Origin of the sequence: Bacillus sp. FSL K6-0972, from assembly GCF_037976035.1 — a bacterium.
GTDB lineage: Bacteria > Bacillota > Bacilli > Bacillales > Bacillaceae > Bacillus > Bacillus haynesii.
Map to the genome: position 1 here is coordinate 1,452,145 of NZ_CP150260.1, position 55,587 is coordinate 1,507,731.

A 55,587-nucleotide genomic window follows, 5' to 3' on the forward strand; every position below is an offset into this window, starting at 1 on the left:
GCTGAAAAGTACGCTCGGCGTCGATGTGAAGCTCGCCAATATGGAATGGAACACGTTCCTTGAAGAACAGAAGGCGCTCAAATTCCAATTTTCCCAAAGCTCTTTTCTGGCTGACTATGCTGACCCGATCAACTTCCTGGAAAGCTTTCAAACGGGTAATGCAATGAACAGAACCGGCTGGAGCAATTCAGAGTATGACGAGCTGATCAAGGCGGCGAAAAATGAAGCTGACGAAGAAAAGCGGACTGAGCTGCTGCATCAGGCTGAAGAACTGCTGTTTGAAGGGATGCCGATCATACCGATCCACTTCTACAATCAAGTCCATTTGGAAAAGGAGAATGTGAAAGGCATCGTCCGTCATCCAGTCGGCTACATTGAACTGAAATGGGCCGAAAAAACGTCATGATCAAACTTGTCCGTCTGCCACTTTCTTTGTGCGTGCCACCGCACAGAGGCGGACGGACTTTTCATAAAGGGGGATGTCTCTGTTGAATATTGCACCTCAAAGGTTAATGAAGGGAGATACGGTTGGTGTGATTGCACCGGCCAGTCCGCCTGTCCCCGAAAAACTTGACCGCGCCGTCCGGTTTTTAAAAGATCTCGGGCTTGAAGTCAAAATGGGACGCTCAGCCTCCGAAAGACACGGCTATTTGGCAGGGAGCGATGAAGAGCGTCTGCTGGATCTGCACGACATGTTTGAAGACCGTTCGGTCAAGGCTGTTATCTGTGCCTGCGGAGGTTACGGCACGGCACGGATAGCCGAGAAAATTGACTACCGGCTCATCAAAAGCCGCCCGAAAATTTTTTGGGGCTATTCAGATATCACTTTTTTACATACAGCGATCAGGCAAAACACCGGACTTATTACATTTCACGGCCCGATGCTCAGTTCGGACATCGGCAAAGAAGACGTGCATCCGCTCACCCGGCACTCCTTTCAGCAGCTGTTTCAAAAAATGACGCTCACTTATACAGAGGAACTGTCGCCTTTGGAAACGCTCGTAAACGGTGCGGCGGAAGGGGAGCTCGTCGGCGGAAACCTCGCCCTTCTGGTGACGACGCTCGGTACGCCTTATGAAATCGATACGAAAGGAAAGCTTTTGTTTATCGAGGATGTCGATGAAGATCCTTACCGAATCGACCGGATGCTGAATCAATTGAAAATGGCCGGGAAATTATCGGACGCCGCCGGCATCCTGTTGTGCGATTTTCATAACTGCACCCCGAAAAAACGCGATGAGTCGCTCACATTAAAAGAGGTTTTCCAAGATTATATTGCCTCTGAAGGAAAACCGGCGCTGTCAGGCTTTAAAATCGGCCATTGTTCACCGAATATCGCCGTTCCGGTGGGGGTGAAAGCCGTCCTTGACGCCGGCAAAAAACGGCTCACCATCGACCCGGGAATTTCTTAATGGGAAAGGAGGCCGCCATGAAGATTGCCGAGATTACGACAAACCGCATCGCCGTTCCGCTGAAAAAGCCGTTTAAAACGGCGCTTCGAACCGTCCGCACCGCAGAAGCCGTCATTGTTAAACTAACGGCTGAAAACGGGATGACAGGCTGGGGAGAAGCGCCTCCGACTGCTGTTATTACCGGTGAGACGCTTGACAGTATTGAGGGGGCAGTCAACACGATATTCGCACCCGCCCTCACCGGGTGCAACTTGCGAATGGCTGAGGCGATATTTCATGACATCGACAAGCTGATTATCGGAAATACAAGCGCAAAGGCCGCTGTTGAAACAGCCGTCTACGATTGCTTGGCACAGCTTTGCGGTCTTCCCCTGTATCAATTGCTGGGCGGATATAGGCGGGAGATCGAGACGGATTTTACCGTCAGCGTCAATGGCCCGGAAGAAATGGGGAAAGACGCGGTCCGTTATGTAAAAGAAGGGTTTCGTACGCTCAAAATTAAGGTTGGAAAAAACGACATCGCAACAGACCTCGAACGGATCAGGGAAATCCGCCAACAAGCGGGGCCCGCTGTCCGGATCCGCGTGGACGCCAATCAAGGCTGGACGGCGAAAGAGGCCGTCAAAGCCATTCGGAAAATGGAGGATGAGGGGCTTTCGATCGAGCTTGTCGAACAGCCGGTCCACCGGTACGATCTCGAAGGCTTGAAACAGGTGACAGATGCCGTCGATACGCCGATTATGGCGGACGAAAGCGTGTTTACCCCAAGGGATGCTTTTCACGTGCTGAAAACGAGAAGCGCCGATCTCATCAATATTAAACTGATGAAATCGGGCGGCATCCGCCAGGCGCTGCAAATCAACGCCATGGCAGAAGCGTGCGGAGTGGAATGCATGGCCGGGAGCATGATCGAGACAAGGCTCGGCATCACAGCAGCCGCCCATTTCGCAGCAAGCCAGAAAAATGTCACAAAATTTGATTTTGATGCGCCGCTCATGCTGAAGGAGGATATCGTTGAAGGCGGCATCCGCTATCATGCAGGAACGATCACGATACCGGATGCTCCCGGACTTGGAATCACGAAAGTCAATCATTGAGAGGGGAGAAGACGAATGAGCCTTTATACGACAGCCGTCTCAGTCGCCAATGTCTGGACCAGTCCGGAAGCACCGCGCCGCATTGATCGGATGATGCTGGAAAATCCCGTGCATGTGAGAAGCTGGCTTGACGCGTTGTCCTACGAGGAGCGTCTTGAGCTGTGTACGGCAAACCTTGTTCAAACACAAGTGCTTTTCGGAGAAGATGTGCAACTTCTACAAGAGCGGGGAGACTGGGCGTTCGTCATCATTCCAGGACAGCCGTCTGCAAAAGACGAACGCGGCTACCCGGGCTGGATTCCAAAAGACTGCCTGGTCGAAAAAAGCCCGGCGAAGTCTGAGGCAAGCGCCGTCATTCAAAAACCGACGGCTTTCTTATATGACGACAAGAAAACGAAAGTCCTTGAGCTGAGTTTTCTCACCAAACTGCCGGTCTTGTCTTCGGACGGCATCTGGTTTGAAGTTGACACACCGCTCGGCCGCAAATGGCTGAAAAAAGGAGATGCGGACCTCGAAACACCTGTAAAAGGCAGCGGAGACGACATCGTTCAAACCGGTCAGGCGTTTTTGAATCTGCCCTATCTTTGGGGAGGGATGAGCGGGTTTGGCTACGACTGCTCAGGCTTTGTCTTCAATATGCTAAAGGCGAACGGCCGCTCCGCTCCGCGCGATGCCGTCGATCAGGCGAAAGGCGGAAAAGAGGTGTCCTTCAGCAGCCCGAAGCGGGGCGATTTACTGTTTTTCGCATATGAAGAAGGTAGAGGGCGGGTTCATCATGTCGGCATTTACTGCGGGAACGGACAGATGCTTCACTCTCCAAAAACGGGCAAATCGATTGAGGTCATACCTCTTAAAGGCACAATTTATGAAAAAGAGCTGTGTGCCATCAGGCGCTATTTTTAAATAAAACGGGGGGATTGGCATGCAAATCGGCGCTTTATTGAAAGTCAGCCGTCTGAAAATGCACTTTGACGCCGGAAGGGGCAAAACGGTCAAAGCGGTCGACGGCATTTCATTTGATATTAAAGAAGGAGAGACGTTCGGACTCGTCGGAGAATCGGGCTGCGGCAAGTCGACATCCGGAAGGGTGCTGATGCGCCTTTATCAGCCGACAGAAGGCGAGATTACATATCGGGGGAAAAACATCCACAATCTGACCGATGATGAATCATTCCAGTACAACCGCAAAATTCAAATGATTTTTCAAGACCCGTATGCTTCATTAAATCCGAGGTTAACGGTCAGGGAGATTATGACAGAGCCCATGGAAATCCACGGCCTGTACGGTGGGAAAAAGGCGCGTCTTGAAAAGGCGGACGAGCTCCTGGAAGCAGTTGGTCTGCACAAAAGCTTTGCCAATCGCTATCCCCATGAGTTCAGCGGCGGGCAGAGGCAAAGAATCGGCATCGCCAGAGCGCTTGCGCTTGAACCTGAATTTATCGTCGCTGATGAGCCGATATCGGCACTTGACGTCTCTGTCCAGGCGCAGGTCGTCAACCTTTTGAAAAAGCTGCAAAAGGAAAAAGGGCTCACGTTTTTATTTATCGCTCACGATCTTTCCATGGTGAAACACATCAGTGACCGGATCGGCGTCATGTATCTCGGGCACATGGTCGAGATCACCGACAGCGTCCGGCTATATCAAGAACCGCTGCATCCTTACACCCAGGCGCTTTTATCGGCTATCCCGATTCCCGATCCGGATGTGGAGGATAAGCGGAAACGAATCATACTGAAAGGCGAGCTGCCAAGTCCGATCGATCCGCCGAGCGGCTGCGTTTTCAGAACGAGGTGTCCCGCCGCGATGGACATTTGCGCCGCCAAAAAACCGATGTTAAAAGAAGCCGCCGACGGTCATTTTGTCGCCTGCCATCTGTATGACGGAGACGTGAGAAAAGAGGAGGCCGGCATGAAGGTGACACTGCAGGCGAGGTGAATATAGAAAAAGGGAGCCCTGTAAAAAGGGCTCCTTAGCTTGCCGCCAACTTCCCATTTGCTAAGTCGCTGATGCCAAATGGAATAAGGGTCAGGCGCTGCCGTCGTGACATCCAGTAGAAGTACGTTCAATCGGCAATGTACAGCATCTGAAAGATCCGCCGGATTTTATGATCTCGGATAAGTCGATTTCGATGACCGTATAGCCCCTTTCTCTAAGCTCCTGATTCACGTGGCGGTTATCAGGCAGGCTGATCACGTTTTTATTGCCGATGGACAGGACGTTTGTGCCGAGTCGGAACTGTTCATCATCCGTAATTTCGATCATGTCATAGCGTTTTTTCAAGACATCGTATTCTCTTTCTCCTAAGGCTTTTGGATAGACGAGCGCTTCTGTCGGCGAAAGAATGTTGAAGACGCAGTCCAAATGAAGGAAAGTCTCTTCAAATGGAACCGGTACGACTTCATAAGAGGGAAGCCTGCGCTTCAGCTCTTGGACGGCCGAAAACGTCGTTCTGTGGCTGATGCCGGCATATATGGTATTTTGGTCGACGAGGATGTCGCCACCCTCGATTTGATATCCTTCATTAAATGTGGCAAAGGCGATCTGTTCTTTTGCCAGCCATTCCTGCAGGACGTTTTCTTCGCCCTGGCGGATGTCGGCTGAAAGCTGAGCGGAAAACACAGTATCTCCGATCGTAAACCCGATATCACGCGTGAAGACCTGTTCCGGAAATTGGCTTAAAGCAGGCAGAAGCTCGACTTCAATACCCCGGCTCTCCAATTCTTTTATCAATGTTTTATGCTGGCGGACGGCCAGCGTTTTATCAATATTATCCTTTTGGAAATACTTTTGTGTTTCATTGATCACTTCTGCGATCTCCATATACTCCGGTCTGCATAACACCACTTTTTTTAAGACATCGTATTCGCTTGTGCAGCCCGCCCCGCGATTTTTTTTCGAAATTGCTGAGTCCATTTTGATTCCCCCGTCCTCTCTTTAGTCATTTCATTATTCCCTTCCTGCATCGGGAAATAAACATTTTAGCCAGAAAATCTGACAAGTCAGCCGGATAAAAAAGTTTAGACAAATGAATTCTAATAGTGTTTAATAAAGAAAAAATCCACTTTACAAACGCATCTTAGTAGACATCAAAGGAGTAATGGATGATGAATGGACCTGAGAAAAGATACTGCAAAGAATCAAAAGTTGTCAAAACAAGCAGGGTGTTTCCGCTTGACACGAACAATCACAACACCTTGTTCGGCGGCAAGCTGATGAGCTATATCGACGATATCGCCTCAATTTCGGCAGCGAGACACTCGAGGTGTGAAACCGTGACGGCTTCCATGGATTCCGTCGATTTTCTCGAACCGATCCGCCAGGAGGATTCCGTCTGCCTTGAATCTTATGTGACATGGGTTGGCAGAACGTCCATGGAGGTATTCGTCAAAGTCATTAAAGAGCACTTGCTGACAGGTGAACGAAAGCTTGCGGCGACATCCTTTCTAACCTTCGTGGCGCTTGATCAAGACGGCAACCCTCAAGCCGTTCCTCAAGTTGTACCGCAGTCTGAAGAAGAAATGATGCTGCACCAGACCGCCCGTCAGCGTGCCGAAGAACGGAAAAACCATCGCAAACACAGCAAAGCGCTGGCTCAGGCGCTGGCTGTAGACAAACCTTGGTAAACATACGATCAAAACCCCGGCTCAAGCATCAGTTGCCGGGGTTTTGCTGTGTAATGAATACACAAACCAATATCTGTTCAAAATAAATGACAAAAAACGGAAAGAAGTTTTGAATGAGATGCTTGAATTTGTATGGACTTTTTTAGCCAAGCCTGCTTTAGTGTTTTCCATAGCTTATATTCTTTTTCGAATCGCAGGGAAGAAAGCCGTTTCGCAAATGACGAACTTCGACCTTTTGCTGACATTTGCGATCGGAACGATCATCAGCGAACCGATTCTTACTTCTAAAATTTCAATGTCCATTTATTATGCTCTTACCTTTCTGATCTTTTATTTGTTGATTGAAAAGCTCTCATTACACAATAAATGGCGATGGTTTCTTGTCGTCAGCCCGACCGTGCTGATTCGAAACGGCAATATTGATAAAGGGGGATTAAAAAGAGAGCGGCTGACTGTCAATGAACTGCTCGGCAAGTTGCGCGAAAAAGGCTATGCCGACCCGAAAGATATCGACATCGCTCTGATTGAAGAATCGGGTCAGATCAGCGTGATTCCAAAATCGGAAGCAAGGCCGGTACAGCCGCGGGACCTCAACTTGGAGACGAAGCGGAATTTCGTGCCGATTCCGCTCATTTTAGACGGCGAAATCATCGAACACAATTTAAAATACTTGAAAAAAACGAAAGAATGGTTGTTTCAAAAATTAGAGGATAAAGGGATTGAGCAAGCGATGCTGCCAACCATTACGCTCGGCACCCTGAACGAAAAAAATGAAATTATGATTGATGCGGAAGATCCCGGCAGCCCGTTAACCGATGATCCGTATCTTTATAAACCGGGGCAAGACCATTAATTTTCGCCGAATAGGCGATTTTTTTAATTCGTACTATTTCAGAAAAGTATCAAGATTCTGTTCTTTTCTTCGTACATAAAATGAAACAGGGCATTTGTCATAAAAGTTGAAAATGGTGTCACAAAAAACAGGAGGAAAATATGTTGTTTTCTGTATTTTTATAGCATATATTAGTTTTTGTGAAAAAATTTTGATGGTAGGTGCAATTGATGAAAAGGTTTTTTAGTGTAATGATTTTGGGTGCCCTGCTGCTGCTCGGCACTTCTGTGCCAATCGAAGCGGCAGACTACGGACGTGACGTTCTCGGATCAAAAGACGGCTGGGGCGCTTACGGAAAAGGAACGACCGGAGGCGCTGACGCTTCTTCTGATCAAGTATATACGGTCAAAAACCGCAAGCAGCTTGTTGAGGCATTAGGGGGAGACAACAAAAAGAACAGCGAAAATGATACGCCGAAGATCATCTATGTGAAGGGAACAATCAATCTTAGTGTTGATGATGAAAACAATCCTTTAGGCTATGATGATTATAAAGACCCTGAATACTCGATCGAAGCGTATCTCAAAGCTTATGATCCGAAGAAATGGGAAAAAAAGGAGCCGTCAGGAAAGCTTGAAGAGGCAAGGCTCCGCTCGAAAGACAATCAGAAGGAACGGGTCTTGATCAGAGTCGGTTCGAACACGACGATTATCGGGCTCGGAGATGATGCGAAAATCGTCGGCGGAGGCTTTTATGTCAAAAACGCAGAAAACGTCATCATCCGCAATATCGAGTTCGAAAACGCGTACGATTTCTTTCCTGGCTGGGATCCGACAGATGGAAGCAGCGGAAACTGGAATTCGGAATATGACAATCTGCTGATCGAAACGTCCAAATATATTTGGATCGACCACTGCTCATTCAATGACGGAGATCAGCCTGATGAACTGACTGAAACGTATTTCGGGCGCGAATTCCAGCATCACGACGGACTGCTGGATATCAAAAAGCAGTCGGATTTTATTACGGTATCCTACAGCATATTTTCAGGACACTCTAAAAACACGATTATCGGCTCAAGCGACAGCTATAAAGCAGACAACGGGCATTTAAGGGTGACATTCCACCACAATCTCTACGAAAATATTAAAGAGCGGGCTCCGCGCGTCCGCTACGGAAAAGTGCACATCTACAACAATTATTTTAAAAGCACGAAAGACAGCTACAATTACTCATGGGGTGTAGGCTATTCTTCAAAAATTTATGCGGAGGACAACTACTTCGACCTGCCGGAAGGAACGAAGCCTCAAAAACTGATGAAAGTCTTTAAAGGTGACGCTTTATATGAAAAAGATACGGTCGTAAACGACCAAAAAAGCGTCGCAAAAATCGATGTTGTCAGCACATACAACCAAGCAAACCATGCGTCTATTAAAAAAACGGCCGGCTGGAAGCCGACGCTGTTTGAAAAAATCGACGACGCAGAAGATGTGCCGGCAATCGTTGAAGCACAGGCAGGCGCAGGAAAACTGAAGTAACACACGCAAAGCGGACATGTGGATGTCCGCTTTTTTGTTCAGGTATCTTGCAATACAAAATAGCATATGTTATGATTCGTGTATCTTGTATTGCAAGATACATAAAAGAGGTGGCTTATGAGTTCAACGCAAATGCTGAAAGGGATTTTAGAAGGATGTCTGCTTGCCGTCATATCCGAGGGGGAGATTTACGGCTATGAAATGACAAAGGTGCTTGCGGGATACGGTTTTTCGGATATCAGCGAAGGAAGCATCTATCCGATTCTCCTCCGCATGCAAAAGGAAAAATGGGTGGAGACCGAACTAAAACGGTCGGCGAGCGGCCCGAAGAGAAAATATTACAGACTTACGCCCCTTGGCGAAGCGGAGCTTCAATCGTTCATCGGCCGTTGGAAAGCATTATCCGGGAACGTCAATGCGCTGCTCGAAAAAAAACTGAAGGAGAAGTGAAATCGTGCTATCAAAGGACATGCAAAACGTATTGGACGACATGAGAATGTACTTAATGTCTTTAGGAAAAAGCGACAAAGAAATCGAAGGAATCATGAATGAGCTGACCGTTCATGCCTTGGAAGGAGAAAAGGAGGGAAAAACCGTCCGGCAAATTTTTGGGGATTCTCCCAAGTCATATGTTCAAGCGCTGTCAAAAGAGCTTTCATCAAAGCCGGGGGAGATCGCCAAGTTGTTCTTTGCCATTTTAATCGGCGCGATATCCTATTTTATATTCAGTGATGCCGTGAACGACAGCCTCGATTATTCTGTCTATACGCTGGCAGGCTATCCGCTTTACATTTTGCTGGCAGCGGTTATGTTACCGCTTTTGGGCCGGATTTCGGCGTTTAAAGGGAAGAAAACGGCCTTCATGTATACGATGATGTACGCCGCTTTGACGTTTTTTCCGATTCTGGCCATTATTTTTATTGACCGGCAATTCGGGACACCGGTTTTTTCGTTTGAAGGGGGAAGCCGCTGGCTGATTATGGCTCTGTCGTTTCTTGTGATCGTATGTTTGTCTTTCAGGTTGAAAGCTGGAGCCTTGTCCATATTGCCGCTGCTTTTAGCTGGAACGCATTTTTTGTTTCAGTATATGAAGTGGGATTCAGCGGGAGCCATGATGGCAGAAACTTATATTCCCTATATCGGGCTGCTGCTCGTCATGTTCATTGAAACAAAGCGTGCCAAAAATACGGCTCAATATGAATGAAATACGAAAGAGCATTATATTTTTTAAGGTAAAGACTCTTGCCTTTTGGCGATCACAACGTTTATGATCAGAGCATGAAAGGTGGCCGATATATGAATATGATGTGGGGCTATGTACTCGTCTTTATTTTGGCTGCGATTCCGTGGTTTGAAGTGATCGGTGTCGTGCCGCTAGCGATCATTGCCGGTCTTAAACCCGTACCGTCTGCTATTATCGCACTATTCGGAAATCTATTAACCGTACTGCTGCTTATTTTTTTAATTGACAAAGTAAAGGCGTGGCTTGAAAGAAGGCGCGGGGAGCTGGGAACGGAGACTGGTAAGCTCTCAAAAAGGAAAAGCAGGGCGAAAAAAATATGGCTGACCTACGGCATCCCGGGCCTTTCTTTCGTCGGACCTTTCTTTATCGGCTCCCACTTAACCGCGTTTATGTGCATGGGCTTTGGGGCAAGGCGCCGGCAAACGGCGCTGTGGATGACGGGGAGTCTCGCAGTATGGACAACGGCATCGGCTGTCGCTGCCTACTATGGTTTCAGTTTCCTCGCTCCTGAAAATGAAGGGCTGCTGAAAAATATCTTTAAACAGGAGGAGTGAAGACATGCAGTTTTTGAAAGATTTATCTCCAGTTGAAGAGATGGAGCCGACAGTCGGAGTGCTTTTTTCAGCGGTCAATGAAAACATCGACCGGCTGAAATCAATCGTCTCCGGCATCAGTCAGGAGGAGCTGGAATATAAGGGTGAGCATGGCGACAAAAACAGCATCGCCCAGCTGATCTATCATTTAATCAATGTCGATATCCGCTGGGTTTACAGGCTGAAGGGAAGAGAATTTCCAAGAGAGCTGGAAGAGAAATACGGGCCGATGACGGATGAAAACGGACGATTGCCCGAGGTAAAAGGCGTACCCTTATCCGTGTTCATCGAGTGGTATGACGAGGTGTTGGAGATGTTGAAACACACCGCTAAAGGCTTTTCGGAAAAAGACTTGCTGAAGAAGGTTCCGTATGAGGGAGGGTTTGCGACGATCCGCTGGGGGATCTGGCACATGTCTGATCATAACCGCTATCACCAGGCGCATATCCAGGCCTGCTTAAGAGAGTTCCGCAGGCAAAACAGTTGATTTTTTCGTATGATTTGGTATGATGCTAATTAGCAAACTTCAAAGCGTTAAAGTTTTCTAGGGTTCCGCACATTCCGATGTGGCCTGGTCCGAGAGAAAACACATATGATTTGTTCATATGCACACGGAGGGATAAAAGCCCGGGAGTATCGTTTTCATCGATAGCCCGGGTTTTTTCTTTTGCTGAAAATGAATTGGAGGGATTTTGATGAGATGGGGCAGTGTCATACTTGCAGCCTTGTTTGAAATTGGCTGGGTCATGGGGCTGAAACACGCTGATTCGGCTCTTGAATGGATCGGCACGGCGGCTGCCGTCGCGATGAGCTTTTATATACTGGTGAAGGCGGGGGAGAAGCTGCCTGTCGGAACCGTGTATGCCGTATTTACCGGTCTCGGCACGGCGGGAACAGTCGTCTGTGAAATCGTCTTGTTTCATGAGCCGGCAAATATCGCCAAGCTTGCTCTGATCGGTGTTTTGCTTTGCGGCGTGATCGGCTTGAAGCTTGTAACAAATGAAGAGAAAGGGGAGGCGTCATAATGGAATGGATCTACCTAATCGCCGCCGGCCTGCTGGAAATGCTCGGCGTGACGATGATGAACCAGTTTCATAAAGACAAGCGGCTGAGATGGATCTTTTTGTTGATCATCGGTTTTGCCGCTTCGTTTTTCTTGCTTTCCCTTGCGATGGAGACGCTGCCGATGGGAACGGCGTATGCAGTTTGGACAGGGATCGGCACGGTTGGAGGTGCGCTTGTCGGGATCCTGTTTTACGGAGAGCCGAAAGACGGAAAACGCATTTTTTTCATCGCGCTCATTTTGGGATCTGCCGTCGGGCTGAAACTCATTAGCTAGAGTCTGGTTGATGCAAATGGGATTTCGTAAATTGATTTTTCAATAAACTCCAGTATAATGAAAAGATAGTTTACGAATTACAAGCAAAGAGGGTTTTTACGAAAATGAATGCATATATGAAACAGCAGTTATCGCAATATCAGGAAATCAATAACGATAAGGCCCGCCTTCTGGTCAGCTGTCCGGATCAGCCTGGAATCGTTGCCGCCGTATCTTCATTTTTATTTGAAAACGGTGCGAATATTATTGAATCGAGCCAGTATACGACAGACCCCGAAGGAGGCCGGTTCTTTCTGCGGATTGAGTTTGAAGCCGAAGGCATCCGCGAAAAGATCGAACAGATGAAAGCGACTTTCGCCGCTGTGGCGGAGTCTTTCCGAATGACGTGGAGCATGAATTTGGCGAGCGAGCTGAAACGCGTCGCTATCTTCGTTTCAAAAGAGCTTCACTGCCTGAATGAACTTCTATGGGAATGGCAGAGCGGCAATTTGATGGCGGAAATTGCAGCGGTTATCAGCAATCATGAAGATGCAAGAGAAACCGTTGAATCGCTGAATATTCCGTTCCTTTACATGAAAGCGAACAAAGACATCCGTCAGGAAGTGGAAAAACAGCAGCTGGAATGGCTTGAAGAGTATCGTGCGGATGTCATCGTTCTCGCCCGCTACATGCAGATTTTAACGCCTGATTTTGTCTCGGCTCATCCGAACAAAATCATTAATATTCACCACTCCTTCCTGCCGGCTTTTATCGGAGCGAATCCGTATAAACGGGCATATGAAAGAGGCGTTAAACTGATCGGGGCAACATCGCATTATGTGACAAACGAATTGGATGAAGGACCGATCATCGAACAGGATATCGAACGGGTCGACCATAGAGACAATGTGGAAGCATTGAAAAACATCGGCCGCACGATTGAGAGAAGCGTTTTGGCAAGAGCGGTCAAATGGCACTTGGAAGACCGGATTATCGTGCATGGAAACAAGACGATCGTCTTCAATTAAATTGTTAGATCTACCTCTTGACAGAGGCGTTTTTCCTAGGCATAATAATAAAAAATCACGAGCGTTGAAGAGGGCCAGTAAGCAGTTCTTTCTGTGAAAGAGAGTGAAATGGCATGCTGAAACATTTCACCACATGAAACCTGCCGAACCTGCCTCGGAGTCCCAGGGGGAAAACCTGGGCGCATACCCTGGCGTTAAAGGGGAAAGAGGAATGCGCTTTTTTCTGCGCATTCAATGAAGGTGGTACCGCGGAAAGCTCTTTTCGTCCTTTTTTATTTGGACGAAAAGGGCTTTTTTTATTGGCTTCTGCCAGATCATCTCGGAGGGGAAAAACGTGAAAAAACAACGGATTGTCATTAAAATCGGAAGCAGTTCATTAACCAACTCGAAAGGCAGCATCGATGAGGAGAAGGTCAATGACCATGTTCGAGCGATAGCTGCTCTGAAAAAAGAAGGCCACGAAGTCATCTTCATTTCGTCGGGTGCTGTCGCTGCGGGATTTTTACAGCTCGGCTATCCCGCAAGGCCTGTCACGCTAAAGGGAAAACAGGCTGCAGCGGCCGTCGGCCAGAGCTTGTTAATGCAAACATACATTGAGCATTTTGCAGACCACGATACCAAGCCTGCGCAAATCTTATTAACGAGAAACGATTTTGCCAAACGGGAACGGTATCGAAATGCATATGCGACCATTATGGAACTGATTGAACGGGGGCTTGTCCCGATTATTAATGAAAATGATTCGGTATCTGTTGAAGAATTGACGTTTGGGGACAATGACATGCTTTCTGCCCTGGTGAGCGGACTGCTTCATGCCGACAAACTCATCATTTTAACGGATATTAACGGCCTTTATGACTCGAATCCGGCTGAGCATCCTGATGCCCGCCGTTTTGATTACATTCCCGAAATTACGGACGAACTTTTGGGCTGCGCCGCTTCCGCCGGTTCAAAAGTCGGGACGGGCGGAATGAAGTCGAAGCTTTTGGCGGCAAAAACCGCTCTTTCACTCGGCGTCAATGTTTTCATAGGCTCCGGAGAGGGAGATGATAAGCTGATTCAGATTTTAAAAGGAAACGGGGACGGTACCTATATCGGCCAATCCGACCTGTCTTCCGTCAACAATCATAGGCAGTGGATCGCCTTTCATTCTCCTGTATCAGGGAAGATTACCGTTGATGAGGGGGCGGAGCTGGCGATTACCGAAAACGGCGGGAGCCTGCTGCCGGCCGGCGTAACAAAAATATTCGGAGATTTTTCGAAAGGGGCGGTTGTCGAAGTTTACGGACCGAACGGCTTGGCCGGGAAAGGCCAAACGCTGTACTCCGCTGCAGAGCTTGAAGAGGTGAAAGGGAAACGAAGCGATGAGTTCCATCATGAAGAAGGGATAGAAGTCATCCATCGAAATGATTGGGTAAGCATTAAAGAATAAGGGGATGAAAAAGATGAGCGAAGTGATTGAAAAAGCAAAAAAGGCCAAAGTCGCAAAGGAAGAACTGGTTCATCAGCCGACTGAAAAGAAAAATGAGGCGCTTTCCTTCATCGCTGAGGCGCTCCGTTTTAAGCAAGATGAGATATTAGCAGAAAACGAGAAAGATATCGTCCGCGGCAAAGAAAAAGGCGTTTCGCCTGCGCTGCTTGACCGCCTTGCCTTAACGCCGGAAAGGCTGAATGATATGGCAGACGCCGTCATGCTGCTCATTAAGCTTGAAGATCCTGTGGGGGAAACGCTTGAAACGATCCGTAAAGACAACGGGCTTTTCATTGAAAATGTCAGGGTGCCGCTCGGAGTCGTCGGAATGATCTACGAGGCCCGTCCGAATGTAACGGTCGACGCCGCAACCCTCTGTTTGAAAACGGGAAATGCCGTCATTCTGCGGGGCAGTTCATCAGCCATCAACAGCAATCAAGCGCTCGTCCGCGTGATCAGGGATGCGCTCGAACAATCTGCGCTTCCGCAGGATGCCGTTCAGCTCATTGAAGATACAGGCAGGGAAACGGCAAAACAGCTGTTCACTTTAAACGACGGCTTGGATGTGCTGATTCCGCGAGGAGGGAAAAACCTTATCGATATGGTGGTGCGGGAATCCACAGTGCCTGTGCTTGAAACAGGCGCAGGGAACTGTCACATATTCATTGATGAATCGGCAAAGCCCGACATGGCCGAGCAGGTTGTCATCAATGCCAAAACGCAGCGTCCTTCTGTCTGCAATGCAATTGAAACGGTGCTCATCCATAAAGACTGGGCGGAAGAGCATACGAAAGCGCTGCTTCAAAAGCTTGAAGAAGCAGGCGTTGAAATCAGGGGAGACGAGGCCGTATGCACGATGCTGCCATCTGCGGTTCCCGCTCGCGAGACAGACTGGGAAACCGAGTTTCTTGCGCCGGTTGTCAGCATCAAAACCGTCGCCGGGATCGATGAAGCCATCCGGCACATCAGGCAGTACGGCACACGTCATTCGGAAGCGATTCTGACTGAAAATCAGGAAAACGCCCGGTTTTTCTTAACGTCTGTTGATGCTGCAGCGGTTTACCACAATGCTTCCACACGTTTTACAGACGGCTTTGAATTCGGCTACGGCGCCGAAATCGGCATCAGCACGCAAAAGCTTCACGCAAGGGGGCCGATGGGCCTTAAAGCGCTGACTTCTTCTAAATATATCATTAAAGGAAACGGACAAATCCGGATATGAAAGTGTAACATCCTGTCTTGACATGCAGACAGGATGTTTTTTTGTTGCGTTATTACATTTAATTTTATAAAATTAAATTGTGCACAATCGAAATTGAAGGAGACGATAATCATGAAACCGCTATTTACCTCGCAAGCTACTGCCAAAGGTGGCAGAGACGGACAAGTCACTTCATCTGACCGCGTCCTTGAACTGGAGCTGGCCATGCCGGGAACGCCAAAAGCCAAAGAGAACGAAAATGCCACCAATCCGGAGCAGCTGTTTGCCGCCGGATACGCGGCATGTTTTGACAGTGCATTGCAATTGACCGCCCAAAAAGCGCGTCTTAAAATGGAGACAGAGGTGACGGCGAACGTCAGCCTTCTGAAAGATGAAGCAGATGGAGGCTATAAGCTCAGTGTCACGCTGCAAGTAAAGGGAACCGGCGTTGAACAGCCGGAGCTCGAAAAACTCGTTCATCAAGCTCATACCGTTTGCCCGTATTCAAAAGCAATTTCCGGAAATGTTGATGTCAACCTTGAAGTTATTTCTTAAAAAGAGAGGCGCCTTCACATCGAAGGCGCCTCAGCGTGTCGACAAACCCTCGCATTCGTTGTCAGGCCTGCGCGTCGGTGCTCACGAATTCCAACATTCGCTCCGCTCCGATGCTCAGCCTTCCTAGACTGCAAGGGTTTTCAATCACGCTGAAGGGATGACAAAATCCCAAAACAAAAAGCCGTTTTGGGATTTTGTCAACAATCTGAAGCGCCTTCACATCGAAGGCGCCTTTTTGCTGTCTTTACTGCGCATCTGTTTTTTTCGTCAATGAAGCAAGAAGGGATTCAAGCGTTTGCTTCAAGTTTTTCAGTTCGCCAGCCGACAGATCGGTCTGGGCGATCATGTGTTGCGGAATGCTGCTAGCTTTTTCTTGAAGTGCCTGGCCGCCTGCTGTCAGCCTGACGATCACAGACCGTTCATCTTCAGGCGACCGCTCTCTTGTTAAAAGCCCGTGCTGCTCCATTCTCTTCAGCATCGGCGTCAGTGTGCCGGAATCGAGATAAAGGAGCTTACCCATTGTTTTGACGCTTAATTCCTCGTGTTCCCATAATAAAAGGAGTGCGAGGTACTGAGGATACGTAATATTGAGTTTATCAAGCAGCGGCTTGTAAAGCTTCGTCATTTCACGCGAGCTTGCATAAAGGAGAAAACAAAGCTGTCTGTCAAGCCTCATATGTTCAAATTCATTTGCCATCGTTTCACCAACTCTTTTCTATGTTCCTTTTTATTGTATAAGATTTTGCGTTCTTTTCCCATTGTTCGGCTGAAAACCCAAAAAAACAAAAACGGATGTTTAAAAAACTCGTTTTGTGAAATATAAAGAGTAGAGGAAAAAAACGTAAGGAGGAATCAGGATGACTGCATTATTTACAGCAAAAGTCACGGCAAAAGGCGGAAGATCCGGACATGTCAAATCAGATGATGGGGTTTTGGACCACAACATTGTCATGCCAAATGAAAAAAAAGAAGGCGAATCAGGGACAAATCCTGAACAGCTTTTTGCGGCGGGTTACGCGGCGTGCTTCGGTGGCGCATTGGAGCATGTCGCAAAACAAAAAGGCATTGAAATCGATTCTGAAGTCGAAGGCCATGTAAGCTTGCTGAAGGATGAGAGTGACGGCGGTTTTAAAATCGGCGTCAAGCTGATCGTCACATCGGGCGAGGTAGAAAAAGAAAAAGCGAAAGAGCTGGTCGAAGCCGCTCATGACTTTTGCCCTTATTCAAAAGCGACGAGAGGAAATATCGACGTCAGTCTTGAAGTAAAATAATTCAAACACAAAGGTGAAAACGAGAAAGCAAACAAAGCTTGTTTGCTTTCTTTTTTAGAAAGGAGCAGCATATGTCATATCTTAAAAAAGCGCTTGTATACACCGTGCTCTCTCTCGCTTTTGTCCTTGCAGGATGCGCAACCGGAGCTAAGGAGAACAACGGAGATCAACCCTCGGCTGATACGGCCAAACAGAAAGCGCCTGATTTGAAAACATATTCTCTTGACAAAAATATCCGGTCTGAAGAAGATTTTGATTTGATAGGCAAGTATGTTCATGCCGAAGATGACCAAATCACGCTCGAAATAAAGGATAAGGAACTGATTGTCCCGAAAAGCAGCCGCTTTCACAGCGAAGAAGACCATGATGACTTAATCGGGAAGCTTGTGAAGGTAGAGGTGGATGGAAAAACGCAAGAAGCGGAAGAAGCCGAGCTAATGCCGCAGTCAAAAGCCGACCAAAATGGCGTATATGAGCAGGAGAAAGACGGCAGCCGAAAAATCATCGCCACGTTTGTCAGTGAGTCGGAGCAAAACATTACAATCAAAACAAAAGCAGGGGAAAAAACTTATCAGAAAACAGCCGATTTTGAGAGGGATGTTGCCGAAGCACCTGAAAAACTGAAAGGGAAAATCGTCAGGCTTGAAATTGAAAAGGATGGAAAAGCAGAAAGCCTTGACTTTGAATCGGAAGATCAAAAGCTTGAATGGTATGAGCCGTCTGCTTCAAAATGAAAAAGCTTCCTTTATAAGGAAGCTTTTTTTAATATTCCACTTTTTGATCGGTAGTTTCCCACGTAAGAAAAGGCTCAAGCTTTGCTTGAAGGTCCATTTTATAAAAAGGAATTGTCCGTTCGCTTTTCGTTTTGGTGATTTCTTCATAAATAAAAGAGTCGTCAAAACCGGCCGATGCGGCATCTGAATGCTGAGCGGCAAAGTAAACTTCCTTCGGTCTCGCCCAGTAGATGGCTCCCAGGCACATTGGGCACGGTTCACAGCTTGTATAAAGAATGCAGTCGTTCAGCTGATAATCGCCAAGTGCTTCACAGGCGAGCCGAATAGCCGTTACCTCCGCGTGCGCTGTCGGATCATTGCTTGTTGTGACATTGTTTTTTCCCTCGGCGATAATTTGGCCGTCTTTGACAATCACAGCGCCAAAAGGTCCGCCTGTGCCGCTTTTCACGCTCTCCACCGCAAGGTCGATTGCGCGCTGCAAAAATGTTTCATGATTCATTTCTGTATCCTCCTTGGTTGTCCTGCCTTCTTATTATAGCTGATGAATCCGGCAAAATAAACTTGTATCAGAATATTCAGTATGTTTGATTTCAAACCGCACATCGCATACAATGAATGCTAGTATGATGAACGGGGGATGATGTTTTGCTTACATTGTATATTGCAAGACACGGTCAGACGGAATGGAATATAGAAAAAAGAATGCAAGGCTGGGAAGACTCCAATTTAACGGCTTTGGGGCTGGCAAACGCAAATGCCCTCGGCGAACGGCTGAAAGGTGTTCAATTCCAGGCTGCATATTCCAGTCCAAGCGGCAGGGCCGTTGATTCCGCGCGGGCTATGCTGCAGAACCGCAGCATTCCCTTTATAACAGACGACAGATTAAAAGAAATCTCGATCGGCCGCTGGGAAGGAAAAACGTATGATGAGATCAAACAAAGCGATCCTGACTTGCTCGAAGCGTATTTTAATGCGCCTGAAACATACATGCCTGATGAAGGGGAGAGCTTTTACGATTTTGAAAAACGGGTCAGCCAGGCGTATGAATTCATTCTCCGCCGCCATCGGGAAGGCAATGTCCTCATTGTCAGCCATTCCGTGTTTATTTTGATGCTCTTGAATGTGTTGAAAAAGAGGCCGGTCAGTGAACTATGGAATTCAAGCTATGTTCATGACACAGCTCTTGCGGTTGTAACAGTTTCCGAGGATGGAAGCGTCACGATCGAAAGAGAAGGAGACGGGGAACATAGAGTAGAAGCAAAGAATGCCACCTGGTAGGCATGCCAAAAAGCCTGATTGTTGAAATCAGGCTTTTTCTATTAGCGAGGCTTGCGCCTCTTAGCCGGAATATATTTTCGCACTGAAGCTGTGAAGCGTGGCAGCGGAAATCGGTTTGTTTTTTGAAAGACAAACGGTTTTGACATCTGCCGCATCTGCTTCCGCTTTTTTTCCGAAAAGTAAGACCGTAAGAGAAAGCGGGCCTTTTGCGATTTGCTGATATGCCAGAAGGCAAAGGTTGTCGGCGATTGTGCGGCTGATCATGCGGCGTGCTGACCACAGCTGCTGCTGTCCCTCTTCATCAAACTGAATATATGCTGCTGCTCGTTTTTTCGTAAAGAGTCCTGACAGACCGTTTTGTTTGATCTGCTTCATGAGAGCGAGCGGTTCAGACAGCGGCGGAGCGGTCAGTCTGTAGCTGTCAGAGGAACATTTGGCTGCTGCCAAAAAAGACATGATCGGCAGGTAGCCCGCCAGACGCCCGCCGCTGTTGAAGAGCTTCTCTGCAAGCATCTGGTCGGTCTTTTTCATGCGGATTTCTGTAAAGTGCAGGAGATGGTGCAAATCTTCGAGCGTGTGTAAAAATCCTTTGAGTTCATGTTCCATTTCGGATTGCGCCTGATCGATGCCGTATGTCCTTGCTGTTTTCACGCTGGAGAAAAGAACATGAAAATGGCGGTTCAAAAGGTGTATTAAATCGCTGATTCGCTGGTGGGAATAGCGAAATTGGCGGGCGAGCGCGTGCAGATCATTGATGTTCAGCCGGATCGTCATGTCAGCTCCTCGGCTTTCAGCTGAAGCCGCTCAATTTCTTCGGACGCCTGCTCTTTAATGGCTCTCAGCCTGTCATACACGCGGGATTCCGCTCGGTCAAGATCGTCCAAAAGCGCGTCATACATTTCGCGCGCCTGTCCGCGCCATCCGTTGATATACATTTGGTGTGCTTTCAAAATAGAAGAACTTTCCTGCCTCAGCTCATCAATGGCGGCATTCACGTCTTTTACGTATAGCTGAAGAGAGTGAATGTCTTCCTGATATATTTTTCGTTTGATTTTTCGTTCTAACGCTATTCCATCGTCAATCACTACATATTTTCCTTCCCTTCCATCATCTACTACAAATATGTTAAAAGAAAAGGATACGGAAGGAAATCGTACGAATGAATCAAAAGTCTTAATGTTTTTTGGGCGGACGTACCTTATATAACGGTTCTTTCGGCCTAAAAAGGACTGAGGCCATGAAAAGAGCCGCCCGTGTGAACAGGCGGCGTTTGTGTTGGATTTTTTGTGAAATTAAACAGTCTGAGCCAGTTTGCCTCTTGCTTGTTTGGCTGCTTCAACCATATTTTTAAGCGCTGCGATCGTTTCTTCAGGCTGTCTCGTTTTTAAACCGCAGTCAGGGTTGACCCAGAAGCGATCAGCCGGGCAGACTTTCAGCGCGTCTTCTATGATCGTGAGCATTTCATCACTGGAAGGGACGCGAGGGCTGTGAATATCATATACGCCAAGCCCGAGCCCTTTCAGGTAAGGGTGCTGTTCCAGATAATCAAGGAATCCGCCGTGGCTTCTGCTGTGCTCAATCGTAATGACGTCTGCGTCAAGATCTTCGATCGCGTCTACGATATCTTCAAAGTTGCTGTAGCACATATGCGTATGGATTTGCGTCGTATCTTCCACGGATGAAGTGGACAGTCTGAACGCTTCGGCAGCCCATTTGAGATACTCGTCCCAATCCCGTTCTTTAAGCGGCAGGCCTTCTCTCAAGGCAGGTTCATCGACCTGAATGATTCGAATGCCTGCTTTTTCAAGCGCCTCAACCTCTTTACGGAGGGCACAGGCGATTTGGAAGGCAATCTCTTTTCTCGGCAGGTCATAGCGGGCAAAGGACCAGTTTAAAATGGTAACAGGCCCTGTCAGCATGCCCTTGACTTTCTTCGAGGTCAAGGATTGGGCATAAACTGTTTCTTTTACCGTCATCGGCTCTTTAAACTCGACATCTCCGTAGATGACCGGCGGCCGGACGCAGCGGGAACCGTAGGACTGAACCCAGGCGTATTTAGTAAAGGCGAATCCTCCGAGCTTTTCGCCGAAATACTCAACCATGTCTGTCCGTTCGAATTCTCCGTGAACGAGAACGTCAAGTCCGAGCTCTTCCTGAATATCAATCCATTTCTTTGTTTCTTCCTGAATAAATGCTTCATACTGCTCGTCGGACCATTCTTTTTTCCGCCATTTTTGCCGCGCGCTCCGCACTTCCGCCGTCTGTGGGAAACTGCCGATCGTTGTTGTCGGCAATAGGGGAAGTCCGAGAGATTCATTTTGAATCCGCAGTCTTTCTTCAAAAGCTGTCGGGCGTTTAAAGTCTTCCTCAGTCAGCTTGTCTCTTTCTTCGGCAAAGGCCGAATTTGTGGCTGCACCGTACTGTTTGAGAGCTTGAAGGTGTCTGTGAGCTTCATCGATTTCCGCTTGGATGGCCGCTTTTCCGGAAACAAGTCCGTTCTTCAGCAGTGTAAGCTCCAGAAGCTTTTCTTTTGCAAAAGATAAACCGTTCAAGAGATCATCGGCAAGATGTTCGCCAGGGTGTTTTGCGACAGGGACGTGAAGCAGGCTGTTTGAAGGCTGAATCCAGACTTCGTCAACACCCGCTCTCTGGATCAGCTCATGTGTCAGGTCCAGGCGCTCTTCGAGATTGGCTTTCCAAATGTTGCGTCCGTCTAAAATGCCGGCGGCAAGGACTTTGTCTTTAGGAAAACCGTGTGTTTTTAGATGTTCGAAGTTTTTCCCTTTATCATGAACAAAATCAAGCCCAATTCCGGCGACAGGAAACGATATCAGCTCTTCATAAGCATCAATCGAGTCAAAATAGGTTTGCAGAAGGATATTCAGTCCAGGGACTTCCTCTGTCATCGTCTGATAGATTTCTTTGACAGCAGCCGCTTCTTCATGTGAAGCCGTCACAAGAGCAGGTTCGTCAATTTGCACCCATTTGACGCCTTCCTGCTCAAGCTCTTTCAGAACCTGGATGTAAAGAGGTGTCAGTTGGTTATAAATATCTTTGATGTCTTGTTGTTCATAGCCTTTTGCAAGGGCTACGAAAGTGTAAAGGCCGAGTATGACGGGCTTTGTTTCTGTTCCCAATGCTGCTTTTGCTCTTTTGTAATCTTCAAGCGGTTTGTTTCTTGTCACGCGGTATTGTGCGCCTTTTTCATATTCAGGCACAATGTAATGATAGTTTGTGTTAAACCATTTTGTCATTTCACACGATACAGCATCTTTCGTGCCTCTCGCCATTGCGAAATAAGTATCTAAAGGATCATTTACATCCTTGAATCTTTTTGGAATCCAGTTGAACATCACCGCCGTGTCAAGAACGTGGTCGTACAGGGTAAAGTCGGAAACCGGTATGATATCGATTTGCTGATCAAGCTGAGTCTGGAGCGCTGCTAAAAATTGATCGTCCATTTCTTTTAAAAAGGTCTCACGGTCAGTGTTTCCTTTCCAATAAGCCTCAAGCGATTTTTTCCATTCTCTGTTCAAGCCGATTCTTGGAAAACCCAAGCTGCTCGTTTTTACATTAGTCATTTCTGGTCTCCTCCTTTTAGTGTTCAATAAAAAAAGACACTCACACTTCGGACAATGAGAAGGTGAATGCCTGAAAACAGCATTTTGCGAACGAGAAATAAACGTAGCGATTGTTACGTCAACTCGAACACCTCCTATCGACCGTAGGTTTTTGGTGCGTCAGAACAGGCAGGTCTCCTGGCTCATGAATCGACGGTTATTTCCCCCTTCCCATATAGAAACAGTGGGTTTTATGAAATGACCTCCTCATTCACAGTGGCGGGACCGCGTTGGATTTTCACCAAACTTCCCTTTTAAAATCTAACCTCGTTAGATTACCATGTTCCCGGCGATGAAATTGTTTAGTAGATTATATACCGCCACGATCTTTTAGTCAAAATAATTTTTGAATTCTTGCAATTAAAAAGATTCAGCCTTATGCAAGGCCATGAAAAAAGCCGCCGACATTGTCGGCAGCCTCCTTTAGGCTGTTAAAGGGAAAGAAGTTTTGCTTCGCCGGCTTTTTCCGCCAGTACCTCCGGCGCTGACAAATATAAGAATCCGTTGCCGATCAGCGCTTTTGAGTAATCAAGAGGAAGCGTGCGGCGGATTAACTGAGCATACAGTTCGGGTTCTGTCAGTTTCCGTTTAAACGCCTCTTCTTCAGCTGACTTGATGAGAGCGAGCGCGCCGCTGACGTGCGGTGTAGCCATCGATGTTCCCGTCAGCTTTCCGTATTGATGATCAGGCAATGTAGAGAGGATTTCTTCTCCAGGTGCAACGAGGTCAATTTCTTTGTTCGCGTTTGAGAATTCGGAAGACTCCCGCGTCAATGACACGGACCCGACAGCGATGACTTCGTTGTATGCAGCCGGGTATGAGTACTCCTCTGTACGGTCATTGCCGTCGCCTTCGTTTCCTGCGGCGCAGACGACAAGCACTCCGCTTTTCACGGCGTTTGTCACCGCTTCTTTCAATTCCGGAACGTCGGCAGGACCGCCGAGCGACATTGAAATGATATCGGCTTTTTGCTCGACGGCGTAGTTAATCCCGTTGATGATCCATTCATAATCCCCGCTGCCGTCTTCACCGCCGAGCACCTTGACGATTAATAGGTTCGCTTCGGGTGCTACGCCGGAAATGCCTCCGTTTTGATCGTTTGCGGCAATCGTACCCGCCACATGGGTGCCATGTCCATTATAATCATGAAATTGATCTTCTTTTCCGTTGTCATCATCAGTAAAGTTTCTGCCTCCGATGATTCGGTCTGCCAAATCTGGATGGGTTGCATCACAGCCTGTATCAAGCACTGCGACAGTGATATCTTTTCCTTTAAAACCTTGTGACCACAGCTCCGGTGCCTTAATCGCATCGATTCCTTCCGGCAGTTCGTTCACGTCCATCAGCTTTGTGTCAGTGACATAAGGAATTAATCGCATTTGCATTTCAAAGCCCTCCTTGTTATATGCTGCTTTAGATGGGTTACAAGGTGCGTGATTTTATTGTAAAACATTCACTTTGTTAAAAAAAGGTTCATTTGTATGAATTTTATGAAAAGTTAAAAAATATAGATAATAGAGGAGAAAAGTCGAATAACTGCGAACAATGCTGGAATTGTAAGCGAAAAGACCTGTGAAAGCGGTGAAAGGGCGAGAGAATCACTAGATATATGAGATTTCGCTTCATCATATTATCCCGGCAAAAGGATATCCTATTAAAAAAAAGGAGTTGATACATGATGAAAGAACATGAAGATGAAAAAAGAGACGAATTATCAATCGAGCAGGCGGAGTTTGTGCCGCATCCAAAATATGAAGGAGAATACGCGCTTTTGCTGCACGAAAACTATCACCTGCTGTCAAAGGACGACCTTGAACAGGAAAGCGAAAAATAAGAACGGAGCTCGGCACCTCGGCGAAAGAGCTGGTTTAATTTTGACGAAAAAGGGTATCAACACATAATAGAGAGCATGAAAGTTGCTTTTCTTATTGACAGTTATCCTTTTTTTCTGTAATCTCATTGTGTCCGGTAAATACAGCTCTTCGTTAGGTGAGGCTCCTGTATGGAGATACGCTGCTGCCCAAAAATGTCCAAAGACGCCAATGGGTCAACAGAAATCATCGATCTAAGGTGATTTTTAATGCAGCTGGCATGCTGCCTATGCCATACAGTGCTAAAGCTCTACGATGGAAGGCGTTAGGGTTTTATTTTGTATGGCTTTTAACACCTTCATTTCGATGAATAGGTGTTTTTTTATTTTTTGAGGAAAGTGAACTTTCCGTATTAATCAAGGAGGTGGAAGTATGGATTCTCCCCATTCGAGGCGGTTTAAACATACGAGAAATATTTTACAGCATCACACATTGATTGATGAGGAGATCCTTATACTTCACCCCTTTTGCTATGGTGATATAAGGATCTCCTGAAAAGGGAGGTACAGATTGCCATGGTAAAAAACATGACATATGATGAACTGATTTTACGCATTATTATTTTACTGAGAGACGGAAAACGAAAAGAGTTTCAAAACGTTTTAGAGGAACTGCAGCCTTATGATATGGCGATTCTGTTTAAGGAAATGCCCGAAAAGCATCGCGGCCGGTATCTGTCTTTTTTAACGGTTGAAGACATTACCGATCTCATGGGCGAACTTGACAGAGAAGAGCAGCTTGTCGTTCTGAACAAGGTCGGCAAGGAAAAGGCGATCCATGTGATGAATAAAATGGACAACGACGACCTTGCCGCGCTCTTTGAAGAAATGGACTCAGAGCTGAAAGACCAGCTTCTTTCCAGCATGGAAGCGGAAGAATCTGAAGCGGTCCGCGTTCTGATGAACTACCCGCCTGAAACAGCGGGAAGAATCATGACAAACCGCTATGTCTGGATTCCGCAGCATTACACTGTAAAAGAAGCGGTCGTCAAGCTGAAAAGCTTTGCGGAAATCGCAGAGTCCATCAACTATTTATACGTAATCAATGAACAAAAGCAGCTTGTCGGGGTTATCTCATACCGGGATCTCATTTTGGCAGAACCCGATGAGAAGGTACAGGAATTAATGTTTACAAGGGTCATATCGGCGGACGCTCTTCAAGATCAGGAAGAAGTCGCAAGGCTCATTGAGCGGTACGACTTTCTGGCGATTCCCGTTGTAGAAAAAAACCATGAGCTTGTCGGGATCGTAACGGTCGATGACATTATTGACATCGTCATCCAAGAAGCAAATGAAGACTACGAAAAATTTGCTGCATCAGGTAAAGCGATCACGTTTGATACAAAATCGTATGTCGCTGCATATCGACGTCTGCCGTGGCTGATTTTGCTTCTGTTCATCGGTTTGATCTCAGGCAGCATCATGAGCTATTTTGAAGACACGCTGCAGCAGGTTGTCGCATTGGCCTTTTTTATGCCGATGATCGCAGGAATGACGGGTAACACCGGAACACAGTCCCTCGCTGTCGTTATCAGAGGGCTGTCAAAAGAAGAGCTCAATAAAAAAACGATTTTCCGCTTGATTTTCCGGGAGCTCAAGGCCGGCATTATTATCGGTATTGTGTGTGCGGTCGTGATTACAGGAATCGCGATTGTATGGCAGGGGAATCTGCTGCTCGGATTTGTGGTAGGGACTTCGCTCTTTGCCACGCTGATCATCGGAACGATGGCGGGAACGATCGTCCCGATCATCCTTCACAAGTGCAACGTCGACCCTGCGATTGCATCAGGTCCGCTGATTACAACATTAAATGACATTTTATCACTGTTGATCTACTTCGGCATTGCAACTGCATTCATTCATTCGCTGTAAGCAGCAGCCCTCCTTTTTTAGGGAGGGTTTTTTGCTTGCCAGAATCCGTAAAAGCCTTTATATTTTAGGCAGAGATCAGGGGGGATTGGTATGAGAAGGATTGCAGCTGTGCTGATTTGTTTAGCCGTTGCAATGATTGTTGCCGGCTGTAAGAATGAAGATGAAGGAAAAGACAGGCGGCTCGTCGCAGTTGAGGATATGCTTGAGGCAATATTAGACGATGATTTATCAAAGATGAAGCGGTTGTACGTGGAGGGCGCAAACCCTTCTCCGGAAACAATCCTGAAAGACAAACAGAAATGTGGAATTTCCGGGCTTCATGCTGATGATTTTCAAATTTCTGAAGCGAGCATCCATGTGTTTCATGCCGCTTATAAGATGGAAAATACCGGTCAGCCCGGAACGATCGCGTTTCGGATACGCAATGATCCAGATAAAGGCGTTATGATTGATTTCATTGGATACATAAAGGAAACGAAACAGTAGGAAAACAGGTGACGAATCATCCGGAGGGAATGATTCGTTTTTTTTAGCGGTTTTTGTATTTAAAATGAGCGTTAAGCTGTCCTTCGAGCATTTTCTTTCTGAGCTGCTGGTCGTTTTTCAGCCTCTGTTCTTTTTTGCGCATATCTTTGAGGATTTCTGCCGTCTGAACACCGTCTTCCCGCTTGTTTGCGATTTCCATCAGCCGTTCGACGTCAGCGAAGGAATATTTGCGCGTGCCTCTTGAAGAGCGCTGCGGATAGATCAGCTTGCGTTCTTCGTAATAGCGGATCTGCCTGACCGACAGACCCGTCAGCTCGCTGACAATGCCAATTGAAATCACTTTTTTATCTTTATAAGAAAGATCTTCGACTGTCATTTTCCCACCCCTAAGATGACTTTTTTTGTATTATATAAGAAAACGCGCGAAAAAACCTGACATCTGTTAGAAAATCTAACATTGTTGAAAAACTTTTTAAAAAACCACGGAAGAAAAGTTTACAGGAACCATGCAATGGGTAAAAGTGTTTTGTATGCTGTAGGTACAGACTGATGAGGGGGAATCGTTGGATGAAGGAACACAAAGCAATCTCACTCGCCAAAGAAATCGTTGCCTTAGACAATAAGAGAGACGAATTGCTCGAGACATTAATGAAGCTTGCCGGCAAGGATGCGTTTCCGCTGCTGAGAGCGGTGCAGAACGGCTTTTATCAAAAGTCCTCTTAAATCCGGAAGGGGGAGTGAAAGCAAACTTTACAAGCCCTTAAAGCCTGGTTAATAAATAAGGTCTATTCTTATAGTATACAATCAACGAAAATGAAAGGAGAAGATCATGAGCAGATTGTTAAAAAACGCTTTGGAAAAGGAAAGAAACCACTATTTAAAAAAACTGAACTCACTCGGTGAGTATAATCAGGATGTTTTGCAGAGGATGACGATTACGGAACTCAGAAATGAATATTTTTATTTTTTTCGGAAAAATAAAGCCCGTTTTCAAAATCGGCCATTTTGAAAAAAACGGGCTTCTTTTTAATATCTTAAAAAAAATAAGCAGGAGTTTTCTTTCGGATAACGAAAATATATACATATAGAATATGGGAAAAGCATGACCCTTTCTTTTTCTACATTTGTAAGGGTTTTCATTTCCCGGGTTCATTTTAAGAAAATAGTATAAGAGGTAGATGATATGAGACTTTCGTTTAATGAGGAAGAAGTTCACCGTGCTATGTCGCTGTACAAGGTTTTTGCCAGGGCTTTTAAAAGCGTTTCAGAACATAGTATTCGGGACAGCAAGGAACACGGCTTTAATCCTACAGAATTTGCTGTATTGGAGCTTTTGTATACGAGGGGAGCCCAAAAGCTGCAGCAAATCGGCTCGAGGCTGCTCCTTGTAAGCGGGAACGTAACCTATGTGATCGACAAACTGGAAAAAAACGGTTTCATCAAACGAGAGCAGGACCCGAAAGATAAACGGTCTGTCTATGCGAATTTGACGGAGAAGGGAAAGGCATATCTCGATGAGATTTATCCGATCCACTCCCTGAGAATTGCACGGGCTTTTTCAGGCTTGACAAAAGAGGAACAGGAGCAGCTGATGGCCCTTCTGAAAAAAGCCGGAATCCACAGCCAGCACCTATTGTTTCGCTGAAAAAGTCAGTTTTCCGAACGGTCATTTTCTTTTAAGTGATCGAGAATAGCTTTGATCTGTTTGTCTTGGGGCTGTCTGAAGAAGCTTTCGAAAGGGCATCCGAGTTCCTTTGTGCGTTTGACGACAGCCTCCATCGTAAAATTAGAGGGTGACAAGTCTGAATGGACTTCATCCCAAAACAGCGGTGCGGCTACTGTGCCAAGCTCATTGCCTCTTGTGGAATACGGACAGATGATCGTTTTTCCCGGAGCATGCTGCACATAGTCAATATAGAGTTTCCCTCCCCTGTTTTTAATCAGGCGTTCGGTTGTGAACAGATCGGGAAAAAGCGAGACACAATAAGAAGCCGCAAAGCTTGTGAAAAGGCGGGTTTCTTCATAAGTAAAGGCGTTTTTTGAAATCGGAATATAGATTTGTATCCCTTTATTTCCCGACAGCTTTGGAAATGATGAGAGGCCGAGCTGATCAAATAAACGGTACAGCTCTTCCGCGGCTCTGACGGCCAGCGGAAACTCCGACTTTGAAGGCGGATCAAGATCGAAAACGATTTCGGTCGGATGGGCCGTATCGGCCGTTTGAAAAGGGATATGGAACTCCAGCGCAAGCTGGTTGGCAAGCCACAGCAGAACCGAATAATCGCTGCAGATGATATGCTCGTGCTCATCATCCCGAATGGACGTGATAAATTCGGGTGCGTAGTCGGGCTTGTTTTTTTGGAAAAAAGATTCTCCGCCGGAACCGTGTGGATAACGGATAACGGTAAGGGCCCGATTGTCGAGAAACGGAAGCAGAAAATCGCCGATTTCATTCAGATATCCGATGTAATCCGCTTTTGTTTTATTGCTTTTAGGAAAGATGACTTTATCAAGGCTTGTCAGCTGCAAATCGGGATGGACGTTTCTTGAATGAAGCAGCAGCCGCTTGTAAGTACAATCTTCCCATGCCATGTCTAATTCAAATGAAACAAACGACACCTCGCGCAATGTCCCGTAATGAATCGTTAAATAATGAACCGTCATGCAAATCGACGGATCAATGGTATATTCGCCGGGCTTTGTTTCGGTTCCGTATTGCTTGACGATCGAAAGAATGGCGTTTCTTTCCTGTTCTCCGAGTCCGTGGGAAACCGAACCGACTTCTTTGATTTGACCGCGGTCATAGACGGCGATTGTCAAATAACGGTTTGCCATGTTATAGCCTGTCATAAATACAGCAGCTTTTTTGTAGTTTTTGAGCTTGAGCCATTCGGCCGATTTTTTATTTTCAGCCCAGCGGCTGTCTTTTTTCTTCGCGACAATTCCCTCGCCGTCAAACCTTTTAACAGCATTCCAAAGGGCGTGGAAATCAGAAGTGTCAGGGATGTATTGAATTCGTGCATGAGCCATCGGATCGGGAGCCATCGGCAAGCCGAGCTCTTTCATCAGGTCGGAAAGCATGCGTTTTCGTTCGGTATAGGGGAGCGAGGTTAAACTTTCTCCTTTAAAGACCAGTAAATCAAAAGCCAAGTACTGGCACGGTTTCTTCGCGGAAGCTTGTTCAATTAACTCTGCCTTTTTGCTTAGCCCCCTTTTTTGGACGTATTCAAACCGGGAACGAAAACGGTTTGTCAACGACACAATTTCCCCGTCAATCATGATCGGCAAGTGTTCTTTGAGATTTTCGATCATACTTTTTGCAAATTCCGTAATTTCCGGAAAGGTGTTTTCGAGCGGCTGCGTGTTTCTGCTGATCAGCGAAACTTCGCCGGACTGCGAAATCTTTAAAAGTCCTCGATACCCGTCATATTTGGCTTCATACCGCCAATTGCCGCCTGTGGGAGCGGATGTAGTCAATACGGGCTGCATCGTGATTCCCATTTTTTATTTTGCCTCTGAAGCTTTTTTGCGCGACGTTTTTTTCTTTTTCTCACCGGTTCCTTTTGCAACAGGCGCTTTTGCTGCTTCCCGGTCAGGCGTTTTTGTCCGTTCGATGCTGGCTTGGAGAGCGCTCACGAGATCGATGACATCCTCGCGCGGAGCGGCGGCCCCAGCATTTGGCGTGACACCTTCATTTTGGTCGATTTTCTCTTTGATTTTATCCATCAGCGCGATTCTGTACGTATCTTCATATTGTTCAGGCGCAAATGTTGTCGTCAGCTCGTCTATTAGTGAAATCGCGGTTTGCAGCTCTTTTTCGTTGACCGCGGTTTCTTCCGGAACACCGGGTACGTGGGCTGCGTTTCGGACTTCATCAGGGTAGTGGATGGACTCCATTAAAATGCAGTTTTCGTAGACGCGAAGAATAGCGAGCTGTTTTTTTGAGCGGATGGTCATATGGGCGATTCCGATCTTTTCTGTTTTTCTGAGCGCTTCGCGCAAAAGTGAGTACGCTTTTACACCGTTATCTCCCGGTCCGACGAAATATGAACGGTTGAAATAGATGGGATCGATTTCCTTTAGTTGCACAAAATCAACAATTTCGACGGCCTTTTCTTCCTGCTCTTCTTTGAGCTGTTTCAGCTCATCGTCCGATAAGACGACGTATTTGCCTTTAACATATTCGTAGCCTTTGACGATGTCGTCGGGCGCGATTTCCTGATGGCAGTTTGTGCACTTTTTTTCATATTGAATAGGGGCGCGGCATTCTTTATGAAGCGACCTTAATTTAATATCCTTATCCTCTGTCGCTGCAAACAGTTTAATGGGGATATTGACAAGGCCGAAGCTGATTGAGCCTTTCCACATCGTATGCATCGGTTCGGTTCAACTCCTTTTCTTTTATTGATGCCTCTCTGCAGATTGTTTCATGAATAGCAACTTATGGATAACAGAGCGAAAAAAAGCATCCGGAATTCAGCCCGGATGCTTGCGGCGGTACAGTGATTTGCTTGGAGAAAGCGCTTAGTTCAGCTCGGTTTCCTCCTGCAATGACGGTCTGTTCTTTCTGGCGAGGGAAGACGAGAAGTACCGATATCTGCTTTTGCTCTTGTGCTTTGCGGCGTACATGGCCATGTCGGCTTTTCGCATCAGCTCATCACCGTCTGTTCCATCGGCCGGAGAAACGGCGATTCCGATACTGACGGATGTTTTGAGGCGGTGCTCTTTAATGTGAAAAGGCGTTTCAAACTGACTGATCAATTGCCTGGTCAGCTGATCTGTCCCTTGTAAAGGAGTGACAATGATAAATTCATCACCGCCCAGCCGGGCGATGAAGCCTTGATCGGGCACACAGTAAGCCAAACGCTGTGCTGCCGCCACCAGCAGCAGGTCCCCTACGTCGTGGCCAAGGGCATCATTAAACACTTTGAAACGGTTTAAATCCAAAAACAACACGGCCGTCCCCGTTTCCTGCCGCTTTAGAACATTTGCCAGATGGTCGACTGCATACCGTCTGTTTGGCAAATCTGTCAACGCGTCATAGTGGGCCATTCTATGGATTTTGCGTTCTGCTTCACGCTGGTTTGTCATATCTTTGCAAATGACATAAATGCTGTCGAGCTGCTTTCTGACGTAAACCGGTATCAGCGTCACATTTAAATCATAACGCTTTTCAGCTGTCACGATTTCCGTATCGCGGTTGATGGCCTGTTTTTCATTTTGGACTTGAAGAAACCAGCTGAGCAGCCTGTCATGGTCCTCCTGCCGAAAAACGGATGACAGGCGCTCATGCTCAATTCCCATTTTTTCAAGAAGGCTGTATCCCGATGAATTGGCGGAAAGCATCTTGCCTTCAAGCGAAAAAACGTAGATTGGATCAATATTGTGGTTGATCAAGGACTGGAACCGTTCCTCATTATCTTTAATTTTTTCGATATGAAGGAGCAGACGCTTGTCAGTGAAGGCGCCGAAAATCAAGAAGCATTGAAGCATCAGGCTGACAAGCACGATCATGATGCCCAGTTCAACTGTATCGATTCCTTCATGGCCTGTGTCACGGCCGTCAGCCATGAAAAGCGTAGCAGCTGCCATTCCGGTATAGTGCATGCCGGAAATCGCGCCGCCCATTAAAAGCGCGCTTCCGATTTTAATGAACAATATCCGAAAGGAGCCGGTTTTTTTGGCGAATACAACTGACAGTTTTAAGGCAGCGAAGGAGGCAAAAATGGCGATTGCAAAAGAGGCGGCATATAGAACGGGATGATAGACGATTGTCATATTCTCCATCGCCTCCATCCCAATAAAATGCATGGATGCAATCGCGCTTCCCATTGCAAGGGAGCCGGCCGCCAGTCTTGCATTCGTCGGTTTTTTTCCATTCACAACATAAAATGAAATGAGCGAGCCTGCGAAAGCGGCAACAATCGAAAACAAGACAAATCTCAAATCGTATTTCATTTCTTCGGCTGTCTGAAATGACACCATCCCGATAAAGTGCATAGACCAGATGCCAAGCCCCATCGTGAGGGAACCGGCCAAAAGCCATCCTATATTTTTCCTGCCTTTTGTATGTACGACCCGTTCAGATAAATCAAGGGCTGTGTAAGCTGCCAAAACCGCAGTGATATAGGATAATAGGACGAACCATCCATTATATTCACCAAAAACTTCTGTCACTTTCTTCTCCGCCTTTTTGTACTTATGATGAAAAGTCTAAATTTCTATACTGTATTGAAAGGCTAGACTGCCGTACTCTTAACCGTTGACATAAAAAAAGCGGCAATAGCGCTAAACCCGGTATAATTCGTGAATTATACTATACATAATGAAATTCGCCAATAAAAAATGATATCCTCCTGTTCTTTTTAAGGAGGACTTCCCGTTTTGCTCTTCAATTTTCCCGATTTGTGTTAAAATCATTTTTGTACGTTCTTTAGAACTTGAAATTATCAATCGTCAAAGGTTGTGGTCGATATCGAAGAGTTTATCTTATCAATGGCTGAGGCGTTTAAAAGCCTCTCGTATTTAGGTATTTTTCTGGCGCTGTGTATCGAATTCGTGCCGGCTGAAATCGTTCTTCCGCTTGCCGGATACTGGGTGTATCAAGGCGATATGTCGCTGATCGGGGTCGTTGCAGCAGGTTCACTGGGCGGTGTTGCAGGCCCGCTGACGCTTTACTGGCTCGGGAGGTACGGGGGGCGGCCGTTTTTGGAGCGCTACGGCAAATACTTCTTCATCAAGCCTGAAGCGCTCGAAAAATCGGACAGGTTTTTTGAAAAGCACGGCGGGTTTGTCGCATTCAGCGGCCGTTTTATACCGGGAATCAGAACGCTGATTTCCATTCCGTGCGGACTCGCTAAAATGAATGTGTGGGTATTTTGTATTTATACATTCCTTGCGATCACGCCGATTACGTTCGTCTATGTCTATTTAGGCTTTTACCTCGGCGAAAACTGGAGTAAGGTCGGCAGCTTATTGGACGGATACCTTCTTCCGGTCGGCATCGGATTCATCGTTTTGTTCGTTCTTTACCTTTGGGTGAAAGGCAGGCGGAACAAAATCAAATCGCAAAACGTTTCAGCCTTTTTAAATAAAAATAAGGATTGACAGCCGGGCGCATATGAGGTTAATATTATCTTATAATTCAATATTTTCTTTTATCCCAAAGGGGAGTAGCGTCCGGATGTTAAACCGGAAACAAAGTCGTCAGTTCATGGATGTTCATCCATCGGCTTTGTTGGCATGTTTTAATCAATGATAACCATGTCTAGCAAGACCTTTGCCTAATGTTGGCAGAGGTCTTTTTTGTTTTCTGAAAATACCCTGCCGCATTAGCGGGAATAAGAGAAAGAGACAATCACTTAGGAGGAATTACAAAATGGATGCAGCATTATTACTTGAATATGGTTGGGTTCTTCTCATCTTAGTCGGGCTCGAAGGCATTTTGGCCGCGGACAATGCCCTAGTCATGGCGGTCATGGTTAAACACTTGCCTGAAAAAGACAGAAAAAAAGCGCTCTTCTACGGGTTGGCCGGCGCGTTTGTGATGAGGTTCGGCGCTTTGTTTGCGATCTCTTTCCTTGTCAACGTCTGGCAGGTGCAGGCGATCGGCGCCGTTTATCTGCTTTACATTTCCGTCCATCATATTTTGAAAACCCACGTTTTCAAAAAGGACGACAAAGTGAAAGAGACGAAGCAAAGCGGTTTTTGGCCGACAGTTATCAAAGTTGAGCTGGCAGACATCGCGTTTGCCGTCGACTCGATTTTGGCGGCGGTTGCGCTGGCTGTCACACTTCCGACAACGAACCTGCCGCAAATCGGCGGACTTGACGGCGGACAGTTCATGGTGATTTTAGCCGGCGGGATCATCGGACTGATTATTATGCGTTTTGCTGCAAGTCAATTTGTGAACTTGTTAAAGAAACGTCCGAGCCTGGAAACGGCTGCTTTTCTGATTGTCGGCTGGGTTGGTGTGAAACTGACGCTCTATACGCTCGCACACCCGCAAATCAACATCGTCTCTGAACATTTTATTCATTCAGGTACTTGGAAGTTCATCTTCTGGGCGGTGCTGATTGCCATTGCGCTCGGGGGATGGTTTATGACAAATCCGAACAAACACGAGAATAAAGCTGCAGAGGAGTAAACAGCCTTCACCAGACTGCCGGGTCTTACCGGCGGTCTTTTTTGTTTGCCCGCACGAGGAAGCGACGGGGAAGATTGCCCTAGATCAACCGAAATAAGATTTCATTTTATTAACAGGCATGTTACAAAAACGGCGGGAAAACCCCCTTAATCGTCAAACAGATCACGAATTGTTCTAGGAGATCAAACAAATGACTGTCACAATTGAAAAATTAGAAATGAATACCGCGTTTTCTCCTTTGCGAATCCCTATCAAATTAGCTATCATTAATGAGTAGTATAGGGAGGAACTGAGGTGAAACCAGTGCTTAGCCTTTTGTTTAAGACAGGAAAAAAGAAACAAACATTAGAAGAGTCTGTAATAAGCATACAAAAAGGAAATCAGCAGTTGCAAAACGAGCTTATCGATCAGTATAAGCCTTTTGTGGCTAAAACGGTTTCATCCGTGTGCAAACGATATATAGATGAAAAAGATGATGAATTCAGCATCGGCTTGATTGCATTCAATGAAGCCATTGAAAAATATTCTTCAGATAAAGGAAATTCTCTGCTGGCATTTGCAGAGCTGATCATTAAGCGCAAAGTCATTGATTATATCAGAAAAGAAGCGAGAAATGCCCAGAATATCTATATGGACATGCAAGAAGGAGAAGAACAGGAATCCTCCCAAAGCATGATTGAAGCGGAGCTTTCCATTCATGAATTCAACCGCATGCTCGAACAGGAGCAAAGGCGGGAGGAGATTCTCCATTTTAAAGAAAGGCTTAAAAGTTTTGGCCTGTCTTTTTCCGATTTGCTGGAGCATTCCCCGAAACATACGGATGCAAGGCAAAACGCCATCAAAGTGGCATATACGCTAGTCGAACATGAAGAATTAAAAAAGATCTTGTTTGAAAAGAAGCAGCTTCCCGTCAAACAGCTTGAGAAGCTGGTGGCAGTCAGCAGAAAAACCGTAGAGAGAAACCGCAAATATATCATTGCTATGGCGATCATTATAACGGGCGATTATGTTTACCTTAAAGATTATCTAAAAGGGGTGCTCAATTCATGAGAAGAGGAATTATTGTAGAAAAAAATAAAAAATTCGTCACATTGCTAACCCCTGACGGACAATTTTTAAAAGCAAAGAGCACAGAGGAAGATTATGAAATCGGTCAGGAAATTGCTTTTCCCGCGGAGACGAGAATGTCGAGGAGGCGTGCGGGCTTTTTTGACCTGCTTGCGCTCCGTCCGCTGAAAGCCGGCGTTTTTTCAATCGCGGCGATCATGCTGCTCGCTTTCATGATCATCCCTGATGTTTTAAACAATAAAGCATACGCCTACATGACGATCGATATCAACCCAAGCTTTGAATTGACGCTCAACAAAAACTGTGAAGTTATCGATTTGGTGCCGCTGAACGAGGATGGGAAGGACTTAATGGATAGTATAAAAAATTGGGAAAAGTCTGACTTTAAAGAAGTGATCAGTGAAATTGTCGAAGACAGCGACAAGAGCGGTTATGTCACCGAATCTAAAGAAGTGCTTATCGCCACAGTATACGAAAACAATGAAGATGACACGTATAAGGCGACAGTAAAAAGTGAAATCGATGATGTAGCGAAAAAATACGAGCAGCAGAATTATAAGATGGAAGCGGTGGAATCAGACCTTGATACGCGTGCAAAAGCCCAAAAAGAAGGCATTTCAACAGGCCGTTATATCCGCTCCCACAAAGATGAATTAGAAGACAAAAACAAAGATGATGACAATAAAGATAGCAAAGATGATCAACAGCAGGAAGAAAACACAGGAGAAAAGGAGAAAGCTGTGAAAGAAGAAGATCAGCCGGAACAACATACGGATGATGAAGAATCAGATACGGAAGATCATCCGGACGGCGAAAAACCTTCAGATCAAGATCAGTCTCAATCTGATCAAGAAATGGAAAAAGAAAAGGAGTCAAAATCCCCTAATACCCAAAACCCTCAGGAACATAACCATAATGACAAAGACGGTCAGCGGACGGAGGAAGGAACGCCGAAAAGCGGTTCCGGTTCAAATCAAGAGAGCTCTAAAACACCTCCTTACCAAAAGGAGAAAAAGCCTTCTGACCAAACGAATAAACAAGAATATCCGCCGAGCGGTCCCGGCGAATAATCCAAAGGATATTTATTTGTCAGTATGCCCATTCAATTGAGCTTGTGCCTGCTGTACAAGTCGTTTTGTCATTTCCCCGCCTACAGACCCGTTTGACCGAGCAACCGAGTCCGAGCCGAGCTGGACGCCGAACTCTTGGGCGATTTCGTATTTGAACTGGTCTAAAACCTGCTCTGCCCCTGGAACGAGGAGCTTATTCGTTCTTGCCATGCATTCTCAACTCCTTTTTCAATTGGTACTGCTTGTTTAGTTTGAATTGGACGGAGGCTTTTTATGCTGGCAATTGTTGAAGGTGCAAAAAAACGCCTGGCTATTGAAAAGCCAGGCGCGCCGGTCAGCGGCGATTATTTCATATCATATTTTAAGAAGACGCTGTCAATCATGGAATGGGCGGTCGCCTGAATGTGCGAAGCGATGACGGACAGCACTGTGACTGCGGTGATGTCTCTCGCTTTGTTCCATTCGGGATCGGCCAGATCTTTGTAAAAATCGCGGAGCTGGCCAGTCTGTTCGATGACGATTTTTTCGAGCGTCGATTCATTGAGCGTATAGTCTTTGATCCGGTATACATGATCAAGAACCCGCGCATACCCTTCATAAAAGCGCAGCGGACTCACCACATCATCGGAGCGGTCTGTAATCGTATTAAAAACCGTTGTTAAGATCGGACGGATCGTTTCGAAGTCATAAACCGATTTTAAGTCTCGTACAATGAGAAGGATGACGGCTTGGTCGATGGAATATTTTTTGCCGAGTTCCGGATGTCCCATCAAATCTTTTATATCGCGTTTGATCCAGTTTTGGATGGCTGTCGATTTTAAAGATGTCAGTTCGCACAAATTTCCAAGTTCAACAATTTCATTTGTGGAAAGTCCATGTTCCGTTTTTTGTTTTTTCCGTTCGTACCGGACAATGAATTCGGGGATGTCCAAATTATCTTCCGGCTCATCAGGCGCTATATCGGCCGATCTCAAAAGAATCGCAAGCGGACTGACATCCAGCTGCCCTTTTAAAGCGTACATCAGTTTGGCCATTTCCAGGCGAGTCAGTTTAAAAGGTTTCATCATTCCACCTCATTATGTATTAAAATGAAATAGCAAACAATATAAACATTATCTTACGTCTTATCACTTGCATTTTCAATTCTATGCCGTATAATTTTATTATACAAGTTCATTTGATCTTATTATAACATGGAGGTAATCATGGGAAAAAGAATCTTTCTCTTTCTTTTATCGAACATTTTAGTCATTACGACGATCGGTATCGTGCTGTCCATTATCGGTTCGCTGACAGGCGTAGGCACGTATTTCACGGCTGACGGCGGCATCAATATTGTTGCGCTTCTCGTATTCAGTGCTGTTGTCGGTTTTGTCGGTTCCTTTATGTCGCTGTTGATGTCAAGATGGATGGCGAAAATGGCGATGGGCGTTCAGGTGCTGAATCCTGATAAGCAAACGCTCAGCTACGAAGAACAGCAGCTCGTTGACCGGGTATATAAGCTGTCCCGCGCTGCCGGACTGACAAAAATGCCTGAAGTCGGCATCTACAATTCACGTGAAGTGAATGCCTTTGCCACCGGGCCGTCTAAAAACCGCTCGCTTGTCGCTGTATCGACGGGCCTTCTTCAGGAAATGGATGACGACGCAGTGGAAGGCGTACTTGCCCACGAAGTGGCGCATATCGCTAACGGCGATATGGTGACGATGACGCTCCTTCAGGGAATTGTCAACACATTCGTTGTTTTCTTCGCCCGAATTGCGGCATGGGCTGTTTCACGCGTTGTCCGTGAAGAGCTGGCGCCGATCGTTCACTTTATCGCGGTCATCGTCTTCCAAATTGTGTTCTCTATTCTCGGAAGCCTTGTCGTGTTTGCGTACTCCCGCCACCGCGAATATCATGCGGATAGAGGAGGAGCAGACCTTGCAGGCAAGGACAAGATGATTCACGCGCTCCGCTCGCTTGAGCAGTACACTTCAAGAATTAAAGAAGAGCAGGCATCTGTTGCAACTTTGAAAATCAACGGGAAAAAGCACACATCGCTTTTCTCAACACACCCTGATTTAAGCGACAGAATCCGCCGTTTGGAAGCAAAATAATCAATATGCAAACCCCCTTTTCCAAGGGGGTTTGCTTTTTAAATTTAAAAATCGAAAAGCGGCTGTACATAAGAGCATGTTTCCTTTAAAATGGAACACGTTATACAGAAGAAGCGCAACTTTTGAATATTAAAAAGAAGGAACGATTATGAAGGTTTTATTGAGAAAACTATTGCGCGTGCTGTCCCCTGTACAGCTGATCGCGCTCTATTATTTTTTGGCGGTGACGGTTTCCGTTATTTTATTGAGTCTGCCTGTTGCACACAAGAATGGTGTGGAATGGTCTTTTATCGATGCCCTTTTTACTGCGGTGAGCGCAGTGAGTGTAACCGGTTTGACGGTTGTTGATACAGCTGATACATTCAGCACGGCGGGAATTTGGATTTTGGCGTTTGTTCTGCAATTTGGCGGGATCGGCGTGATGGCGCTGGGAACATTCGTCTGGCTGATTTTCGGCAAGCGGATCGGCTTGAAAGAGCGCCGGCTGATTATGACCGATCAAAATCAATCCAACCTATCGGGCCTTGTCAAGCTGATGAAGCACGTGCTGGGCTTAATCCTGCTGATCGAGCTGTTTGGCGGGCTGATTCTCGGCACTTATTTCTTAAAGTACTTTGAGACACCTGGAGAAGCCTTTATGCACGGATTTTTTACAAGCATCAGTGCAACGACCAACGGAGGTTTCGACATTACAGGCAACTCGCTGATTCCGTTTCAGCATGATTATTTCGTTCAATTTATCGTGATTATGCTGATCATTCTTGGAGCGATCGGCTTTCCGGTTCTCATCGAGGTGAAGGATTTTCTGCTCAGCAAAGAGCGCAAATTCTCTTTCAGCCTGTTTACCAAATTGACATCAGTCACTTTTTTCCTTTTAGTGATTGGAGGTGCGATCGGCATATTTGCCATGGAAGCGCGCTTTGCTTTTTCAGGGAAATCGTGGCACGAGGTATTATTCTTTTCGCTGTTTCAGTCGACGACGACCAGGAGCGGCGGACTCGCAACGATCGACATCAGCCAATTCACGCATACGACTGTTTTATTTATGTGCATGCTCATGTTTATCGGCGCTTCGCCAAGCTCTGTCGGAGGGGGCATCCGGACAACGACCTTTGCCTTAAATCTGTTGGCGCTGTTCCACTTCGCGAGGGGAAATAAATCGGTGAAGGTTTTCAAAAGGGAACTGCACCAGGCGGATTTAATGAAATCATTGATTGTGACGCTGATGGCGGTTATTCTCGTTTTCGGCTCGACACTCATTTTGACAGTGACGGAAAAGCATTCTTTGCTTGAACTGCTGTTTGAAGTGTGTTCGGCCTTCGGTACGACCGGCTTGTCGATGGGCATCACCCCAGATCTGAGCACGATTGGCAAAAGCGTCATCATCCTTCTGATGTTCATCGGCCGAATCGGCATTGTCACGCTGCTCTATTTATTCGGCAGAAAAGAAATCGAAGCGAATTACCATTATCCAAAGGAAAGAATTATTATCGGATAAGAAAGACAGTTTAGTTAAACTGTCTTTTTTTATGATCATAAAGTCGGTCGCTGTATTTATTTGTATGATATAATGCTTAAATGGCGGACTTGAAAAAAAGGGGGAAGCAACGATGAAAAAGAGAGTCATCCATTTGTTTATAGCCGCCGGATTTCTATTGCTCGCCGGAGCCTGTTCTAACGAGCCGACAGCAAAAGAAAGCATGGACCAATATGTAGACAAATGGAACGAGCAAAAATTTGAAGAAATGTATGAACAGCTGTCGGCTGGAGCGCAAAAATCGATTTCAAAAGACGATTTCATCAAGCGCAATCAATCCATTTATGAACAGATCGGTGTTTCCGATTTGAAGGTTTCAACTGTCGACAATGATGAAGATGAAAAAGATAAAGAGAAAAAAGATGCAGTGACAATACCGTTTAAAGTCAGCATGAATACATTGGCCGGCCCCGTTTCTTTTGAAGGCAAGGCAAAGCTTGTCAAAGAAAAAAAAGACGGAGACACTTCATGGAAAGTCAACTGGAACCCATCCTTTATTTTTTCACAGCTGAAGGAAGGGGAGACCATTCGGATTACCGCGAAGGAGCCAGCGAGAGGCAACATTTATGACAGAAACGGAAAGGCCCTCGCAACGAATGCGACAGTGCCTGAAATCGGCGTCGTTCCGGGGCAGCTCGGAGATGATAAAGACGGTGTCATCAAAAAGCTCACGAATATGCTGGATATGGAAAAAGAAGACATTGAAAAACAGCTGTCCGCAAGCTGGGTGACGGACGATTCATTCGTTCCCCTGAAAAAAGTGAAGCCTGGTAGCACCGAGCTTCTAAAAAAAGCAACCTCTCTCCCTGGGGTTTTGAAACAGGATACGCAATCAAGATACTATCCTTACGGTGAAAAAGCGGCACATCTTACCGGTTACATACGGCCGATTACCGAAGAGGAATTAAAACAGAATAAAGAAGGCTACAGCGAGCATTCACTGCTTGGAATCGTCGGTCTCGAACATATTTATGAAAAAGAGCTCAGAGGAGAAATCGGCTGGACGATTTCGATCCCTGAATCAGGCGCGACGGTTGCCTCAAAGGATGCAAAAGACGGAAAAGACATCCACACCACGATCGACATTAACAAACAGGAAGAACTGTACAACCAGTTAAAAGATGACTCCGGCGCTGCCGTTGCGTTAGAGCCGCAGACTGGAGAAACGTTGGCGCTTGTCAGCGCGCCTTCATACGATCCGAACGGGTTTTTGTTCGGCTGGAAAAAAGGAGAATGGGAAAAGCTCAACAAAGATGCGTCTGCGCCATTCACCTCTAAATTTAATAAAACCTATGCTCCTGGTTCAACGATCAAACCGATCACAGCTTCAATCGGTCTGAAAAATGAAGCGATCAAAGCGGATGAACCTAAAAAGATCGAAGGAAAGGAATGGCAGAAAGATTCGTCATGGGGCGGATATAAAGTCACACGGGTTTCCGATCGATTAAGCGATGTCAACTTGGAAAACGCGCTGATCACATCAGACAACATTTATTTCGCGCAGACTGCTCTTGACACAGGTAAGGATCAATTTGTCGAAGGCCTGAAATCATTCGGCTTTGAGGAAAAGCTTGATTATGAATTCCCGACGAAGTCTTCCTCCATATCAAACGAAGGAATCGACTCGGATATTCTCCTTGCCGATTCAGGATACGGACAGGGGCAAATGCTGATGTCGCCGATACACCTCGCGGCAAGCTATACGCCTTTCTTGAACGACGGTAATCTGATCAAGCCGTACCTGATCAAAAAGGACGGCGAAGAGAAAGAAATATGGCATAAAAACGTCCTGCCTACAGGTGGAGCAGAAGCGATTACAAAAGGGTTGAAAGGCGTTGTAGAAGACCCGCGCGGCTCGGCTTACAAGCCGGTTGTCAAAGGGCTCACGATTGCAGGGAAAACGGGAACGGCCGAACTGAAAACGAAAAAAGACGAAAAAGGCAAAGAAAACGGCTGGTTCACTGCCTATGATTATAAAAACAAAAACCTTTTAATCACGATGATGGTCGAGGATGTTTCAGACCGCGGCGGCAGCTCATACGTCGTCAATAAAGTGAAAAAAGTATTTAAATAAGCACCCTTCAGGGTGCTTATTTTTTTGCCGAAAACTGGATGTGTGGAATGTACGGAAACGGAAAGGATATATGGATGAAACGACAAAAGAAAGGAATGTCATCATGAAAAGAAAAGTTGCCAGAAATGAAGCGGCTCTTAACAATAAAACGCCTGCTGAAAGCATGCATGATCATCAATACATGACCCAATATGATGCCGAAAACGGAGACAGGGGCGCCAACCGCAACTCGAAACACGGGAAGCAGGGAGAATCGCACCAATGAAAAAAAATCAAAAAAGCAAGGATATGCAAAACCATAAAAAACCGATGAATCCAGATGTGCTTCAGGAAGAATTTTCGAACGAACTGGGCGATGTCAACGCCTTTAAGTTTATCGATGTGATCGAGAACAATAAAAAGAAGAACAATAAGGCGAACGGGCAGAAGCGGGATAAAGATTGAAACCGCAGAGCAAACGAGAAAGGTCCAAATCGGAAACGATTTGGACCTTCATTTATTTTAAATAAGGGTTATATCCGTTGTCTTTTTTCAACATCCGCATTAAATTCGTCATCTTCAATTCGATGAACGGCTGGGCCACCGTTTTCACAAATCCGCTTGATAAGCAGAAGGTTAAAATCGCCGTAGCGATGATTAGTAGCGTCAGACTTTGATAATCGGCAAGCCATTCTTCCGCACCCGTCTTTCTGAACGACTTAATGATAAAGCCGTGCAGCAGGTAGACATAAAATGTGCGCGTTCCCCAGAGGGTAAAGAAATACCGCCTTTCAGGCACAAGCGCCATGAACGCGAAGGTTGATGCAAACGTTATGACGAGAAGCGCCACCCGGTTTAACCCGCTTTTTATCCCGACATCGCCGAATTCCGAATAAGGCTTGGAACCGAACAGCCAGGAGTAATCGAAGTCTACAAAAAAGTAGAAAACGAACGTTGCTGCTAAAACGGCTAGAGCGGCCTGCTTGCCTTTCCAGCCTTTCAGCATTTTAAAATGGTCTTTTTGCAAATAATAGCCCGCCAAAAAGACCGGAAAGAAAACAAACGTGCGGGAGAGGCTGAGCGTGTTGCTGATCAGGTCGATATACCCGACAAGAACGGCGATCACAAAGCTTGCGGCAAACGCCCATTTCGCCGGCAGTTTTGTGAACGGAAACAACAGGAGATTCCAAAAAAACAAGCTCAGCAAAAACCAAAGCGACCATTGCGGTTCAATCGGATTTGCGGCAGTTAAGCTTTGATCATCGATAAAAGAATAAAACAGCGTATAGATTCCCTGGAAAATCAAATAAGGAACGATCAGCTTCCAGGCGATTTTTTTGACATATCCGGGGCGGTTGAACCCTTTTGCAAAATAGCCTGATATGAGAATAAAAGCAGGCATATGAAACGTGTAAATAAATTTATAAATATGAAGCAGTGCATCATTATCATGAATATAGGACCTGATTATATGTCCGAATACGACGAGAAAAATTAATAGGAATTTTGCATTGTCGAAATAGCTGTCGCGGGAATTCGCCATAACATCACCCTTTCACAAACATTCTCAGGAGGCGCCGATGCGGGAAGCGTCAGAACCCCGGCACATTCTTTCCGGAATGACGTCTTCCACCAGTCTTGCCTCATTTTAAAATTTTAAAATAGAAAGCATGTGTTTTCCTATGCATTAAGTCTTATTGTTAGGCCAATGTAATTGAACAGTAAGGAACTTTTATATCGTCATCTTCCTGTAAAATAGGCGGAAAGGTTGTAAAAGTTCGAAACAAATGAAGGAAGATTTTCCGGTTTGTAGAATAATTGGAGGACAGGTTTTCAAGAAGGAGTGTAATAAATGGAGGAAACTCTTGATTTGAATGAATCCTTAAATCTGCAAAACCAGCTGAACAGACTGAAGAAAGAAAACGCCAAGCTGAAAGCGGATTTGTATCAGTATGAACTGCTGTTTAACGGGACGCTGGACGCTATTTTTATATTGGATAAACAGATGACCATCATCCAGGCGAATGATGCCGCCTGCAAGATTCTGCAAAGCCAAAAAAAGAATTTGCTGAACCGGTCGGCGCTCGATTTTCTGCACGCCGTTCCGCCGGATGAACTGAACCAGAACATTCACCGCTTTTTAGAGCGGGGATATGCGAAAAAAGAAGTGGCTATCAGGCTTGACAACGGATCTGTCAAATATATCGAGTTTACTGCAAGCAAAGGAATCGGTGAGGACTGCTTTTTTGTCGTCATGAGAGACATTTCATCGAAAAAAATATTGGAGCGGGAGCGCACCATCAATGAAAAGCTGTTTAAAGATTTGTTTCACCGCGCGGTAGAAGGAATCGTCATCTTTGATAAACAAGGCTGTTTCATCGATGCAAACCATTCGTTTTGCCAGAGCTTCGAAATCGAAAAATCAGAGCTTTCAAAACTTAAGCTGTCTCAATTCGTATCCCCTGAAAACAAGGGGCGGCTCGATAAAATCTGGAACGCTCTTTTCAGAAGAGGGAAAGCAAAAGGGGAGCTTCCTGTCAGGCTCAGATCAGGAGAAGACAGGCTGTTTGAGCTGACGATAACCTCGAATATTTTAAACGGCTTTTACATGTCGATTATGAGGGATATTACCGAGAAACGCTCGATGGAAAAACAGCTGTTTAAAAGCGAAGAACGCTTTAGGGAAGTCTTTGAAAATGCAATGGATGCCATCATACTGATGAATAACGACGGCCGCATCGTCAAAGCGAACCAGTCGGCCTGCAAAATCTTCGAACTGCCGATGGACCAGCTGCTCAACAAGAAGATGACAGATTTTATTGACCAAACTGATCAGCGGTATCATGCCATTCAAAAGCAGTACGATCAAAAAGGGGAAATCCGGGCGGAACTGTTGTTTCGTATGGCAAACGGACAATATAAGGAGCTTGAGTTCACGTCAAAACGGATCATGTTCGACAGCCAGGACTTAACCATTTTGAGAAATGTCAGCGACAGAAAACGAATGGAACAAGAATTGCGGGAAAGCGAATTGAAGTTCAGAAAAGTATTCAACGGATCAATGGACGGAATCGTTCTTTTCAACAACCAGTACGATATTATCGATGCGAACCCCCTTGCCGGAAAAATTCTCAGCATCCCTCTTGAACAGCTGAAAACGTCCAATCTTCTTGATGTCATCTCCGGCTATCACATAGAAAACGCGGCTTCTCCCGCTAAAACGATTTCCTTTGAAGAAATGGATAATGATATTCCATTCCTGCTGAGCGACCAAAAACGGATTCTTGAATTTTCATTTAAGCGAAACATCATTCAAAATATGAATTTGGCGATGCTCAGAGACGTGACGGAACGAAAAGAGCTTGAAGAACGGCTCCGCAAGTCTGATACCCTTCATGTCGTCGGAGAACTCGCAGCCGGAATTGCCCATGAAATCCGCAACCCGATGACGGCATTAAAAGGATTTATCCAGCTGCTGAAAGGCAGCATCCAAAATGAGGATCACGCGCTTTATTTTAATGTCATCACATCAGAGCTCAAAAGGATTGAATCGATTATTACGGAGTTTCTCATCCTTGCAAAACCGCAGGCGATCATGTATGAAGAAAAAAATGTCGTCAAAATCATGCAGGACACTATGGATCTGCTGCACGCACAGGCAAACCTTGACAACGTGCAGATGCATCTGAAGTGCGAAGGCGGCATTCCGCTGATCTACTGCGAGCCGAATCAGCTGAAACAGGTATTTATCAACATTTTGAAAAATGCGATCGAAGTGATGCCTGACGGAGGCAACGTATATGTGTCGATCAAACCGAAAGGAGACGACCATATCATTGTCTCGCTTGCTGACGAAGGAATCGGCATGACAGAAGACAAATTGAAGAGGCTCGGCGAACCTTTTTACACGACAAAAGAACGGGGGACTGGACTCGGGCTCATGGTCAGTTATAAAATTATTGAAGAACATAAAGGAAAAATCGAAGTTGAAAGTGAAGAAGGGAGAGGCACGACATTCCACCTGACTCTCCCGATCAGACAGCAGCATGAGGAGGAGGCTTAATCGCATCGTGGGCTTTTATATTGAAATGACCTCGCCTTTTGGACAAGCTTACATTGTCGAGGAAAACAACCACATTATACACTTGCTATTTGAAAAAGATGAACTAAAACAGCTTCAACAAGACGGCTTGGAGCTTCACCCGGCCGAAACGGAATTGTTGAAGGAGGCCAAGCGCCAGCTCGAAGAATATTTCAAGGGGGAGCGGAAAACGTTCACCCTTCCTCTCCGCCAGGATGGAACTCCGTTTCAGAAAAAGGTGTGGGAGGCGCTGCAGTCGATCCCGTATGGTGAATCACGGAGCTATTTAGACATCGCATGCGCCGTCGGGAATCCGAAAGCGGTTCGCGCAATTGGCCAGGCCAATAAAAGAAATGCGCTGCCAATTTTGATCCCGTGCCACCGTGTCATCGGCAAAAATCGTTCATTGACGGGGTATTCCGGAAATGAAACGGATAAAAAAGCGGTGCTGCTCGACATCGAAAATATTGCGTATAAGGGAAAATAATATACGAGCACGCCGTTTCTTTTTTTCGTCCGCGACATATAATTTTATTAAGTTAAAAATGTTGGCCTTGGTAAAAAAGGAGGACGAATAAGTGAAAACAAACCGCCCGAAAAAAATAGCAGGATACGCGGAATTGTTCGTCAAGCTGCACGTGTTGACCGAAGAGCAAAAGAAAGACATCATCAAATCGATTAAAATCCGCTAAAGCGGCCTAAGTAAGGGCTTCAGCGGAAAACAGCGCTTCAATTTCTTCTTCAAATCTGTCTGTGATAATCCCTTTTTCCGTAATGATTCCAGAGATTAAATCGTGTGGCGTGACATCAAAGGCAGGATTGAACACAGGCACTTCTTGCGGCGCTATTTGCGTTCCGTTTATCTGTCTGACTTCATCCGGATCGCGTTCTTCAATCGGAATGTCGTCGCCGCATGAAATCGAGACATCAAAAGTTGACAGGGGAGCAGCGATGAAAAACGGGATTTGAAAGGCTTTGGCGAGGATTGCCAAGCCGTATGTTCCGATTTTATTGGCTGTATCTCCGTTTCTTGCGATCCTATCCGCTCCGACAATGACGGCTGAAATGTTTTTTTCTTTCATCGTATGGGCAGCCATGCTGTCTGTAATCAGCGTCACGTCAATTCCCCCCTGCATAAGCTCCCACGCCGTCAAGCGCGCGCCCTGCAGAACAGGCCTTGTTTCACAGGCATAAATATGAAGGTCGAGATCCTTTGTTTTGGCAAGATAAAACGGGGAAAGGGCTGTACCGTACCTGCTTGTCGCGATCGAGCCGGCATTGCAGATGGTCATGATGCTGTCGCCCGATTTGAACAAATGCAGTGCATTCTGTCCGATTTGCCGGCACGTTTCTTCGTCTTCAACCTGGATCTGAATGGCTTCGTGGATCAGATTTGTTTTTGCTTCATTGACCGATTTTGCGCCCTCCGTACTTTTTACCAGCCGATTGAGGGCCCAGGATAAATTGACGGCTGTCGGCCTTGCCTGATTGAGTTCATCTTTGATTTTGTCGAGCTCCCGCAGAAATACGGAAACGTCAGATGTATTGATGCTTTGTGCGCATAGAGCGAGCCCGAAGGCGGCTGTAATGCCGATGGCAGGCGCACCCCTCACTTTTAGCGTTTGGATCGCATCATAGACGTCTTCTTTAGTTGTGAGGTGCAGGTACTCCGTCTTTTCGGGAAGTTTTTGCTGATTCAGGATTTTTACCGATGTTTCTTCCCATTCGACAGAGCGGGGCACCGCAAATTGTTCCGGCATGTCATTCACTCCTTAAGCGCGTTTCGAAACGCTTCAATCATGTCTTTTGGCGTTCGGAAACCGCTGCGTTTTTCTATGAATGCTGCGCCTATTTTAAGGGCGAGCTTTTTTTGGCTGATTCTCCGGGAAAACGGAACGATTGTATCAAGGTCCGCAACATGAGCGAGGCCGATCGTCCGGCGGATCATTTCGCAGCCGGCAAAGCCTGCTGCGTCTTCAAACGTCTGTATCAGGACTGATTCAAGGCGCCCTTTCTCATTTTTGCAAGCCTCAAGAGCATCGTTTTCCCATGCTTCGCTGAATGTCCGGCTGAACGTATTCCAGACGGTCTCGACATGGCGGTATAAAGGGGCCCGCCTGTTTTCTTCGCGGGAAAGCGCGTTTAACAGCAGGTTGGCGATAAACTGTCCGATGTCAAACCCGATCGGTCCGAAAAACGCAAATTCAGGGTCGATGACTTTTGTTTCGCCTTCTTCACCGGCGAAGATGCTGCCTGTATGCAGGTCGCCGTGGATCAGCGTTTCCTCCGCGGATAAAAAGCGCTGTTTCAGCTTTGCCGCTTCAATTTTTAAAGCTTCATTGCGCCAAAGATCTTCCGCTTCATCGCGAAGCTCTTCTTCGAAGTCGTTCGTCTCATGGTCAAAGAAAGGGTCTGTGAACACAAGGTTTTCTGTAATATCGCACAGATCCGGATTCGTAAACTGCTTCACAAGCCGCTCTTTAACCGTTGGGTCAAGCGCATATTCAGACGAGTAAAAATGCGTTTTTCCAAGAAATTCTCCGATGTCTTCCGACAGATGCGGATATTCTTTCCCGTCAATCAGTCCTTTTCTGGAGATTTTCAAGTGAGAAAGGTCTTCCAATACGGTGACGGCAAGCTCGGTGTCAGAATAGTACACTTTCGGGACAAGGTGCGGGACATGCTCAGCCTGGCGGATCAGCGCACTGCTTTCGATTCTTGCCCTGTCAAGCGACAGCGGCCAGCTTTCGCCGACGACTTTTGCATAAGGCACCGCCTGCTTGATGATCAACCCTTTTTGCTGCTCTTTGTCGTAAACGCGGAAGACCAGGTTCAAATTTCCGTCCCCGATCTCCCGGCATGTCAAGGTGCTTTTGCTTGGAAAAAGCCCGAGACGGACGGCAAGCGCGGCCGCGGAGCTTTCAGTCAAAGTTTCGTATGCTGCAGTTTTCGTTACGGTCATATGTAATTCCCCCTAAATGTCGTTAACAAATAAAAAACCTCTTTCTCGTCGAGAGAAAGAGGCTGATTTGTCGTGTACGCCTCTCTTATCTCTCAGAATTTAAAGTCTGATGGAATTAGCACCGTGCCCTAGCGGCGCAAAGTTTCGCGCCCCATTTCACAATGGTATTACGGTCGGTTGCTGTTGGGGTCATTAGGCCAGTCCTTCACCCAACTCTCGATAAGAGAATTCAATATAAAATTTTGAAATTTCAGTTCGGTCAGTTGTTGAACATGTTACCAGCATCTCAGTTTTTTTGTCAACACTTTTTTAATATAAATCTTTGCGAATGTCCTCAAAAACCGGAATTTGCCCCCGCGCTTTTTCAATGTCCACGAGGTCGATTTCGGCCCTGATGACCGCTTCTCCGCGTCCTGCTTCAGCGAGGGTGCGGCCGAGCGGATCAATGACCATGCTGTGGCCCGCAAATTCGTTTGCCGGGTCTTTTCCCGCACGATTGCAGGCTGCGACAAAGCACTGATTTTCAATTGCTCTGGCTTTTAAAAGGCTTTGCCAGTGATCGAGGCGGGCGAGCGGCCATTCCGCCGATACAAAGATGATGCCTGCACCTTGGCTCGTATGTTTTCTGATCCATTCCGGGAATCGGATGTCGTAGCAGATAAACCCCGCAGCCGTGATCCCTTCAAGCTCGAAGCTCCCGTCGCCTGAGCCAGATGACAAATAGAGGTGTTCGTCCATCAGCTGAAAAAGGTGAGCTTTGCTGTATTCTTTGATTAAATTTCCGTTTTTGTCTGCGATGTACATGATATTGTACACACCGCTTTTTTTCTTGACGGCGACTGAGCCGCATACGATATGGACCCGGTTTGCTTTTGCCGTTTCCTGCAGCCATCTCTTCGTTTGCCTGCCTTCTTCATCCGCGATGGAGCCGAGATTTTTTAAATCATAACCCGTCGTCCACAGCTCGGGAAGGAGAAGGACATCCGCCTTTCGGCTTTCCTGTTCGATCAGCTGCTCCGCTTTTTTAAAATTTTCAGAAGGATTTCCGTATGCGATATCGAATTGCAGGCATGAAATTGTCAGCTTCAATCTGGATCACCTCATTTTTTTCTTTACATTTTACATTTAACAATATATGATGATGGACTATCATTTCAAGAATTTTTCAAAAGCGGGTGAATCGTATGAAATTTGAGCTTTCAGATGTGTTGAAACGGCTGCCTGAGCAGTTTTTCGCTTCCTTGGTCAAAAAGGTGAATGAAAAAATTGCCGCCGGCCATGATGTGATCAATCTCGGTCAGGGGAATCCGGATCAGCCGACACCGGATCACATCGTTGATACAATGGCGCAAGCCGTCCGCAACCCTGAAAACCATCAGTATTCCTCCTTTCGCGGCAGTCGTTCACTGAAGGAGGCGGCAGCCGCGTTCTATCAAAGGGAATACGGCGTAGAGCTCGATCCCGAACGCGAAGTCGCTGTATTGTTCGGCGGAAAAGCCGGTCTTGTCGAGCTCCCGCAATGTTTGTTAAATTCGGGGGATACCGTGCTCGTTCCCGATCCGGGTTATCCCGACTACTGGTCGGGCGTTGAGCTGGCAAGAGCGAACATGGAAACGATGCCGCTTACAGCGGACAATCAGTTTCTGCCTGACTACAGCCGGATTCCGAAGGAAGTGAAAGAAAAAGCGAAGCTCATGTATTTAAATTATCCGAACAATCCGACCGGTGCCCAAGCCACACCTGTTTTTTTCGAAGAGACCGTCCGGTTTGCCAAGTCGAACGGAATTTGCGTCGTCCACGATTTTGCCTACGGCGCGATCGGCTACGACGGCAAGAGGCCTGTCAGCTTTCTGGAAACGGCGGGGGCAAAAGACGCAGGAATCGAAATTTACACGCTTTCCAAAACGTATAATATGGCTGGATGGCGGGTCGGGTTTGCAGTTGGCAACGCCTCTGTGATCGAAGCGCTGAACCTTTATCAGGACCATATGTATGTCAGCCTCTTTAAAGCGGTCCAAGACGCCGCGGCGACCGCGCTCCTATCAGATCAAGCGTGTGTCAAGGAGCAAAATGAGCGCTACGAAAAAAGGCGGGATGCATGGATTCGTGCGGTCCGCGATATCGGCTGGCATGCGGATGCTCCGCAAGGATCTTTTTTCGCCTGGATGCCTGTTCCCGACGGATATACATCTGAGTCTTTTTCCGATCTGCTTCTCGAAAAAGCGAACGTCGTCACAGCGCCCGGCATCGGCTTCGGCAAACACGGAGAAGGATACGTGAGAGTCGGCCTCTTGACAAGCGAAGAGCGGCTCCGGGAAGCGGCTTCGCGTATTGCCGAGCTGAATATATTCAAAAAGACCGGCCACAGTCATTGACAATCGGGAAAAACGATGGGATAATTCAAAATAATTTATAAAATCAATATTCTTATCAAGAGCAGGCAGAGGGACAAGCCCGATGAAGCCCGGCAACCGACTTTTTAAGCACGGTGCTAATTCTTGCAGCTGACGCTGAGAGATAAGGATTCGAACCTGAAAAGCGAAACCTCTTTTAGCTAAAGCAGCAAAAGAGGTTTTTTTATATGCATGAAGCAGGAAGGAGCTACACAATGAGTGAACTTTTGGCAACATATATTTTGGCAGATCCAGGATGTGACGCAGAAAAGCGGGCTGAGCAAATCGCGATCGGGCTGACGGTCGGATCGTGGACAGATCTGCCGCTCTTAAAGCAGGAGCAGCTGAAAAAGCATAAAGGACGCGTCGTCAAGGTCGAAGAAACAGAAAGCGCACTGGGGGAAAAACAGGCAACGGTTACCATCGCCTATCCGGAAGCCAATTTTACAAGCGACATTCCCGCTGTGCTGACGACCGTTTTTGGCAAGCTGTCTCTCGATGGAAAAATCAAATTGGCTGATTTGGAGTTTTCGCAGTCTTTTAAACAATCATTGCCGGGTCCGAAATTCGGCGTATACGGGATCCGGAAAAAAATCGGCGAATTTGAAAGGCCTCTGTTGATGAGCATTTTTAAAGGCGTCATTGGCCGCGATATGGAAGACTTGAAGGAACAGCTGAGGCAGCAGGCGCTTGGCGGAGTGGATTTGATCAAGGACGATGAAATCTTATTTGAAACAGGCAGTGCCCCCTTTGAAAAACGAATCACAGAAGGAAGGAAAGTGCTTAAGGCTGCCTTTGAAGAAACAGGGCGTAAAACCCTGTATGCCGTCAATCTGACGGGCAGGACAATGGAGCTGAAATCGAAGGCGAGAAAAGCAGCCGAGCTCGGAGCCGATGTTTTGCTGCTTAATGTGTATGCCTACGGGCTCGATGTTTTGCAAAGCCTTGCGGAAGACGACGACATTCCGCTGCCGATCATGGCGCACCCGGCAGTAAGCGGCGCACTCACTTCGTCGCCGCATTACGGTTTTTCCCATTCGCTCTTGCTCGGCAAGCTGAACCGGTATGCGGGTGCTGATTTCAGCCTGTTCCCTTCTCCGTACGGAAGCGTTGCTCTGCCGAAGCGGGCTGCGCTTGCCATATACGATGAATGCACGAAGGAAGACGTTTTTAAACCGACATTCGCGGTGCCGTCGGCCGGTATTCACCCCGGCATGGTCCCGCTCTTGATGAAAGACTTTGGCATTGACCATATCATCAATGCAGGCGGGGGGATTCACGGTCATCCAAACGGAGCGGCAGGCGGAGGAAGAGCGTTTCGGGCGGTCATTGATGCCGTCCTGGAAGCGGAGCCTGTCGAAGAAAAAGCAAAGCGTTCTCCCGATTTGAAGCTCGCCCTTGAAAAATGGGGAAGGGTTGAGGTTTCTGTATGAGGAAGCCGCTTATCATTTGTGATTTTGACGGAACGATCACAACAAACGACAACATCATCAGCATTATGAAACAATTTGCTCCAAAAGAGTGGATTGCTTTAAAAGACGGGGTTCTGTCCAAGGACATATCGATTAAGGACGGAGTCGGCAGAATGTTTGAATTGCTGCCGAGCAGCCTGAAAGAAGACATTACGGCATATGTACTGAAACAAGCCGAGATCCGCCCCGGGTTTAAAGAGTTTGTCTCTTTCCTGGATGAGAAGGGTCTTCCGTTTTACGTCGTGAGCGGAGGGATGGATTTTTTCGTCTATCCCCTGCTTGAAGGAATTGTTGAAAAGAACCGCATTTATTGCAACGAGGCCGGCTTCACAGGCCGCAATATCGAGATCCGCTGGCCGTATCCGTGTGACGGGGGCTGCGGAAATGAATGCGGATGCTGCAAGCCTTCCATCATCCGCCGGCTGAAAGGTCGGGACGATTTTGTTGTCATGATCGGGGACTCTGTTACAGATGTTGAAGCTGCTAAATGTTCCGACTTGTGCATCGCGCGCGATTATTTGCTGCGCGAATGTGAAGGGCTCGGTTTGAAGCACGCAGCATTCGGCGATTTCCACGATGCAAAACGAATACTTGAAGAGACCGCGGAGGTGAAAGGATGGCTATTGAGCAAAAACGGCAGGAGCTTGCCGAGGTAAAAAAAGAGCTTGCGGAAAGGGATTGGTTCCCGGCGACAAGCGGTAATCTGTCAATCAAAGTATCAGAAGGCCCGCTGCGATTTCTCATCACGGCAAGCGGAAAAGATAAGCGAAAAGAGACCGCGGAGGATTTTCTGCTGGCGGACGAAGAGGGGAGGCCGGCGGAGACCGGACATGCGCTGAAGCCGTCGGCGGAGACCCTGCTGCACACCTTTGTCTATCAAAATACAAACGCCGGCTGCTGTCTTCATGTCCATACGATTGACAACAATGTCATCTCAGAGCTTTATGCAAAAGAAAAGCAAGTGACATTCAGAGGCCAGGAAATCATAAAGGCGCTCGGGCTTTGGGAGGAAAATGCGGAGGTGACGATCCCGATTATCGAAAACAGTGCTCATATTCCGGATTTGGCGGCGGATTTTGCCGGGCACCTTTCAGGCGATTCAGGCGCAGTGCTGATTCGCAGCCACGGTATTACCGTCTGGGGAAAAACGGCATTTGAAGCAAAGCGGATGCTTGAAGCATATGAATTCTTGTTCAGCTGGCATTTAAAGCTGAAAGCTTTGCAGGCTTATCACGTTTAATTAAAAAGGGGGAGAAAACATGGCGACAATTCGGATCCATGATGAACAAAACACGACCATTGAAAAGCAGGAAGAAGTGGAACAATTTCTAAAGCGGCAGGAGGTTATTTATGAAAAGTGGGACATCACAAAACTACCGGCCGGCTTAAAAGAAAAATACGATTTGACCGATGAAGAGAAACAGGAGATTTTAGACGTCTTTGCCGCTGAAATCAAAGACATTTCAGAACGCCGCGGCTATAAAGCGAGCGATGTCATCTCGCTTTCCGACCAAAATCCGAAACTCGATGAGCTCTTGAAGAATTTCAAACAGGAGCATCATCATACAGACGATGAAGTCAGATTTATCGTCAGCGGCCACGGCATCTTTGCGATAGAAGGAAAGGACGGTACATTTTTTGATGTCCTCTTAAATCCGGGGGA

Annotated in this window: 60 protein-coding genes, 1 pseudogene, 5 riboswitches and 1 other annotated feature (2 of these 67 cut by a window edge); of the genes and pseudogenes, 44 read left to right on the top strand and 17 right to left on the bottom strand. The window is 46.6% G+C overall.

Going from position 1 to position 55,587, the window contains the following annotated elements; all coding sequences use genetic code 11:
- The 5 genes from MKX80_RS07350 to MKX80_RS07370 form a co-directional block, all read left to right on the top strand.
- Window positions 1–406 carry the end of a peptide ABC transporter substrate-binding protein gene (locus tag MKX80_RS07350; RefSeq protein ID WP_182070800.1) on the top strand. 1,220 nt of this gene lie to the left of the window's left edge, so only the last 406 of its 1,626 coding nucleotides appear in the window; its start codon lies beyond the left edge, outside the window; the stop codon is at window positions 404–406.
- Between the two features lie 73 nt (window positions 407–479).
- Complete coding sequence (locus MKX80_RS07355) at window positions 480–1,412, top strand: LD-carboxypeptidase (protein WP_261763375.1); 933 nt, start codon at window positions 480–482, stop codon at window positions 1,410–1,412.
- A gap of 17 nt (window positions 1,413–1,429) precedes the next feature.
- Entirely contained in the window at window positions 1,430–2,509 is a 1,080-nt protein-coding gene (locus MKX80_RS07360; protein ID WP_182070798.1) for a dipeptide epimerase, read from the top strand.
- 15 nt (window positions 2,510–2,524) lie between these two features.
- Complete coding sequence (locus tag MKX80_RS07365; RefSeq protein ID WP_182070797.1) at window positions 2,525–3,412, top strand: C40 family peptidase; 888 nt, start codon at window positions 2,525–2,527, stop codon at window positions 3,410–3,412.
- A gap of 19 nt (window positions 3,413–3,431) precedes the next feature.
- On the top strand, window positions 3,432–4,445 hold the full coding sequence (locus MKX80_RS07370) for an oligopeptide/dipeptide ABC transporter ATP-binding protein (RefSeq protein ID WP_268310258.1): 1,014 nt from the start codon (window positions 3,432–3,434) through the stop codon (window positions 4,443–4,445).
- A 90-nt stretch (window positions 4,446–4,535) separates the two neighbouring features.
- On the opposite strand, the gene MKX80_RS07375 is transcribed toward MKX80_RS07370, so the two are convergent.
- Window positions 4,536–5,423 carry a dimethylarginine dimethylaminohydrolase family protein gene (locus tag MKX80_RS07375; protein WP_182070795.1) on the bottom strand — a complete coding sequence of 296 codons (888 nt, stop codon included), beginning with the start codon at window positions 5,421–5,423 and terminating at the stop codon, window positions 4,536–4,538.
- 191 nt (window positions 5,424–5,614) lie between these two features.
- Here MKX80_RS07375 and MKX80_RS07380 point away from each other — a divergent pair, with 191 nt between their 5' ends.
- From MKX80_RS07380 to MKX80_RS07440, 13 genes are all read left to right on the top strand, one after another.
- Window positions 5,615–6,133: an acyl-CoA thioesterase gene (locus MKX80_RS07380; protein ID WP_154996728.1), complete on the top strand. Its 519-nt coding sequence runs from the start codon at window positions 5,615–5,617 to the stop codon at window positions 6,131–6,133.
- A gap of 118 nt (window positions 6,134–6,251) precedes the next feature.
- A complete protein-coding gene (locus MKX80_RS07385) occupies window positions 6,252–6,986 on the top strand; it encodes a DUF421 domain-containing protein (protein WP_154996720.1) in 735 nt (244 codons plus the stop codon).
- Window positions 6,987–7,195: 209 nt separating this feature from the next.
- On the top strand, window positions 7,196–8,503 hold the full coding sequence (locus MKX80_RS07390) for a pectate lyase (protein ID WP_268310260.1): 1,308 nt from the start codon (window positions 7,196–7,198) through the stop codon (window positions 8,501–8,503).
- Between the two features lie 117 nt (window positions 8,504–8,620).
- Entirely contained in the window at window positions 8,621–8,953 is a 333-nt protein-coding gene (locus MKX80_RS07395) for a PadR family transcriptional regulator (RefSeq protein WP_075753181.1), read from the top strand.
- A gap of 4 nt (window positions 8,954–8,957) precedes the next feature.
- Complete coding sequence (locus MKX80_RS07400; protein ID WP_216929066.1) at window positions 8,958–9,707, top strand: DUF1129 domain-containing protein; 750 nt, start codon at window positions 8,958–8,960, stop codon at window positions 9,705–9,707.
- Between the two features lie 92 nt (window positions 9,708–9,799).
- Window positions 9,800–10,300, top strand: a complete 501-nt coding sequence (locus MKX80_RS07405) for a small multi-drug export protein (RefSeq protein ID WP_182070792.1) — start codon at window positions 9,800–9,802, stop codon at window positions 10,298–10,300.
- Between the two features lie 4 nt (window positions 10,301–10,304).
- Window positions 10,305–10,826, top strand: a complete 522-nt coding sequence (locus MKX80_RS07410) for a DinB family protein (RefSeq protein WP_268310266.1) — start codon at window positions 10,305–10,307, stop codon at window positions 10,824–10,826.
- 46 nt (window positions 10,827–10,872) lie between these two features.
- A riboswitch (guanidine-I (ykkC/yxkD leader) is annotated at window positions 10,873–10,975 on the top strand.
- 59 nt (window positions 10,976–11,034) lie between these two features.
- Window positions 11,035–11,364 (top strand): multidrug efflux SMR transporter, encoded by a 330-nt coding sequence (locus MKX80_RS07415; protein WP_020451095.1) that lies wholly within the window; start codon window positions 11,035–11,037, stop codon window positions 11,362–11,364.
- Window positions 11,364–11,678, top strand: coding sequence for a multidrug efflux SMR transporter (locus MKX80_RS07420; protein WP_154996709.1), 315 nt, complete (start codon window positions 11,364–11,366; stop codon window positions 11,676–11,678). The genes MKX80_RS07415 and MKX80_RS07420 overlap by 1 nt, the downstream gene beginning before the upstream one ends.
- 104 nt (window positions 11,679–11,782) lie before the next feature.
- Window positions 11,783–12,685: a formyltetrahydrofolate deformylase gene (purU, locus tag MKX80_RS07425; RefSeq protein WP_043925345.1), complete on the top strand. Its 903-nt coding sequence runs from the start codon at window positions 11,783–11,785 to the stop codon at window positions 12,683–12,685.
- Between the two features lie 55 nt (window positions 12,686–12,740).
- Window positions 12,741–12,958: a binding site (T-box leader), on the top strand.
- Between the two features lie 61 nt (window positions 12,959–13,019).
- A complete protein-coding gene (proB, locus tag MKX80_RS07430; RefSeq protein WP_339228261.1) occupies window positions 13,020–14,117 on the top strand; it encodes a glutamate 5-kinase in 1,098 nt (365 codons plus the stop codon).
- 13 nt (window positions 14,118–14,130) lie between these two features.
- Window positions 14,131–15,378, top strand: coding sequence for a glutamate-5-semialdehyde dehydrogenase (locus MKX80_RS07435; protein ID WP_154996703.1), 1,248 nt, complete (start codon window positions 14,131–14,133; stop codon window positions 15,376–15,378).
- A 108-nt stretch (window positions 15,379–15,486) separates the two neighbouring features.
- Entirely contained in the window at window positions 15,487–15,912 is a 426-nt protein-coding gene (locus MKX80_RS07440) for an organic hydroperoxide resistance protein (RefSeq protein WP_261763417.1), read from the top strand.
- Window positions 15,913–16,156: 244 nt separating this feature from the next.
- On the opposite strand, the gene MKX80_RS07445 is transcribed toward MKX80_RS07440, so the two are convergent.
- Window positions 16,157–16,609, bottom strand: a complete 453-nt coding sequence (locus tag MKX80_RS07445; RefSeq protein WP_154997244.1) for a MarR family transcriptional regulator — start codon at window positions 16,607–16,609, stop codon at window positions 16,157–16,159.
- Window positions 16,610–16,769: 160 nt separating this feature from the next.
- Between MKX80_RS07445 and MKX80_RS07450 the strand changes: the two genes are divergently transcribed.
- Both MKX80_RS07450 and MKX80_RS07455 read left to right on the top strand, forming a co-directional pair.
- Window positions 16,770–17,183, top strand: a complete 414-nt coding sequence (locus tag MKX80_RS07450) for an organic hydroperoxide resistance protein (RefSeq protein WP_339228264.1) — start codon at window positions 16,770–16,772, stop codon at window positions 17,181–17,183.
- A 71-nt stretch (window positions 17,184–17,254) separates the two neighbouring features.
- Window positions 17,255–17,917: a hypothetical protein gene (locus MKX80_RS07455; protein ID WP_154997248.1), complete on the top strand. Its 663-nt coding sequence runs from the start codon at window positions 17,255–17,257 to the stop codon at window positions 17,915–17,917.
- A 28-nt stretch (window positions 17,918–17,945) separates the two neighbouring features.
- On the opposite strand, the gene MKX80_RS07460 is transcribed toward MKX80_RS07455, so the two are convergent.
- Entirely contained in the window at window positions 17,946–18,416 is a 471-nt protein-coding gene (locus MKX80_RS07460; RefSeq protein ID WP_154997251.1) for a nucleoside deaminase, read from the bottom strand.
- 146 nt (window positions 18,417–18,562) lie between these two features.
- Between MKX80_RS07460 and MKX80_RS07465 the strand changes: the two genes are divergently transcribed.
- Window positions 18,563–19,195 (top strand): histidine phosphatase family protein, encoded by a 633-nt coding sequence (locus MKX80_RS07465; RefSeq protein ID WP_154997253.1) that lies wholly within the window; start codon window positions 18,563–18,565, stop codon window positions 19,193–19,195.
- A gap of 60 nt (window positions 19,196–19,255) precedes the next feature.
- Here MKX80_RS07465 and MKX80_RS07470 read toward each other — a convergent pair whose 3' ends face one another.
- The 4 genes from MKX80_RS07470 to MKX80_RS07485 all read right to left on the bottom strand — a co-directional run bounded on the left by MKX80_RS07470 (window position 19,256) and on the right by MKX80_RS07485 (window position 24,200).
- Window positions 19,256–19,969 (bottom strand): hypothetical protein, encoded by a 714-nt coding sequence (locus MKX80_RS07470; protein ID WP_154997255.1) that lies wholly within the window; start codon window positions 19,967–19,969, stop codon window positions 19,256–19,258.
- Entirely contained in the window at window positions 19,966–20,280 is a 315-nt protein-coding gene (locus MKX80_RS07475; RefSeq protein ID WP_154997258.1) for a DUF5082 domain-containing protein, read from the bottom strand. The genes MKX80_RS07470 and MKX80_RS07475 overlap by 4 nt, the downstream gene beginning before the upstream one ends.
- Window positions 20,281–20,487: 207 nt before the next feature.
- A complete protein-coding gene (gene metE / locus MKX80_RS07480; protein WP_154997260.1) occupies window positions 20,488–22,776 on the bottom strand; it encodes a 5-methyltetrahydropteroyltriglutamate--homocysteine S-methyltransferase in 2,289 nt (762 codons plus the stop codon).
- 149 nt (window positions 22,777–22,925) lie between these two features.
- Window positions 22,926–23,113, bottom strand: a riboswitch (cobalamin riboswitch).
- Window positions 23,114–23,246: 133 nt separating this feature from the next.
- On the bottom strand, window positions 23,247–24,200 hold the full coding sequence (locus tag MKX80_RS07485; RefSeq protein WP_003181011.1) for a S8 family peptidase: 954 nt from the start codon (window positions 24,198–24,200) through the stop codon (window positions 23,247–23,249).
- A gap of 293 nt (window positions 24,201–24,493) precedes the next feature.
- Between MKX80_RS07485 and MKX80_RS07490 the strand changes: the two genes are divergently transcribed.
- From MKX80_RS07490 to MKX80_RS07500, 3 genes are all read left to right on the top strand, one after another.
- Window positions 24,494–24,649: a transcriptional regulator SplA domain-containing protein gene (locus tag MKX80_RS07490; protein ID WP_154997293.1), complete on the top strand. Its 156-nt coding sequence runs from the start codon at window positions 24,494–24,496 to the stop codon at window positions 24,647–24,649.
- Window positions 24,650–24,789: 140 nt separating this feature from the next.
- A riboswitch (M-box (ykoK) riboswitch) is annotated at window positions 24,790–24,954 on the top strand.
- 247 nt (window positions 24,955–25,201) lie between these two features.
- Complete coding sequence (gene mgtE, locus MKX80_RS07495; protein ID WP_154997263.1) at window positions 25,202–26,557, top strand: magnesium transporter; 1,356 nt, start codon at window positions 25,202–25,204, stop codon at window positions 26,555–26,557.
- Window positions 26,558–26,647: 90 nt separating this feature from the next.
- Window positions 26,648–27,043, top strand: coding sequence for a hypothetical protein (locus MKX80_RS07500; RefSeq protein WP_339228267.1), 396 nt, complete (start codon window positions 26,648–26,650; stop codon window positions 27,041–27,043).
- Window positions 27,044–27,086: 43 nt separating this feature from the next.
- Here MKX80_RS07500 and MKX80_RS07505 read toward each other — a convergent pair whose 3' ends face one another.
- Window positions 27,087–27,419, bottom strand: coding sequence for a MerR family transcriptional regulator (locus tag MKX80_RS07505; RefSeq protein WP_020451114.1), 333 nt, complete (start codon window positions 27,417–27,419; stop codon window positions 27,087–27,089).
- Between the two features lie 191 nt (window positions 27,420–27,610).
- Here MKX80_RS07505 and MKX80_RS07510 point away from each other — a divergent pair, with 191 nt between their 5' ends.
- The 3 genes from MKX80_RS07510 to MKX80_RS07520 all read left to right on the top strand — a co-directional run bounded on the left by MKX80_RS07510 (window position 27,611) and on the right by MKX80_RS07520 (window position 28,688).
- Entirely contained in the window at window positions 27,611–27,766 is a 156-nt protein-coding gene (locus MKX80_RS07510) for a hypothetical protein (protein ID WP_154997268.1), read from the top strand.
- Between the two features lie 106 nt (window positions 27,767–27,872).
- Window positions 27,873–28,052, top strand: a complete 180-nt coding sequence (locus tag MKX80_RS07515; RefSeq protein ID WP_025812004.1) for a hypothetical protein — start codon at window positions 27,873–27,875, stop codon at window positions 28,050–28,052.
- A 174-nt stretch (window positions 28,053–28,226) separates the two neighbouring features.
- Window positions 28,227–28,688 carry a MarR family transcriptional regulator gene (locus MKX80_RS07520; RefSeq protein WP_020451117.1) on the top strand — a complete coding sequence of 154 codons (462 nt, stop codon included), beginning with the start codon at window positions 28,227–28,229 and terminating at the stop codon, window positions 28,686–28,688.
- 5 nt (window positions 28,689–28,693) lie between these two features.
- On the opposite strand, the gene MKX80_RS07525 is transcribed toward MKX80_RS07520, so the two are convergent.
- From MKX80_RS07525 to MKX80_RS07535, 3 genes are all read right to left on the bottom strand, one after another.
- A complete protein-coding gene (locus MKX80_RS07525; protein WP_182070784.1) occupies window positions 28,694–30,544 on the bottom strand; it encodes a DNA ligase D in 1,851 nt (616 codons plus the stop codon).
- A 3-nt stretch (window positions 30,545–30,547) separates the two neighbouring features.
- Window positions 30,548–31,420 carry a Ku protein gene (locus MKX80_RS07530; protein ID WP_154997273.1) on the bottom strand — a complete coding sequence of 291 codons (873 nt, stop codon included), beginning with the start codon at window positions 31,418–31,420 and terminating at the stop codon, window positions 30,548–30,550.
- 147 nt (window positions 31,421–31,567) lie between these two features.
- Window positions 31,568–33,220: a diguanylate cyclase gene (locus MKX80_RS07535; protein WP_268336817.1), complete on the bottom strand. Its 1,653-nt coding sequence runs from the start codon at window positions 33,218–33,220 to the stop codon at window positions 31,568–31,570.
- 288 nt (window positions 33,221–33,508) lie between these two features.
- On the opposite strand from MKX80_RS07535, the gene MKX80_RS07540 reads away from it, so the two are divergent.
- From MKX80_RS07540 to MKX80_RS07555, 4 genes and pseudogenes are all read left to right on the top strand, one after another.
- Entirely contained in the window at window positions 33,509–34,150 is a 642-nt protein-coding gene (locus tag MKX80_RS07540) for a DedA family protein (RefSeq protein ID WP_154997277.1), read from the top strand.
- Window positions 34,151–34,297: 147 nt separating this feature from the next.
- A pseudogene (locus tag MKX80_RS07545) lies at window positions 34,298–35,189 on the top strand (TerC family protein).
- Between the two features lie 294 nt (window positions 35,190–35,483).
- Complete coding sequence (sigI, locus tag MKX80_RS07550) at window positions 35,484–36,239, top strand: RNA polymerase sigma factor SigI (protein WP_154997281.1); 756 nt, start codon at window positions 35,484–35,486, stop codon at window positions 36,237–36,239.
- Window positions 36,236–37,327, top strand: coding sequence for an anti-sigma factor domain-containing protein (locus MKX80_RS07555; RefSeq protein ID WP_268310272.1), 1,092 nt, complete (start codon window positions 36,236–36,238; stop codon window positions 37,325–37,327). Before sigI ends, MKX80_RS07555 begins: the two co-directional genes overlap by 4 nt.
- A 12-nt stretch (window positions 37,328–37,339) precedes the next feature.
- Here MKX80_RS07555 and MKX80_RS07560 read toward each other — a convergent pair whose 3' ends face one another.
- Window positions 37,340–37,537: an alpha/beta-type small acid-soluble spore protein gene (locus tag MKX80_RS07560; RefSeq protein ID WP_043925366.1), complete on the bottom strand. Its 198-nt coding sequence runs from the start codon at window positions 37,535–37,537 to the stop codon at window positions 37,340–37,342.
- A gap of 134 nt (window positions 37,538–37,671) precedes the next feature.
- A complete protein-coding gene (locus MKX80_RS07565; protein WP_154997295.1) occupies window positions 37,672–38,391 on the bottom strand; it encodes a DUF1836 domain-containing protein in 720 nt (239 codons plus the stop codon).
- A 141-nt stretch (window positions 38,392–38,532) separates the two neighbouring features.
- Here MKX80_RS07565 and htpX point away from each other — a divergent pair, with 141 nt between their 5' ends.
- From htpX to MKX80_RS07590, 5 genes are all read left to right on the top strand, one after another.
- On the top strand, window positions 38,533–39,426 hold the full coding sequence (htpX, locus tag MKX80_RS07570) for a protease HtpX (RefSeq protein WP_182070781.1): 894 nt from the start codon (window positions 38,533–38,535) through the stop codon (window positions 39,424–39,426).
- Between the two features lie 148 nt (window positions 39,427–39,574).
- Window positions 39,575–40,924, top strand: a complete 1,350-nt coding sequence (locus MKX80_RS07575; protein WP_154997287.1) for a TrkH family potassium uptake protein — start codon at window positions 39,575–39,577, stop codon at window positions 40,922–40,924.
- 112 nt (window positions 40,925–41,036) lie between these two features.
- Window positions 41,037–43,037, top strand: a complete 2,001-nt coding sequence (locus MKX80_RS07580; protein ID WP_182070780.1) for a penicillin-binding transpeptidase domain-containing protein — start codon at window positions 41,037–41,039, stop codon at window positions 43,035–43,037.
- A gap of 103 nt (window positions 43,038–43,140) precedes the next feature.
- Window positions 43,141–43,302 carry a hypothetical protein gene (locus tag MKX80_RS07585; RefSeq protein ID WP_011197888.1) on the top strand — a complete coding sequence of 54 codons (162 nt, stop codon included), beginning with the start codon at window positions 43,141–43,143 and terminating at the stop codon, window positions 43,300–43,302.
- A complete protein-coding gene (locus MKX80_RS07590) occupies window positions 43,299–43,481 on the top strand; it encodes a hypothetical protein (RefSeq protein ID WP_154996051.1) in 183 nt (60 codons plus the stop codon). Before MKX80_RS07585 ends, MKX80_RS07590 begins: the two co-directional genes overlap by 4 nt.
- Window positions 43,482–43,533: 52 nt before the next feature.
- Here the strand turns inward: MKX80_RS07590 and MKX80_RS07595 are convergent, their stop codons facing one another.
- The gene (locus MKX80_RS07595; RefSeq protein ID WP_043925373.1) at window positions 43,534–44,559 is read right to left on the bottom strand and encodes an acyltransferase family protein; all 1,026 of its coding nucleotides are present in this window, start codon (window positions 44,557–44,559) and stop codon (window positions 43,534–43,536) included.
- 309 nt (window positions 44,560–44,868) lie between these two features.
- On the opposite strand from MKX80_RS07595, the gene MKX80_RS07600 reads away from it, so the two are divergent.
- The 3 genes from MKX80_RS07600 (at window position 44,869) to MKX80_RS07610 (ending at window position 47,789) form a co-directional block, all read left to right on the top strand.
- Window positions 44,869–47,079 carry a PAS domain-containing sensor histidine kinase gene (locus MKX80_RS07600; RefSeq protein ID WP_154996049.1) on the top strand — a complete coding sequence of 737 codons (2,211 nt, stop codon included), beginning with the start codon at window positions 44,869–44,871 and terminating at the stop codon, window positions 47,077–47,079.
- 7 nt (window positions 47,080–47,086) lie between these two features.
- The gene (locus MKX80_RS07605) at window positions 47,087–47,584 is read left to right on the top strand and encodes a methylated-DNA--[protein]-cysteine S-methyltransferase (protein WP_154996047.1); all 498 of its coding nucleotides are present in this window, start codon (window positions 47,087–47,089) and stop codon (window positions 47,582–47,584) included.
- A gap of 91 nt (window positions 47,585–47,675) precedes the next feature.
- Window positions 47,676–47,789 carry a hypothetical protein gene (locus tag MKX80_RS07610; protein WP_003181063.1) on the top strand — a complete coding sequence of 38 codons (114 nt, stop codon included), beginning with the start codon at window positions 47,676–47,678 and terminating at the stop codon, window positions 47,787–47,789.
- Between the two features lie 6 nt (window positions 47,790–47,795).
- Here MKX80_RS07610 and mtnA read toward each other — a convergent pair whose 3' ends face one another.
- The 3 genes from mtnA to MKX80_RS07625 form a co-directional block, all read right to left on the bottom strand.
- Entirely contained in the window at window positions 47,796–48,857 is a 1,062-nt protein-coding gene (gene mtnA / locus MKX80_RS07615; protein WP_154996045.1) for an S-methyl-5-thioribose-1-phosphate isomerase, read from the bottom strand.
- Between the two features lie 5 nt (window positions 48,858–48,862).
- Window positions 48,863–50,059 carry an S-methyl-5-thioribose kinase gene (gene mtnK, locus MKX80_RS07620; RefSeq protein WP_268342762.1) on the bottom strand — a complete coding sequence of 399 codons (1,197 nt, stop codon included), beginning with the start codon at window positions 50,057–50,059 and terminating at the stop codon, window positions 48,863–48,865.
- Between the two features lie 82 nt (window positions 50,060–50,141).
- Window positions 50,142–50,285, bottom strand: a riboswitch (SAM riboswitch).
- 83 nt (window positions 50,286–50,368) lie between these two features.
- Window positions 50,369–51,148: a carbon-nitrogen family hydrolase gene (locus MKX80_RS07625; RefSeq protein WP_154996040.1), complete on the bottom strand. Its 780-nt coding sequence runs from the start codon at window positions 51,146–51,148 to the stop codon at window positions 50,369–50,371.
- 95 nt (window positions 51,149–51,243) lie between these two features.
- Between MKX80_RS07625 and MKX80_RS07630 the strand changes: the two genes are divergently transcribed.
- The 5 genes from MKX80_RS07630 to MKX80_RS07650 all read left to right on the top strand — a co-directional run.
- Window positions 51,244–52,434, top strand: a complete 1,191-nt coding sequence (locus tag MKX80_RS07630) for a pyridoxal phosphate-dependent aminotransferase (protein WP_268342764.1) — start codon at window positions 51,244–51,246, stop codon at window positions 52,432–52,434.
- 49 nt (window positions 52,435–52,483) lie between these two features.
- Window positions 52,484–52,583: riboswitch (SAM riboswitch) on the top strand.
- Window positions 52,584–52,667: 84 nt separating this feature from the next.
- Window positions 52,668–53,885 (top strand): 2,3-diketo-5-methylthiopentyl-1-phosphate enolase, encoded by a 1,218-nt coding sequence (gene mtnW, locus MKX80_RS07635; RefSeq protein WP_154996036.1) that lies wholly within the window; start codon window positions 52,668–52,670, stop codon window positions 53,883–53,885.
- Window positions 53,882–54,580 carry a 2-hydroxy-3-keto-5-methylthiopentenyl-1-phosphate phosphatase gene (gene mtnX, locus MKX80_RS07640; RefSeq protein WP_268342766.1) on the top strand — a complete coding sequence of 233 codons (699 nt, stop codon included), beginning with the start codon at window positions 53,882–53,884 and terminating at the stop codon, window positions 54,578–54,580. Before mtnW ends, mtnX begins: the two co-directional genes overlap by 4 nt.
- Window positions 54,541–55,164 (top strand): methylthioribulose 1-phosphate dehydratase, encoded by a 624-nt coding sequence (locus MKX80_RS07645; protein WP_182070774.1) that lies wholly within the window; start codon window positions 54,541–54,543, stop codon window positions 55,162–55,164. The genes mtnX and MKX80_RS07645 overlap by 40 nt, the downstream gene beginning before the upstream one ends.
- Before the next feature lie 19 nt (window positions 55,165–55,183).
- Window positions 55,184–55,587, top strand: the 5' portion of a protein-coding gene (locus tag MKX80_RS07650) for a cupin domain-containing protein (protein WP_182070773.1). 136 nt of this gene lie beyond the right edge of the window; only the first 404 of its 540 coding nucleotides appear in the window; its start codon is at window positions 55,184–55,186; its stop codon lies off the right edge, out of view.

Bases quoted from the DNA above. Each gene is read 5' to 3' on its own strand.
- MKX80_RS07595 (WP_043925373.1), bottom strand. From the start codon at position 44,559: ATGGCGAATTCCCGCGACAGCTATTTCGACAATGCAAAATTCCTATTA.
- MKX80_RS07365 (WP_182070797.1), top strand. From the start codon at position 2,525: ATGAGCCTTTATACGACAGCCGTCTCAGTCGCCAATGTCTGGACCAGT.
- mtnA (WP_154996045.1), bottom strand. From the start codon at position 48,857: ATGCCGGAACAATTTGCGGTGCCCCGCTCTGTCGAATGGGAAGAAACA.
- MKX80_RS07515 (WP_025812004.1), top strand. From the start codon at position 27,873: ATGAGCAGATTGTTAAAAAACGCTTTGGAAAAGGAAAGAAACCACTAT.
- MKX80_RS07420 (WP_154996709.1), top strand. From the start codon at position 11,364: ATGGAATGGATCTACCTAATCGCCGCCGGCCTGCTGGAAATGCTCGGC.
- MKX80_RS07490 (WP_154997293.1), top strand. From the start codon at position 24,494: ATGAAAGAACATGAAGATGAAAAAAGAGACGAATTATCAATCGAGCAG.
- MKX80_RS07405 (WP_182070792.1), top strand. From the start codon at position 9,800: ATGAATATGATGTGGGGCTATGTACTCGTCTTTATTTTGGCTGCGATT.
- MKX80_RS07460 (WP_154997251.1), bottom strand. From the start codon at position 18,416: ATGAATCATGAAACATTTTTGCAGCGCGCAATCGACCTTGCGGTGGAG.
- MKX80_RS07390 (WP_268310260.1), top strand. From the start codon at position 7,196: ATGAAAAGGTTTTTTAGTGTAATGATTTTGGGTGCCCTGCTGCTGCTC.
- MKX80_RS07560 (WP_043925366.1), bottom strand. From the start codon at position 37,537: ATGGCAAGAACGAATAAGCTCCTCGTTCCAGGGGCAGAGCAGGTTTTA.
- mtnK (WP_268342762.1), bottom strand. From the start codon at position 50,059: ATGACCGTAACGAAAACTGCAGCATACGAAACTTTGACTGAAAGCTCC.
- MKX80_RS07410 (WP_268310266.1), top strand. From the start codon at position 10,305: ATGCAGTTTTTGAAAGATTTATCTCCAGTTGAAGAGATGGAGCCGACA.
- MKX80_RS07590 (WP_154996051.1), top strand. From the start codon at position 43,299: ATGAAAAAAAATCAAAAAAGCAAGGATATGCAAAACCATAAAAAACCG.
- MKX80_RS07370 (WP_268310258.1), top strand. From the start codon at position 3,432: ATGCAAATCGGCGCTTTATTGAAAGTCAGCCGTCTGAAAATGCACTTT.
- MKX80_RS07645 (WP_182070774.1), top strand. From the start codon at position 54,541: ATGGCTATTGAGCAAAAACGGCAGGAGCTTGCCGAGGTAAAAAAAGAG.
- MKX80_RS07505 (WP_020451114.1), bottom strand. From the start codon at position 27,419: ATGACAGTCGAAGATCTTTCTTATAAAGATAAAAAAGTGATTTCAATT.
- MKX80_RS07525 (WP_182070784.1), bottom strand. From the start codon at position 30,544: ATGGGAATCACGATGCAGCCCGTATTGACTACATCCGCTCCCACAGGC.
- MKX80_RS07600 (WP_154996049.1), top strand. From the start codon at position 44,869: ATGGAGGAAACTCTTGATTTGAATGAATCCTTAAATCTGCAAAACCAG.
- MKX80_RS07520 (WP_020451117.1), top strand. From the start codon at position 28,227: ATGAGACTTTCGTTTAATGAGGAAGAAGTTCACCGTGCTATGTCGCTG.
- mtnW (WP_154996036.1), top strand. From the start codon at position 52,668: ATGAGTGAACTTTTGGCAACATATATTTTGGCAGATCCAGGATGTGAC.
- MKX80_RS07455 (WP_154997248.1), top strand. From the start codon at position 17,255: ATGTCATATCTTAAAAAAGCGCTTGTATACACCGTGCTCTCTCTCGCT.
- MKX80_RS07395 (WP_075753181.1), top strand. From the start codon at position 8,621: ATGAGTTCAACGCAAATGCTGAAAGGGATTTTAGAAGGATGTCTGCTT.
- MKX80_RS07445 (WP_154997244.1), bottom strand. From the start codon at position 16,609: ATGGCAAATGAATTTGAACATATGAGGCTTGACAGACAGCTTTGTTTT.
- metE (WP_154997260.1), bottom strand. From the start codon at position 22,776: ATGACTAATGTAAAAACGAGCAGCTTGGGTTTTCCAAGAATCGGCTTG.
- MKX80_RS07485 (WP_003181011.1), bottom strand. From the start codon at position 24,200: ATGCAAATGCGATTAATTCCTTATGTCACTGACACAAAGCTGATGGAC.
- MKX80_RS07510 (WP_154997268.1), top strand. From the start codon at position 27,611: ATGAAGGAACACAAAGCAATCTCACTCGCCAAAGAAATCGTTGCCTTA.
- MKX80_RS07380 (WP_154996728.1), top strand. From the start codon at position 5,615: ATGAATGGACCTGAGAAAAGATACTGCAAAGAATCAAAAGTTGTCAAA.
- MKX80_RS07415 (WP_020451095.1), top strand. From the start codon at position 11,035: ATGAGATGGGGCAGTGTCATACTTGCAGCCTTGTTTGAAATTGGCTGG.
- MKX80_RS07385 (WP_154996720.1), top strand. From the start codon at position 6,252: ATGCTTGAATTTGTATGGACTTTTTTAGCCAAGCCTGCTTTAGTGTTT.
- MKX80_RS07585 (WP_011197888.1), top strand. From the start codon at position 43,141: ATGAAAAGAAAAGTTGCCAGAAATGAAGCGGCTCTTAACAATAAAACG.
- MKX80_RS07565 (WP_154997295.1), bottom strand. From the start codon at position 38,391: ATGAAACCTTTTAAACTGACTCGCCTGGAAATGGCCAAACTGATGTAC.
- MKX80_RS07575 (WP_154997287.1), top strand. From the start codon at position 39,575: ATGAAGGTTTTATTGAGAAAACTATTGCGCGTGCTGTCCCCTGTACAG.
- MKX80_RS07630 (WP_268342764.1), top strand. From the start codon at position 51,244: ATGAAATTTGAGCTTTCAGATGTGTTGAAACGGCTGCCTGAGCAGTTT.
- mtnX (WP_268342766.1), top strand. From the start codon at position 53,882: ATGAGGAAGCCGCTTATCATTTGTGATTTTGACGGAACGATCACAACA.
- MKX80_RS07555 (WP_268310272.1), top strand. From the start codon at position 36,236: ATGAGAAGAGGAATTATTGTAGAAAAAAATAAAAAATTCGTCACATTG.
- MKX80_RS07360 (WP_182070798.1), top strand. From the start codon at position 1,430: ATGAAGATTGCCGAGATTACGACAAACCGCATCGCCGTTCCGCTGAAA.
- MKX80_RS07580 (WP_182070780.1), top strand. From the start codon at position 41,037: ATGAAAAAGAGAGTCATCCATTTGTTTATAGCCGCCGGATTTCTATTG.
- MKX80_RS07375 (WP_182070795.1), bottom strand. From the start codon at position 5,423: ATGGACTCAGCAATTTCGAAAAAAAATCGCGGGGCGGGCTGCACAAGC.
- MKX80_RS07530 (WP_154997273.1), bottom strand. From the start codon at position 31,420: ATGCATACGATGTGGAAAGGCTCAATCAGCTTCGGCCTTGTCAATATC.
- MKX80_RS07470 (WP_154997255.1), bottom strand. From the start codon at position 19,969: ATGACGATCCGGCTGAACATCAATGATCTGCACGCGCTCGCCCGCCAA.
- mgtE (WP_154997263.1), top strand. From the start codon at position 25,202: ATGGTAAAAAACATGACATATGATGAACTGATTTTACGCATTATTATT.
- MKX80_RS07435 (WP_154996703.1), top strand. From the start codon at position 14,131: ATGAGCGAAGTGATTGAAAAAGCAAAAAAGGCCAAAGTCGCAAAGGAA.
- MKX80_RS07500 (WP_339228267.1), top strand. From the start codon at position 26,648: ATGAGAAGGATTGCAGCTGTGCTGATTTGTTTAGCCGTTGCAATGATT.
- MKX80_RS07355 (WP_261763375.1), top strand. From the start codon at position 480: ATGTCTCTGTTGAATATTGCACCTCAAAGGTTAATGAAGGGAGATACG.
- purU (WP_043925345.1), top strand. From the start codon at position 11,783: ATGAATGCATATATGAAACAGCAGTTATCGCAATATCAGGAAATCAAT.
- htpX (WP_182070781.1), top strand. From the start codon at position 38,533: ATGGGAAAAAGAATCTTTCTCTTTCTTTTATCGAACATTTTAGTCATT.
- MKX80_RS07450 (WP_339228264.1), top strand. From the start codon at position 16,770: ATGACTGCATTATTTACAGCAAAAGTCACGGCAAAAGGCGGAAGATCC.